This window comes from Myroides guanonis, assembly GCF_900114085.1.
GTDB lineage: Bacteria > Bacteroidota > Bacteroidia > Flavobacteriales > Flavobacteriaceae > Flavobacterium > Flavobacterium guanonis.
Map to the genome: position 1 here is coordinate 1 of NZ_FORU01000010.1, position 57671 is coordinate 57671.

51 protein-coding genes, 3 tRNA genes and 1 riboswitch (1 of these 55 running past the window's edge) are annotated in these 57671 nt (G+C 34.1%); of the genes, 28 read left to right on the forward strand and 26 right to left on the reverse strand.

What is annotated here, in order from left to right:
• Positions 1–400 precede the first annotated feature (400 nt).
• Positions 401–1339 carry a GYDIA family GHMP kinase gene (locus tag BM024_RS09025; protein ID WP_090679458.1) on the reverse strand — a complete coding sequence of 313 codons (939 nt, stop codon included), beginning with the start codon at positions 1337–1339 and terminating at the stop codon, positions 401–403.
• A 4-nt stretch (positions 1340–1343) separates the two neighbouring features.
• Positions 1344–2660 (reverse strand): hydroxymethylglutaryl-CoA reductase, degradative, encoded by a 1317-nt coding sequence (locus BM024_RS09030; RefSeq protein ID WP_090679459.1) that lies wholly within the window; start codon positions 2658–2660, stop codon positions 1344–1346.
• A gap of 260 nt (positions 2661–2920) precedes the next feature.
• On the opposite strand from BM024_RS09030, the gene BM024_RS09035 reads away from it, so the two are divergent.
• The 11 genes from BM024_RS09035 to BM024_RS09085 all read left to right on the forward strand — a co-directional run bounded on the left by BM024_RS09035 (position 2921) and on the right by BM024_RS09085 (position 16148).
• A complete protein-coding gene (locus BM024_RS09035) occupies positions 2921–3277 on the forward strand; it encodes a hypothetical protein (protein WP_143077749.1) in 357 nt (118 codons plus the stop codon).
• Positions 3278–3727: 450 nt separating this feature from the next.
• Complete coding sequence (locus BM024_RS09040) at positions 3728–4081, forward strand: heavy-metal-associated domain-containing protein (protein ID WP_090679463.1); 354 nt, start codon at positions 3728–3730, stop codon at positions 4079–4081.
• 26 nt (positions 4082–4107) lie between these two features.
• Positions 4108–4593 (forward strand): TlpA family protein disulfide reductase, encoded by a 486-nt coding sequence (locus tag BM024_RS09045; protein WP_090679465.1) that lies wholly within the window; start codon positions 4108–4110, stop codon positions 4591–4593.
• Position 4594: 1 nt separating this feature from the next.
• Entirely contained in the window at positions 4595–5116 is a 522-nt protein-coding gene (locus tag BM024_RS09050; protein WP_090679467.1) for a heavy-metal-associated domain-containing protein, read from the forward strand.
• 3 nt (positions 5117–5119) lie between these two features.
• Complete coding sequence (locus BM024_RS09055; protein WP_090679470.1) at positions 5120–5926, forward strand: hypothetical protein; 807 nt, start codon at positions 5120–5122, stop codon at positions 5924–5926.
• A 174-nt stretch (positions 5927–6100) separates the two neighbouring features.
• On the forward strand, positions 6101–8077 hold the full coding sequence (locus BM024_RS09060) for a protein-disulfide reductase DsbD family protein (RefSeq protein ID WP_090679638.1): 1977 nt from the start codon (positions 6101–6103) through the stop codon (positions 8075–8077).
• Between the two features lie 229 nt (positions 8078–8306).
• Positions 8307–10478 (forward strand): S9 family peptidase, encoded by a 2172-nt coding sequence (locus BM024_RS09065; protein ID WP_090679472.1) that lies wholly within the window; start codon positions 8307–8309, stop codon positions 10476–10478.
• A 93-nt stretch (positions 10479–10571) separates the two neighbouring features.
• A complete protein-coding gene (locus BM024_RS09070) occupies positions 10572–12059 on the forward strand; it encodes a peptide MFS transporter (RefSeq protein WP_090679474.1) in 1488 nt (495 codons plus the stop codon).
• Between the two features lie 96 nt (positions 12060–12155).
• Entirely contained in the window at positions 12156–13808 is a 1653-nt protein-coding gene (locus BM024_RS09075) for an MFS transporter (RefSeq protein WP_090679477.1), read from the forward strand.
• A 72-nt stretch (positions 13809–13880) separates the two neighbouring features.
• Positions 13881–15644: a peptide MFS transporter gene (locus BM024_RS09080; RefSeq protein ID WP_090679479.1), complete on the forward strand. Its 1764-nt coding sequence runs from the start codon at positions 13881–13883 to the stop codon at positions 15642–15644.
• Between the two features lie 51 nt (positions 15645–15695).
• The gene (locus BM024_RS09085; protein ID WP_090679482.1) at positions 15696–16148 is read left to right on the forward strand and encodes a thioredoxin family protein; all 453 of its coding nucleotides are present in this window, start codon (positions 15696–15698) and stop codon (positions 16146–16148) included.
• A 26-nt stretch (positions 16149–16174) separates the two neighbouring features.
• On the opposite strand, the gene BM024_RS09090 is transcribed toward BM024_RS09085, so the two are convergent.
• From BM024_RS09090 to surE, 5 genes are read right to left on the reverse strand one after another with little or no spacing between them, the layout of a single operon-like run.
• Positions 16175–18184: a ComEC/Rec2 family competence protein gene (locus BM024_RS09090; protein WP_090679484.1), complete on the reverse strand. Its 2010-nt coding sequence runs from the start codon at positions 18182–18184 to the stop codon at positions 16175–16177.
• 49 nt (positions 18185–18233) lie between these two features.
• A complete protein-coding gene (locus BM024_RS09095) occupies positions 18234–18866 on the reverse strand; it encodes a C40 family peptidase (protein WP_090679486.1) in 633 nt (210 codons plus the stop codon).
• 35 nt (positions 18867–18901) lie between these two features.
• A complete protein-coding gene (gene lpxB, locus BM024_RS09100; RefSeq protein WP_090679488.1) occupies positions 18902–20029 on the reverse strand; it encodes a lipid-A-disaccharide synthase in 1128 nt (375 codons plus the stop codon).
• Complete coding sequence (locus BM024_RS09105) at positions 20030–20323, reverse strand: hypothetical protein (RefSeq protein WP_090679489.1); 294 nt, start codon at positions 20321–20323, stop codon at positions 20030–20032.
• Positions 20311–21081: a 5'/3'-nucleotidase SurE gene (gene surE, locus BM024_RS09110; RefSeq protein WP_090679491.1), complete on the reverse strand. Its 771-nt coding sequence runs from the start codon at positions 21079–21081 to the stop codon at positions 20311–20313. Before surE ends, BM024_RS09105 begins: the two co-directional genes overlap by 13 nt.
• 183 nt (positions 21082–21264) lie before the next feature.
• On the opposite strand from surE, the gene BM024_RS09115 reads away from it, so the two are divergent.
• Positions 21265–23496, forward strand: coding sequence for a carboxy terminal-processing peptidase (locus BM024_RS09115; RefSeq protein WP_090679494.1), 2232 nt, complete (start codon positions 21265–21267; stop codon positions 23494–23496).
• Between the two features lie 3 nt (positions 23497–23499).
• Entirely contained in the window at positions 23500–24585 is a 1086-nt protein-coding gene (locus BM024_RS09120; RefSeq protein ID WP_090679495.1) for an ABC transporter permease, read from the forward strand.
• Here BM024_RS09120 and BM024_RS09125 read toward each other — a convergent pair whose 3' ends face one another.
• Positions 24586–25443: a glycoside hydrolase family 25 protein gene (locus BM024_RS09125; RefSeq protein ID WP_090679497.1), complete on the reverse strand. Its 858-nt coding sequence runs from the start codon at positions 25441–25443 to the stop codon at positions 24586–24588.
• Positions 25444–25777: 334 nt separating this feature from the next.
• Between BM024_RS09125 and BM024_RS09130 the strand changes: the two genes are divergently transcribed.
• Positions 25778–26047: a hypothetical protein gene (locus BM024_RS09130; RefSeq protein ID WP_090679499.1), complete on the forward strand. Its 270-nt coding sequence runs from the start codon at positions 25778–25780 to the stop codon at positions 26045–26047.
• A 48-nt stretch (positions 26048–26095) separates the two neighbouring features.
• Here BM024_RS09130 and BM024_RS09135 read toward each other — a convergent pair whose 3' ends face one another.
• Complete coding sequence (locus tag BM024_RS09135) at positions 26096–26920, reverse strand: mechanosensitive ion channel family protein (RefSeq protein WP_090679501.1); 825 nt, start codon at positions 26918–26920, stop codon at positions 26096–26098.
• A 306-nt stretch (positions 26921–27226) separates the two neighbouring features.
• On the opposite strand from BM024_RS09135, the gene BM024_RS09140 reads away from it, so the two are divergent.
• Positions 27227–27841: an outer membrane beta-barrel protein gene (locus BM024_RS09140; RefSeq protein ID WP_090679503.1), complete on the forward strand. Its 615-nt coding sequence runs from the start codon at positions 27227–27229 to the stop codon at positions 27839–27841.
• Between the two features lie 131 nt (positions 27842–27972).
• On the opposite strand, the gene BM024_RS09145 is transcribed toward BM024_RS09140, so the two are convergent.
• Positions 27973–28054: transfer RNA gene (locus tag BM024_RS09145), tRNA-Leu, on the reverse strand.
• Between the two features lie 119 nt (positions 28055–28173).
• Here BM024_RS09145 and BM024_RS09150 point away from each other — a divergent pair.
• Entirely contained in the window at positions 28174–29562 is a 1389-nt protein-coding gene (locus BM024_RS09150; RefSeq protein ID WP_090679505.1) for a dipeptidase, read from the forward strand.
• A gap of 95 nt (positions 29563–29657) precedes the next feature.
• Here the strand turns inward: BM024_RS09150 and BM024_RS09155 are convergent, their stop codons facing one another.
• Entirely contained in the window at positions 29658–30959 is a 1302-nt protein-coding gene (locus BM024_RS09155; protein WP_245753881.1) for a glycosyltransferase, read from the reverse strand.
• 55 nt (positions 30960–31014) lie between these two features.
• On the opposite strand from BM024_RS09155, the gene miaE reads away from it, so the two are divergent.
• A complete protein-coding gene (gene miaE, locus BM024_RS09160; protein WP_090679508.1) occupies positions 31015–31596 on the forward strand; it encodes a MiaE family protein in 582 nt (193 codons plus the stop codon).
• A gap of 44 nt (positions 31597–31640) precedes the next feature.
• Here miaE and BM024_RS09165 read toward each other — a convergent pair whose 3' ends face one another.
• Together BM024_RS09165 and BM024_RS09170 are read right to left on the reverse strand one after the other, a co-directional pair.
• On the reverse strand, positions 31641–32648 hold the full coding sequence (locus tag BM024_RS09165; RefSeq protein ID WP_090679509.1) for a TQO small subunit DoxD: 1008 nt from the start codon (positions 32646–32648) through the stop codon (positions 31641–31643).
• A gap of 49 nt (positions 32649–32697) precedes the next feature.
• Complete coding sequence (locus BM024_RS09170; protein ID WP_090679511.1) at positions 32698–33087, reverse strand: hypothetical protein; 390 nt, start codon at positions 33085–33087, stop codon at positions 32698–32700.
• A 264-nt stretch (positions 33088–33351) separates the two neighbouring features.
• On the opposite strand from BM024_RS09170, the gene BM024_RS09175 reads away from it, so the two are divergent.
• The 3 genes from BM024_RS09175 (at position 33352) to putP (ending at position 36724) form a co-directional block, all read left to right on the forward strand.
• A complete protein-coding gene (locus tag BM024_RS09175; protein WP_090679513.1) occupies positions 33352–33720 on the forward strand; it encodes a BlaI/MecI/CopY family transcriptional regulator in 369 nt (122 codons plus the stop codon).
• 3 nt (positions 33721–33723) lie between these two features.
• Entirely contained in the window at positions 33724–34938 is a 1215-nt protein-coding gene (locus BM024_RS09180) for a M56 family metallopeptidase (protein WP_090679515.1), read from the forward strand.
• Between the two features lie 286 nt (positions 34939–35224).
• Positions 35225–36724, forward strand: coding sequence for a sodium/proline symporter PutP (putP, locus tag BM024_RS09185; protein ID WP_090679517.1), 1500 nt, complete (start codon positions 35225–35227; stop codon positions 36722–36724).
• 554 nt (positions 36725–37278) lie between these two features.
• Here putP and BM024_RS09195 read toward each other — a convergent pair.
• From BM024_RS09195 to ruvC, 5 genes are read right to left on the reverse strand one after another with little or no spacing between them, the layout of a single operon-like run.
• A complete protein-coding gene (locus BM024_RS09195) occupies positions 37279–37641 on the reverse strand; it encodes an MmcQ/YjbR family DNA-binding protein (protein WP_090679639.1) in 363 nt (120 codons plus the stop codon).
• On the reverse strand, positions 37641–37994 hold the full coding sequence (locus BM024_RS09200; protein ID WP_090679521.1) for a DUF4260 domain-containing protein: 354 nt from the start codon (positions 37992–37994) through the stop codon (positions 37641–37643). Before BM024_RS09200 ends, BM024_RS09195 begins: the two co-directional genes overlap by 1 nt.
• The gene (locus BM024_RS09205) at positions 37991–38764 is read right to left on the reverse strand and encodes a cyclase family protein (protein ID WP_177190195.1); all 774 of its coding nucleotides are present in this window, start codon (positions 38762–38764) and stop codon (positions 37991–37993) included. The genes BM024_RS09200 and BM024_RS09205 overlap by 4 nt, the downstream gene beginning before the upstream one ends.
• 5 nt (positions 38765–38769) lie before the next feature.
• Positions 38770–39903 (reverse strand): radical SAM family heme chaperone HemW, encoded by a 1134-nt coding sequence (gene hemW / locus BM024_RS09210; protein WP_090679524.1) that lies wholly within the window; start codon positions 39901–39903, stop codon positions 38770–38772.
• Complete coding sequence (ruvC, locus tag BM024_RS09215) at positions 39903–40457, reverse strand: crossover junction endodeoxyribonuclease RuvC (protein ID WP_090679526.1); 555 nt, start codon at positions 40455–40457, stop codon at positions 39903–39905. Before ruvC ends, hemW begins: the two co-directional genes overlap by 1 nt.
• 59 nt (positions 40458–40516) lie before the next feature.
• On the opposite strand from ruvC, the gene BM024_RS09220 reads away from it, so the two are divergent.
• Positions 40517–41464 (forward strand): lysylphosphatidylglycerol synthase domain-containing protein, encoded by a 948-nt coding sequence (locus BM024_RS09220; RefSeq protein ID WP_090679528.1) that lies wholly within the window; start codon positions 40517–40519, stop codon positions 41462–41464.
• Here BM024_RS09220 and BM024_RS09225 read toward each other — a convergent pair.
• Entirely contained in the window at positions 41461–41940 is a 480-nt protein-coding gene (locus tag BM024_RS09225) for a hypothetical protein (protein WP_090679530.1), read from the reverse strand. The genes BM024_RS09220 and BM024_RS09225 overlap by 4 nt on opposite strands.
• A 50-nt stretch (positions 41941–41990) precedes the next feature.
• Between BM024_RS09225 and BM024_RS09230 the strand changes: the two genes are divergently transcribed.
• On the forward strand, positions 41991–42491 hold the full coding sequence (locus tag BM024_RS09230; RefSeq protein ID WP_090679533.1) for a DUF456 domain-containing protein: 501 nt from the start codon (positions 41991–41993) through the stop codon (positions 42489–42491).
• 24 nt (positions 42492–42515) lie between these two features.
• Here BM024_RS09230 and BM024_RS09235 read toward each other — a convergent pair whose 3' ends face one another.
• Both BM024_RS09235 and BM024_RS09240 read right to left on the reverse strand, forming a co-directional pair.
• Complete coding sequence (locus BM024_RS09235) at positions 42516–43589, reverse strand: CNNM domain-containing protein (protein WP_090679535.1); 1074 nt, start codon at positions 43587–43589, stop codon at positions 42516–42518.
• A 59-nt stretch (positions 43590–43648) separates the two neighbouring features.
• Positions 43649–44530, reverse strand: a complete 882-nt coding sequence (locus tag BM024_RS09240; RefSeq protein ID WP_090679642.1) for a DMT family transporter — start codon at positions 44528–44530, stop codon at positions 43649–43651.
• Between the two features lie 104 nt (positions 44531–44634).
• A riboswitch (cobalamin riboswitch) is annotated at positions 44635–44814 on the forward strand.
• A gap of 97 nt (positions 44815–44911) precedes the next feature.
• On the opposite strand from BM024_RS09240, the gene BM024_RS09245 reads away from it, so the two are divergent.
• The 3 genes from BM024_RS09245 to BM024_RS09255 are packed head-to-tail and all read left to right on the forward strand — an operon-like array spanning position 44912 to position 49121.
• Entirely contained in the window at positions 44912–46972 is a 2061-nt protein-coding gene (locus tag BM024_RS09245; RefSeq protein ID WP_090679537.1) for a TonB-dependent receptor, read from the forward strand.
• Positions 46969–48102, forward strand: a complete 1134-nt coding sequence (locus BM024_RS09250; RefSeq protein WP_090679539.1) for a YncE family protein — start codon at positions 46969–46971, stop codon at positions 48100–48102. Before BM024_RS09245 ends, BM024_RS09250 begins: the two co-directional genes overlap by 4 nt.
• A gap of 14 nt (positions 48103–48116) precedes the next feature.
• Positions 48117–49121: a hypothetical protein gene (locus tag BM024_RS09255; protein WP_090679541.1), complete on the forward strand. Its 1005-nt coding sequence runs from the start codon at positions 48117–48119 to the stop codon at positions 49119–49121.
• Between the two features lie 202 nt (positions 49122–49323).
• Here the strand turns inward: BM024_RS09255 and BM024_RS09260 are convergent.
• From BM024_RS09260 to BM024_RS09280, 5 genes are all read right to left on the reverse strand, one after another.
• Positions 49324–49400: transfer RNA gene (locus BM024_RS09260), tRNA-Asp, on the reverse strand.
• A gap of 101 nt (positions 49401–49501) precedes the next feature.
• Positions 49502–49575: transfer RNA gene (locus BM024_RS09265), tRNA-Asp, on the reverse strand.
• A gap of 159 nt (positions 49576–49734) precedes the next feature.
• Positions 49735–50052, reverse strand: a complete 318-nt coding sequence (gene trxA / locus BM024_RS09270; protein ID WP_090679543.1) for a thioredoxin — start codon at positions 50050–50052, stop codon at positions 49735–49737.
• 159 nt (positions 50053–50211) lie between these two features.
• On the reverse strand, positions 50212–54741 hold the full coding sequence (dnaE, locus tag BM024_RS09275; RefSeq protein WP_090679545.1) for a DNA polymerase III subunit alpha: 4530 nt from the start codon (positions 54739–54741) through the stop codon (positions 50212–50214).
• A gap of 166 nt (positions 54742–54907) precedes the next feature.
• On the reverse strand, positions 54908–55450 hold the full coding sequence (locus tag BM024_RS09280) for a DUF6252 domain-containing protein (RefSeq protein WP_090679547.1): 543 nt from the start codon (positions 55448–55450) through the stop codon (positions 54908–54910).
• Between the two features lie 440 nt (positions 55451–55890).
• Here BM024_RS09280 and BM024_RS09285 point away from each other — a divergent pair, with 440 nt between their 5' ends.
• From BM024_RS09285 to BM024_RS09295, 3 genes are all read left to right on the forward strand, one after another.
• The gene (locus tag BM024_RS09285) at positions 55891–56415 is read left to right on the forward strand and encodes a 30S ribosomal protein S16 (protein ID WP_090679549.1); all 525 of its coding nucleotides are present in this window, start codon (positions 55891–55893) and stop codon (positions 56413–56415) included.
• 16 nt (positions 56416–56431) lie between these two features.
• Positions 56432–56956, forward strand: a complete 525-nt coding sequence (gene rimM / locus BM024_RS09290; protein WP_090679551.1) for a ribosome maturation factor RimM — start codon at positions 56432–56434, stop codon at positions 56954–56956.
• 110 nt (positions 56957–57066) lie between these two features.
• Positions 57067–57671 carry the 5' portion of a tRNA1(Val) (adenine(37)-N6)-methyltransferase gene (locus tag BM024_RS09295; RefSeq protein ID WP_090679553.1) on the forward strand. Its footprint extends 103 nt past the window's final position, so only the first 605 of its 708 coding nucleotides appear in the window; its start codon is at positions 57067–57069; the stop codon falls past the right edge of the window.

The window sequence follows — 57671 nt, forward strand, 5'->3', positions numbered from 1 at the left end:
AAGATGTACAGCAATCTTAGGACTACTAAATTACATGTACAGTTATAAGCAGGATTAATAACAATAACTGTACAGCTATACTAGGACGAGACAAAGTCTACGAAAATAATGGACTTTGAATGGACTTTAAGTGGACCTTTACTAGACTTTTAATGAAGAATCCCAGCTTATTCTACAGAGATCTTTATACGTTTATGTGTTTTTGAGCTACACGTCATTACGCCTTGGTCCGTAATCTCGTTTTATGAATTTGTTTATGAGACTGCGTGTCGGAGCCCGCAATGACTAGATATAGTTACGCACTAAGCGAGTTATAATACGAAATGATGAAGTTGACGAGATTACGAGTCGGAGGTCGCAATGATTAAGTAAAAACACAAAGTTTTACCTAAACTACTAATTAACAAGAAAGTATCATTTTAGAATACGGGATAACCGTAGTATAGCCTTTAGCTACAAAATAAGGAGTAGGATTGCTTTCTGAAGCCACTAATACAAAATCCCCTCCCCATGCTCCAAGACTTTTAATTGTTCCTGAAAAATCAGAAAAAAGAAGTTCTTGAACTGTATCTTGTTCCAAGATTACTTTCAAATACGCTTCGTGTTTCAATAATAATTCTTGAAAGTTCATTAGATCAGAACACAGCAGTAATTCATCTGTCAGCTTTTCAATTGAACTAAAAACATCAGAGAGATGATTCTTTTTCTCACGGTATTTTTGAATAGCCTCTTTACTACTCTGCTTTTGATTGAGATATACAAAGAATAGATTATCTGCAAAAGGTGGATTAAAGTCAACAGAAACTATTTCAGGTTTGTTTTCTGTTCTCCTGTAAGTAATAGGGGTATTGTGTTGCGCACAAGCAATATCATAACCGCTTCCGCCAAAAGAGCGTTCTAGCAGCTCAAAAGCATCTACTTCAAACCATTGCGCTACATTATTAATCCAAGTAGAAGAAGTTCCCAAGCCCCATAAACGAGGAAAACTAAGATGAGTTTCAACCCTAAACCCTGATCCCGAACTTAAAAGTTCTGGATTCATCAGATGAGCTGTTTGCAACACAGACAATAAAGTAGCATAAAAAGGATTTTTACTTTCAGACATCATTGGATTTACTTCTCCTTCAAGAGCAGTAACCTCATCTAACAATATAGTTTCATCAAGCCAAACAGTTCCATCCACATCATAGCTCGTCCAATGAACAATAGGTTCTTCCAAAGGTATTACACATAAATCCTGCCCACCAACTGTTGGCAATGCCAGTGCTTTAACCCCATCCAAAACTACATATTCAGCAGAAATTAGAAGCTTACCGTTACTGTAAAACCTTTTTTCCATGCCCTTATTTTCTTAAACTCTCTAATAGTTCAACAACTGCACTATGAGAGACTATATTTTTTTCAAAATGAGCAACTACTTTTTTGCGTTCATCATCTGTAGCTTTAAATTGATTTAGGATATTCATCAAGTGCATTTTCATATGTCCTTGTTGAATTCCCGTAGTTGTCAATGATTTTAAAGCGCCAAAGTTCTGTGCCAATCCAGCAACAGCCACTATTTCCATTAGTTCTTGAGCATTTGGATTTTGCAACATTTTCAAGGCTATTTTAACCATAGGATGAAGAGATGTTAAACCACCTACAGTACCCAATGCCAAAGGCAAATCAATCCAGAAAGTAAAAATACCGTCTTCTACTTTCGCATGAGACAAACTAGTATATTCACCACATCTAGAGGCATAAGCATGCACACCAGCCTCAACAGCTCTAAAGTCATTCCCTGTAGCTAACACCACTGCATCTACTCCATTCATGATTCCTTTATTGTGAGTAACCGCTCTATACGGCTCTACTTCTGCTATGCGGACTGCCTGAATAAACTTATCGACAAACTGCTGTGGATTTGGAATGTCCGAAGATTTTAAATCTTCAATAGCACAACTTACCTCAGCACGAACCAAACAATGCGGTACGTAATTAGATAAAATACTCATCACTACATCTATCTTTCTTTCTTCATCTGTAAAAGCACTATACTGAGCTGCTGCTGCTTTCAACGTTGCTGCTATTTGCTCCAAACATGAATTGATAAAATTAGCTCCCATACTATCCTTTGTTTCAAACGTAACATGCAGTTGATAGTAATTCTTTAACGCCTCTGTTTTGTCTCTTAATTCAATTTTATGAATTCCCCCACCTCTTTTATCCATGTTTTGGGTAATCGGAGCGGTAGCTTCATAAAACTTCACCTGAGTTTCCTCAATAAATTTTTCTAGTTTCTTACAATCGCCATGATACATGAAGTGTATTTGACCAATTTTCTCAGTACCTAAAACCGTAGCTTTAAAACCTCCTCTTTTAGACCAAAACTTAGCTGCTTTAGAAGCCGCAGCAACCACTGAACTTTCTTCAATAACCATCGGAATCGTATAAAAACGGTCATTGATTAAGAAATTAGGTGCAACACCAAATGGCAAATAAAAATTAGTAATGGTGTTTTCTATAAACTCATCATGAAGTTTTTGAAGGTCTTCGTCCGAATTCCAATATAGTTTAATCAACTCCAAAACCTCTTTGTCATCAGAAAAATAGGTTTTCGTTAACCAATTGATTTTTTCAATCTTTGTTAATTTCGAGAATCCACTTACTAATTTTGCCATTTTACTTACTGTTTTAAAAGACAAAGATAGCAGTTTTTGATAGATGTTAGAGCTTAGTTAATCGGGGTTTATCTTTTAGATAATAGTAATTGACATCTTTACCAATGAGAGACCGATGAACTAAAATTGCCAGTCCTATCATTACTTAAATAATATCATGGCTAGCAAATACATTTATAAAGAAAGAGAATAACTAAAATTTCATTTTTTTAAAAACATTAACAACATAATATTTAATAAAGATGTATGTTTGCATTGTAATGAATAGAAAAATATACATATTATTGCTTTTAGTGTTTAGTTTCCTTTTGGGACCTACACAGACGTTTGCATCTCCGATGCAAACAGACATGGCATGTTGTAAAGATTCATCTACAGAAATGTCTTGTTGTAAAGACGACAAAAAAGCTTCTGATTCAGAAATGGACTGCGGTAGTAGTTGTAAAAGTGCTAGTTGTGTTTGTCCGGTAGTAACGATATCACCTAACGTATTGTTTTCTGAAAATGAAAATGAAGCATTGTTTACGTTCTCTGATAAGAAGCAAAACTACCCTAATGCTGAAATCTTAATTTCTTCTGATTTCCGCTCTATTTGGTTACCTCCTAAATTAGGATAACCCACCCTATTCAATGATGTTTCACAACATCATTCTCAACCTTTTTAGGTTACAATTAATTTAAAATTATTCGATTAGTCACAGTACAATGGTTTTGCCGTTATCTTGTGGAGTAAAGTGAATTAGAATCACCTTATTGGTATTACCATATCATTTATCCTGATTCTCAAATCTCTTTAATTTTATTAATGCTAGACGAGGTCTATCAATTATAGTTATGCTTAAAAAGCGTTTCAACAATTGTTTCTCGTGATTCGCTATAATAACACTCCCTGCAAACGACTTCAACATTTTGCTTTTCTAGTTATTAAAAAACAACAGTCTGTTTATTGTAAATCAATACAATCTACACACTATAGGTACTACATCCATTTCATTCATCAGTCTCTAATAAACAAGAACTGACTAGAAATTAAACATTTAGTATTTTACCGTCAAAATTTAAAAAATATGAAAACTATTCAAACCTTATTTATAGCTGTTGCTTCATTATTTGTTGTAAGCAACTCACAAGCACAATCGAAAAACAAAGAAACTGCTACTGTCCAAATCAATGGAAATTGTGGTATGTGTAAAAAAGTAATAGAAACTGCAGCAAACCAAAAATCTGCAAAGTTAGAATGGGATAGCGCTACAAAAACTGCTTCACTAACTTACAACCCCAAGAAAACAAACGTGGAAGAAGTTTTGAAACGCGTCGCAGAAGCTGGGTATGACAATGAAAAATTTAAAGCAGATGATACTGTTTACAATAATCTTCATGGATGTTGTCAATATGAACGTGAGATATTAGTTAAAAAATAATACACTTCATACAAAACAAAAAGGACATGTTAAAGATAAAAAACATACTATCATTGGGTTTAATACTATTTAGTATCACTCTTACCCAAGCACAGATTAAAGTAGGAGATAAACTACCTAGCATTACTTTAAAAAGCAATAACAACAAAACAGTTAAACTAGATTCTTTCAGAGGAAAGACAGTACTAGTGGATTTTTGGGCATCGTGGTGTGCACCTTGTCGTGTAGGAAACAAAAGCTTAGTTAAGTTGTATGAAAAATACAAAGGACAAAATTTTGAAATCGTAAGTATCTCAATAGATACAGACGAAGCTAAATGGTTAAGAGCTATTGAAAAAGACAAGATGAAACACACACAGCTAATCGACCCTAAAGGTTTTAAAGCTCCATCTGCAATTTCTTTTGGAGTTGAAGCGCTACCGGCAGTATATCTTTTCGATGCTTCAGGTAAATTAATAAGCATTAACCCTACTGAAAAACAAATTATCACTCAAATTCAAAAAAAGAACTAATATGAAAACTTTCAATATAAAATTATTCGTACTTACATTAACTACATTATTTGCTGGTCTAACAGCCTCTGCTCAAATTTCTAAAGCGGAAATCATTGCTACCGGACTAACTTGCTCTATGTGTTCAAATGCTATCAACAAACAATTAGAAGCAATGCCTATTGTTGATCATATAACAACAGACTTGAATACTAATACATTTTCAGTTTTCTTTAAACCAGAGGTTGCCGTACAACCAAACACGTTAAAAGATGCAGTTGAAAAAGCAGGGTTCTTTGTTGGATCTATGGTTTTGACTGTTCAAGTTGATTCAGACAAAATTTCTGAAACAGGATTTAACCTTGACAACAATTCATACATCGTTTTAGATAAAAAAGGTACTGAAACAGGAGAAGCAAAATACCGTGTTCTAGATAAAGGTTTTGTTACTCAAAAAGAATTCAAAAAACTTTCTAAAACTCATTCTAAGACAGCTAGTTTCAAGGAAGGTTCTAAAAACAACTATCACGTACAAGCTATCTAAGACATGAGGAAATTATCAATACTTTTCATCTCTTTGCTTGGTTTTAGCAGTCAAGCACAAGAACTATTCGTAATGGCAGAACCTGCTAGTAACGCACCTGCAGGTTCTATTAGCGCTCGCGTTGGACAGTCTTTACTTAAAAATGAAATGACCGGTGGAAACATTTATTCAATTGCTCCAGAAGTAACGTGGGGAATCAATAAAAACTTCATGGTTAGAGGGTCTGCATTTTTAGACGACATGAACAATGGTCTTGGATTTTCAGGGGCGAGTGCCTATGCTAAATACCGTTTTTTATCTGTAGATGACATGCAAAGTCATTTTCGTATGGCGGCTTTTGGAAGATACAGTCACAGCAAAGGATTTATTCATCAAGAAGCTATTGATTTAGCAGGTATGAATTCAGGATTTGAAGCGGGGATTGTTGCGACTCAACTTATTAAAAAAGTGGCTATTAGCGCAACAGCTGGTTTCGTACAAGCATTTGACAATTCTTCTTACGATTTCCCAAGTGATTTTGGTAAAAGCGCTGTGAATTACAGCCTTTCAGTAGGTCGTTTAATGCATCCAAAAAAGTATACCAGTTTCAAAGAAACAAACATAAACACAATGCTTGAATTTGTAGGGCAAACCAATACAGAAAATGGAAAGTCTTATTTAGATATTGTTCCTTCTGTTCAGTTTATCATCAACAGTCAGGCTAGAGTTGATATTGCATACAAGAAAGAGCTTTACAGTTCACTTCACCGTATTAATACAGACGGTGTTTATTTGAAACTAGAATACACTTTCTTCAACGTTACTAAATAAACGAAACGGGATTGTTTTTCTTTATTTAAAAATAATCCCGACTCGTTTTTAAAACTCAAACAACAATTACAAATAATGCATTTGCTTTTCGATGATTTATATCATCGAGGCAACTGCTATTGTCTAAACTCAAATCGAATTCAGACTACAACTGAACTCGAAAAAAACTCAAAAATGAAGAAACTATTTTATCTATTCGCTTTGGCTCTGGTATTTACCACTGCTCAAGCTCAAATACTCAACCCGGTTAAATGGGAACCTAAAATTGAGAAACAAACAGATGGAAATTTCCTAATTACCCTAAAAGGAAACATCGAAAAAGATTGGCATGTTTACTCACAGTTTACACCTGAAGATGGTCCTCTACCAACAGAATTCATCTTTCATCAAGCTACTGATAATTACGAAATTATCGGAGAAGCCACCGAAAGCGAAACTCAAAGACAATTCAATACTGTTTTTGAGGTGGACGAGGTTTTCTTTGTGGACCAAGCCGTTTTTACACAACAAATCAAACAAACAAATCCAGAACACCAAAAAGTTCAATTGGAATTATTCTACCAAGTTTGTAAAGAGAGCTGCATTAGTGAAGTCAAGTTTTTCGAATTTGATTTAAAAACTTTAACCGCTAAAGAAATTACAGCTTCTGACATTAAAGAGGAAAATACAATAGCTACACCAGCTAAAAACGATATTGAAAAAACAGCTACATCAACTGAAAAAAAATCAGACACTAATTTAGCAACAATATTTTTCATCGCCTTCTTGTCTGGATTTGCAGCTCTACTTACTCCTTGTGTATTTCCAATGATTCCAATGACGGTTAGTTTTTTTACTAAACAAAGTAAAACCAAAGCCAAAGGAGTTAAAAATGCCTTGTTGTATGGATTGTCGATTATTTTAATCTATGTTTTCTTAGGCTCCGTTATTACATTGATTTTTGGAGCAGATGCTTTAAACGCCTTATCGACTAATGTATGGTTCAACGTTCTTTTCTTTGTATTATTAGTCGTATTTGCAACTTCCTTTTTAGGGGCTTTTGAAATTATGTTACCCCAATCTTGGGCTAACAAAGTGGATAAACAAGCAGACAGAGGTGGTTATATTGGAATACTTTTCATGGCATTAGCCTTAGCAATTGTGTCTTTTTCTTGTACGGGACCTATCATTGGGACTCTACTAGTTGAAGCTGCTTCTAAAGGAGGTATTGCACCAATTGTTGGTATGTTAGGTTTCTCCTCTGCATTAGCGCTACCTTTTATGTTGTTTGCTATGTTCCCAGGTTGGTTAAATAGCTTACCAAAATCAGGTGGTTGGTTAAACACAGTAAAAGTAACTTTAGGATTCTTAGAATTAGCACTTGCTTTCAAATTCTTGTCGAATGCTGATTTAGTATTACAATTACATTGGTTTGAACGCGAAACATTTTTAGCTATATGGATTGCTATTTTTGGAACTATGGCTCTTTATCTTTTTGGAAAAATTAGACTACCACATGATTCACCCACCGATAGTATTTCAGTAGGTCGTTTAGCAACTGGTTTAGTGGTTCTAAGTTTTACCATTTACCTTATCCCAGGGTTATGGGGAGCTCCATTAAAATTAATCAGTGGTTTCCCTCCTCCTATGACCTATAGCGAATCTCCTTATGGAGTTGGTGGTAGCGGAAAAACCTCTAACAACTCAGAATCTATTTCTTTACCTGATGGAGCACATAACGGCCCACACGGACTAATTGCATTTACAGATTACGATAAAGGAATGGCTTATGCAAAATCTGTAAACAAACCGGTCTTACTTGATTTCACAGGGTTCGCATGTGTTAACTGTAGAAAAATGGAAGATTACGTTTGGTCTGATCCACGCATTCACACTATCATTGATAAAGAAGTGGTTTTAATTTCTCTTTACGTAGATGACAAAAGAGAATTACCATTAGAAGAACAATATGTTTCACCAGAAACAGGCAAAAAAATAAAATCAATTGGAAACAAATGGAGTGATTTCCAAATCACTCGCTATAAAGCCAACGCACAACCTTATTACCTTGTCTTAGACACAGAAGGAAATAGCTTGAATGAAGCGGCAGGATATATGCCTGATGTTTCGGAATACGAAGCATGGTTACGCTCAGGAATAGATACTTTTTAATAAAACATCTTATTAAGGGACAGAAAAACTAAAACAGTATTTCTGTCCCTTTTTCTTTTCCCTCCAAGAAATTCGATTCTTTTATCACCTTCCACTACTAACTTTCCGAATCCAATACAATCAAACCATCTAATTATCTCTCAACCCGAAAAAGGTTAATTGGGGAAAAAAATTGGGCAGAATCAGATATTTTCACTAAAATTGGAAGTTTTTTTGACTTTAAAATATAATGAAATATCACTTTACTACCTTAATACTCTGTATTCTTAGTACAACTTTAAGTTTTGCGCAAAAGCAACTAACATTAGAAGAACTCTGGAGTGGAGCTTATCAAAGCACATCGATGCAAGCGGTCAATGCTCTGAAAAACAGCAATCAATACGCCAGAATTGAATTAAACACTCAAAACAAGTCGCAAGAGATAAATCTATATGATTTTAAAACTCTTGAAAAATCAAAGACTATTTTCAGTACTCAAAACCACCCATCTATAGAGAATATAGATGCATATGTATTTGATGACAGAGAAGAAAAAATGCTAATTGCGACTCATTCAGAGCCCATTTACAGACATTCTTCTGTTGCAACTTATATGATTTACGATTTACAATCAAAAAAAATAAAGTCATTTACAGATAGAAAAATATCTGAACCTACCTTTTCTAAAGATGGTACTAAAATAGCTTATGCTTTCGAAAACAATCTTTACATCTACGATTTACAGTCTGAAAAAACAATTACTGTAACTACAGACGGAAAGAAAAACCATATCATCAATGGTATTTCGGATTGGGTATATGAAGAAGAATTCGCAGTTGTACGTATGTTTGAGTGGAGTTTAGAAGGTGATAAGTTGGCTTATGTTCGCTTTGATGAAACTAATGTTCCTGAATATTCAATGGATATTTATGGCAATGGATTATATCCAACACAACAGGTTTTCAAATACCCAAAAGCAGGTGAAGAAAACGCTAAAGTAAGCCTACATCTATACGACTTACAGTCTCAAAAGAGCAACACTATAGATTTATCTGAATTTCACGATTTCTACATTCCTAGAATCAAATGGACAAATGATAATAATTTCTTGAGCTTTCAAGTGATCAATAGACATCAAAATGATTTAAAACTTTATTTCGTCGATGCAAAAAGTATTCAAAAGAAACTAATACTCAACGAAAAAGACCCTGCTTACGTAGATATTACTGACCACTTGACTTTTTTAAAAGACAATAGTTTTGTTTGGACTAGCGAAAAAGACGGTTACAACCACCTATATCACTTTGATAAAAACGGAAAACAACTCAATCAAATTACAAAAGGGAATTGGGATCTTACGAGCTATTATGGCATTGATGAAAAATCAAAAACGCTGTATTATCAATCTGTAGAACGCGGTTCTACTACACGCGACATTTATGCTATTCAAATTAATGGAACGGCTAAGAGAATCTTAAGTAAAGAAACAGGAACAAACAGTGCTGTATTCAGCCCTGACTTCAACTATTTCATACTATCACATTCTTCTCATACGAATCCTATTAGCTACACATTAAATAGATCTAAAGACGGAAAGCTGATTAAAAACATTTTAGACAATAAAAAACTAATAGATAAGTTAGAATTATATCAACTACCTAAAAAAGAGTTTTTCACTATTCCAACTGAGAACAATTGGGAAATGAATGCTTGGATAATGAAGCCAAAAGATTTTGATCCTTCTAAAAAATATCCAATTTTAATGTATCAATACAGTGGACCAGGTTCTCAACAAGTAGCAAACAAATGGTGGGACTCTAATGACTTTTGGCACGCAATGTTGACTCAAAAAGGATATATTGTAGTTGCAGTTGACGGACGCGGAACTGGATTTAAAGGAGCTGAGTTCAAAAAAACAACTCAAAATCAATTAGGTAAGCTCGAAGTTGAAGACCAAATAATTGCAGCTAAATATTTGAAAAATATTAACTATATTGACGCCGCAAGAATTGGGATTTGGGGATGGAGTTTTGGAGGCTTTATGTCTAGTAATTGTTTACTAAAAGCAAACGATATTTTCAAGACAGCCATCGCAGTAGCTCCTGTTACAAATTGGAGATATTATGACACTGTTTATACGGAGCGTTATTTAAAAACACCCCAAGAAAACCCATCAGGGTATGACGATAACTCTCCTATTTTCTTTGCCAATCAATTAAAAGGAAACTTTTTATTGATACACGGCTCTGCGGATGACAATGTGCATGTACAAAATAGTATGGCTATGATTGAATCTCTAGTCCAAGAAAACAAAACATTTGACTGGTTAATTTACCCAGACAAGAATCATGGAATCTATGGAGGACAAACAAGACTTCATCTATATACCAAAATGACAAAGTATATTTTAGAGAATTTGTAAAGCGATTTTCAGCAATACACTAAATTAATTTTATATTTTTGGCGGCACGCATTGTTAACTCAAACTTAAAAAAGAATTAAACATACCTAAAAAATGACAACAGAACAACAACAATTAGAAGCGATTCATAATTTCGAAGGAAAATATCCCAAACAACTTTGGTATTTATTTTTAGTAGAAATGTGGGAACGTTTCTGTTTCTATGGAATGCGTGGAGTATTAGCCATTTTTATGGTAGATGTTTTACTTCTTTCAGGAAAGGACGCTAACCTTAAATACGGCGCAATCCAAGCATTTGTTTACGCTTTTACTTTTATTGGAGGAATCTTTGCAGATAAAATATTAGGATTTAAAAAGTCATTGTTATTTGGAGGTATCGTAATGATTACCGGAAACATACTAATTGGTTTAAATCCTCACGACTTCTTTTATTATGGAATTACCTTAAGTATCATCGGAACTGGTTTTTTTAAACCAAATATTTCTTCGATGGTTGGAGAATTATACCGTGAAGGAGACCCTAGACGTGATGCTGGTTTCAGTTTATTCTATTCAGGTATCAACATTGGAGCACTTTTAGGTGGAGCTCTATGTGTATATTTAGGTAAAACAATTGGTTGGAACTATGCATTCTTTGCAGCTGCAATTGCAATGATTGTTGGTGTTCTTTTATTCTTAGCGACTAAAAAAGCTTTAGGTCCTATTGGAAACTCTCCACTTGAACACTTACCTACAAAGAAAAGAGGTATTAGAGAAATTGCTGTTTACGTAGGTGCTGCTTTGAGTATTCCATTAATTCATGCAATGATTGTTGATACAGACTACACGGATTACTTCATGTACGCTATTGGTCCAGTTGCTTTGATATATTTCTTTTACGAAGTTTCAAGAATGGAATCTTCAGCTGCTAAAAAGAAAATGTTCGCTGCATTGCTTTTCATAGCATTCTCGATAATATTCTTTGCTTTCTTTGAACAAAGTGGTGGTTCATTATCTTTGTTTGCTAAGGACAATCTTAATAGTGATTTATTATTTTTCTCGATTGACCCAAATATCGTAAATAACGTATCGAATGCCTTTTTCGTAATTCTTTTTGCTCCAATTGCTGGACTAATTTGGGTTGCGTTAAGTAAAAAGAAATTAGAACCTAATACTGTAGTTAAATTCGGAATGGGATTCTTATTCCTTGCAGGTTCATTCTTCATCTTATACTCAACAAAATACTTTGCTGGTCCAGATGGAATTACTTCTTTAAATATTTTCACATCAGCATATTTAGTTATGACTTTAGGTGAGCTTTGCTTATCTCCTATTGGTTTATCAATCATGACGAAACTTTCACCAAATCGACTAGTTGGTATGATGATGGGATTGTGGTTTTTAGCTTCTGCTTATGGACAGTATGTTGCAGGGCTATTAGGTGCAAACATGGCTTCTCCAAACGAGAATGCAACAAACTTGGAGAAACTTACATTATATACAGATGGATACTACCAATTAGCTATTTATGCTTTAATTGCAGGAGTTCTTCTTATAGTTATCTCTCCATTCATTCGTAAACTAATGCAAGAGGTTAAATAAACTTCTGAAAAATATCAAAAGCGACTTGAAAAAGTCGCTTTTTTGGATTTTAATAACTACAACTAACTATATCACAACTTTTAAAAAAAACTGAATATGTCAGATAATAAAAGATCGTTCTTTCAGACGATTCAATCATTTAACAAGACTTTTTGGCTTGCCAGCTTCATGGAACTTATGGAGCGTTGGGCATGGTACGGTATTTACGCTTTAGTTGGTTTGTATTTGGTAGGTTCAACAGATACTGGCGGACTGGGTTTTGACCATATACAAAAAGGAAACATAATGGGTAACATTGTAGGAATTCTTTATTTCTTACCCTTGTTTTTCGGTGTTATTGCCGACCGAATTGGTTACAAACTTTCGCTTACTATTGCCTATATTATTATGATAGTTGGTTACTATCTAATGGGAGAAGTACAAAGTTATTGGAGTGTTTATATGGTTTTTTTACTCGTTGCAGTAGGTGCAGCATTCTTTAAACCTGTTGCCTCCGCACTTGTCGCTCGAAATACCGATGAAACTACAGGAACACTTGGCTTTGGGATTTTCTATATGATGGTAAATATCGGTGGATTTATAGGTCCTGCTATGTCCTCAGGTTTGCGTACGACCTATGGTTGGAAAATCATATTTATTCAGGCAGCGGTTGTAATTGCAATCAATCTAGTCGTTTTATTGATATTTTATAAAGAACCTAAAATAGAAAAACCTAAAGATTCGATTGGCAAAGCCATCAAAGATTCTATTATTGGAATTTTCGAAGCATTAAAAGATGTTCGCTTAGGTATCTTATTATTGTTAATGATTGGTTTCTGGACCATGTTCAACCAGTTGTTTAATACTCTGCCTAACTTTATTGAAGACTGGGTAAACTCATCTGCCATTAGTTATTGGTTAAATCAAAACATTCCTGTTCTAGGATCATTAATGACACAAGACGGACTTGTTAAACCAGAATGGTTTACCAATATCGATTCATTCATGATTATTTGTTGCCAAGTAACTATTTCTTTCTTTGTTACTAAAATGCGTCATATCAATGCTGTTATCCGTGGTGCTATCATTGCTACTATTGGTGTTGGATTGACTTTTTACACGAATAACCCGATATTTACGATACTTGGAACTATGATTTTTGCAATGGGAGAAATGATGTCTAGCCCAACGGTTTCATCGTTTATTGCTTTAATTACTCCTAAAGGAAAAGAAGGTCTGTATCAAGGAACTTATTTTTTACCTGTAGCAGCAAGTTATTTTGTTACTAGTTACATTTCGGGAAGCCTATACCAATCGTGGTCAGATAAATTATCATTGTTGCAAAAAGAAATGACTACTAGAAACATTGAAATGCCTCAAGTGGTAACCAACGAACAATTTATAGAACAAGGTTCAAAAGCTCTAAATATGTCAATATCGAGTTTTGAAAAACAATTTAATCTAAAAGCTGAATCAGTAGATTGGGCTGTTGTCGGACAATCCTTTAAAGATTACGCTACAAACAAGGCCATCGATGTAAGTCAAATACACCTTCCTTTTTCTAAAAACGAATACTTTGCTCTCGCAGAACAAAAATTAGGAATGGGACATTGGGAAATGGTTGATATGCTTTGGAACACTTATAATCCAAATAAAATATGGTTTGTGATTGTTGGTATTGGATTGTTCTCTATCGTATCCTTAATGATTTATGACAAACTAGTTATTAAACCATTAGAACGAAAAGAAAGAGAGCGAAAAGCGATATAAAAAAACAACCGATTAAAATAAATAATTTTATTATCTTTCACAATTGATTTTAAACATAAACACTACAAATTAATGGCATCAGAAGCTACTCACCCTGAGTTTTTCAAATCCAGGGTTTTAGGTCACCCAGCAGGACTATTTGTTCTTTTCTTTACCGAAATGTGGGAACGCTTCTCTTTCTACGGAATGAGAGTATTATTAATTCAATTTTTAACAGCTAAAGTTCTTTTCGACGATCCTTTCTCTGGTTGGGGTTGGAGTGCTGAACAAGCTGGTGCATTATACGGTACTTACGCTATGTTACTTTATCTAACACCGATTTTAGGAGGGGTTATAGCAGACAAGTATATTGGTTCTCGTTGGGCTGTTATTGTTGGAGCTATCATCATGACCATAGGTCACGCTGCAATGGCATTTGACGCTAAAATAATGTTCTTTACCGGATTAGCTTGTTTGGTTATAGGTACTGGTTTTTTCAAACCAAATATGCCTTCTATGTTAGGAGAAATGTACAAAAGTTTACCAGAAAAGAAAGACGGTGCATACACTATTTTCTACATGGGAGTTAATGCAGGTGCATTCTTCGGAATGATGCTTTGTGGATATATTGCTGAAACACAAGGATGGCACTATGGTTTTGGTCTTGCAGGAATTTTCATGTTACTAGGAACCATTCAATTCTGGTTATCAAAACCTCTTTTTGGAACAATTGGAGAAGTTGTTAAAGTTGACATCAACGCAGTTAAAACTGCTGCTGAAGAAGAAGAAGACAAAGAAACTAAGAACCCTTTTAGTCTTAAAGACTATATATTAATTGGTTTTGTTTCTATTGTTGGTTTGCTATATGCTTTCAACGACCCATTATCTAAAAATGGAGTAATCGATATTTTCTCATCTTTAGACACGCCTATCCTTAGAGGTCAAAACATTGTTGCTCTAGTAGCTTTAATTGTCTTTATTTACTTAGTAGTATCACGTATTAAGAGATATGGAAAAATCATTAGAGACCGTATGTTTGCGGTAATATTACTTGCGTTCTTCTTGATGTTTTTCTTCATGAGTTTTGAACAAGGAGCTACTTCATTGGTTCTTGTTGCAAGAGATTATGTTGACCGTTCACTAACTGGAACTTCCTTAATGGTGTTCAACGTTATAAACACGTGTTTAACAATTATCCCCCTAGCTATTATCTCATGGGTTCTAATCTTATTGGCTAAAGCAACTTGGAAGAAAATCGCTTTATCAAACATTATTCTTTTTGTTTGTTTTGGAGCTATTTGGGTAGCTGCTATTTGGATGTTAAACAATGAATTCTCTAAAGAAGTTTCTGAAATTACTGTTTCATGGTTCTCAATTCTGAATTCGTTTTTTATTATTGCTTTTGCTTCTTCTGTCTCTAAACTTTGGGATTCTAAATACAACCCACCTGCCGCATTTAAATACGGTATCGGTCTAATTTTAGTTGCTATTGGATTCTTAATTTTAGGTTTAGGAGCTATGGGATCTATGGAAGGAGTTAAAATGTCTATGATATTCTTAGTTTTAACATATCTATTCCACACTCTTGGAGAGCTATTTATTTCTCCAGTAGGTCTTTCGTATGTATCAAAACTAGTACCTGGAAAAATGCTTGCCTTTATGTTTGGTATGTGGTATTTAGCGTTAGCAATCGCTCAAAAATTCGCTGCTATTTTAGGTGGACAAATCGAAGTTATCAAAGAGAGTTACTCTTTGAGTCATTTCTTTTTCTTATTCACTTTAATTCCAGCCCTAGCAGGTGTTCTTGTAATGATTTTAAATCCTATGCTTAAAAAATTAATGCATGGAGTAAAATAATTGGCAACCTTTTTGCTTATATAATCAACGAGATATTTAAAATACAATACAATGAAAAAAATAATAGTACTATTTAGCTTAGCTTTACTTAGTTTTTCAGCTCAAGCACAAGAAATTAAATGGATGAGCTTCAGCGAAGCTATTGCAGCACAGAAAAAAGTTGCTAAACCTATTTTCATGGATGTCTACACGGATTGGTGTGGTCCTTGTAAAATGTTAGACAGAAACACATTTAGTGATCCTGGTGTTGTATCGCACATCAACCAAAACTACTATGCAGTAAAATTCAATGCTGAAGGAACAGAAGAAATCAATTTCAACGGTAAAAAATTTACTAATCCAAATTTCGACCCTAATAGAAAAGGAAGAAATGCAATGCATGAATTCACTGGATTTTTAAGAGTACCAGGTTATCCTTCAATGATTGTTATTGATGAAAAAGGTTCTGTTAAGAAAACTATGGTTGGGTACAAAACACCAGAGCAATTGAGAGCAGATATTTAATATGCTACAAAAGCTTTAAATACTTATTACAATTTATAGAATCCCTTTTCCGATATATCGTGAAAAGGGATTCTTTTTTTATTACAACTCTCCTTGATATATCCTTTAATCCATTGCGGCATATTGCTCGCTAGAACCACCAACTTAGGATCTGTTTGTTCAAATAAACGATCATAATTCAGTTTAACAGCATTCGTTATTAATAGTACATCTTGTTTATCATTTATATACAATACTTCCGGTTTGCTTACAACTAAATATCTACTATCATTATATTCAAAACCTATAGGCATTTTACTAAATGATATATTATCTATCCAATTCACTCTTTGATAATCTGTAATGATTTTATGATACCTTTTCTCTTCAAAATGATCTGAGTAAACCACTGACTCATCTTTTTCCTTTACAAATACTAATATACCTTTCGAATCGCTTGACACAATCAAACCGCTTTCTCTTCTCAAATTATAATCAATAAAAAACACATTTAACTGAACTATAAAAATTGCAACCAACACAATCAATATCTTTTTGCTATTAAAACGTTTAAGACAAACTCCTAAACTAAACAAAAACAGCCCTAGACTAAACAATAATGTATAGTGAAAAACAACATTATCTGAAGTTCCAAATGGAAGACCATTTACCACTTTAATACCATAAACCAACAATTGACTTAACCATTCAAACACATAAGCCACGAGCTTTGCTAGATCTAACCATACAAATGAAAAAAACAATATAATAAAACCAGAAAACAACAATAGAGTCACTAATGGAATAGCAACTATATTTCCCAATAAAAAATACCATGGAAATTGGTGGAAATAAAATAACAATAGTGGAAATATTCCAACCTGTGCTGCAATGGATACTGCCACCAAATCTTTAAAATAACGAAAAGCCCACCACTTTGAATAAGTGTACTTTTTAAAAATAGGATAAAAGAATAATATGGAAAAAACGGCGGCATAACTCAATTGAAACCCTATATCATAGATCCACTTAGGGTTTAAACATAAAGAGAATAACATCGCAAACCCAACGGTATTCATAGAATATGGTTGACGCCTATATAAACGAGCTACAGACACTATTGTAAACATTAAAACCGCTCTAAAAACTGAAGCAGATAAACCAGACAATAAAGCAAAACCCCATAAACAGAGTAAAATCAACAACTCTCTAGGAATTCTAGGTATCCATTTAAAAAGAAATTGAAGCATCATAAACAATATCCCTACATGTAAACCTGAAATAGCAAGTACATGCATGACACCTGTATTTTTAAAATCTCGAATCAAATCTGAATCCAATGAGTTTCTTTCTCCAAATAACAAGGAGATTCCCAGTTGCGAAGCTTGATTCAAACTAAAAGCACTTTGAAACCGCTCCATCATATTTAGCCTACCACGAGCCACATCAAGCCCCCAGTTAGATTTTTCACCAATCTTATAGGAATTATTCTCTGAGAGCCTCAACTGCCCGTAAACCTCTTGATTATGCAAATATTTAGAATAATCAAAACCCCCTAAGAAACGCAATGGAGTCAACTTACTAACTCTAGTGTAACAAAACCATTGTTCTCCAATTTTAGGTGTTCTACTATCTAATGGTAAAGACACTAGTAGCTTTCCTTTTACTTCCTTATTATCTATTCCTTCCAAAGACGCATAGAATCGCTGATTATAAGAATTGCTTTTTAGCTCTTCTCCGAATACAATAGATATGGAATGATTTTCATTATCCATAAAAGGTTCAATATGATTTAACTGATATGAATTAGCATCATGTATGTGATAGGTAACCAATCCCAATGAAAAGAATGTAAAACAAGTCATTGCATAAAATAGCAAAGACAACCAGGAATATTTAAAGTATTGAAATGGTTTCAAAAAAGAAATAAGAATCAAGCCAACAATTGCTATTATTAATAACAATACAGCCCGACCAAAACCAATAAATTCATTGGAAACCAACCCTATGATAAAGGTTGTAAGTATCCCTAAAAAAGAAAATTTCAATACCCTCATTATATAAAGATATTGAAATTTTAAATATGTTTTTCAGTAAGTAACTGTCTTACAACATCGTTTTGTCGTAAACTCTGTTAATCTGAGCAAATGTTTTATGATAATAAGCTTCTTTAGTAGAAGAGATAATAACCCCCTTTGATGTAGAAGAATGAATAAATTTAATTTCATCATCTAATACTTCTGTAACAATTCCTACATGACTAATTCTAGATCCTCTTGTTTTAAAGAAAATCAAATCACCTTTTTGAGCTTCATTCTTAGTAACCTTATCTCCTATTGTTGCCATATCTCGAGAACTTCTTGGCAAGGAAATATTAAAAGTATTAAATGCTGTAGTAACTAACCCCGAACAATCCATCCCATTTTTGGTTGTTCCTCCAAATCGATAACGCACTCCTATATTATCATTTGCAACATTAAGAAGTTGCTCTGTCAAATAGTTGATTTCATCTAACTCTTCATTTGCATCTATCTCTTCTAATAGAGCTCCTAATTCTTCGACACTAACCTTCTCTTTATCTACATAAGCGTATTCAGCGTTTTGAGCTTCAGCTTTCTTAGCGGGCTTCTTTTTCTTTGGTCCATTTTCAAGTTGCATATTACTAGCATTTTCATTTGACCATATCTGTTCAGTGGCTAAAAAACTTAACAATACTAAAGCTAAAACGTATTTTTTCATAGGATTCTGCAATGGGTTATCTTACAAATATAAATTTATTTTTTAAATGTCAAAGCTAAATTTTCAATTATTGCCTTAGCAGTCTGCATACTAGCACCTTTTCCACCTAATTTTTCAATTAATAAATCGTAATTATTCAACATTTTCAAACGGGTCTCTCCGCTAATTATTTTTAAAAACTCTTCTTCTATTCTTTTGGTATTGCAGTCATCTTGAATTAACTCCACTACAATATCATCGTCCATAATTAAATTCACTAGCGAGATATAGCGCAACTTAATAATTCGTTTAGCAATAGCATAAGAAATAGGACTGCCCTTATACAAAACTACTTGAGGCACTCTAAATAGCGCAGTTTCTAACGTAGCTGTTCCAGAAGTTACCAAAGCTGCATGAGCTACATTAAGCAAAGCATATGTTTCTTTAAACACTAAAGAGCAATTGGTGCTTTTAATAAACTTCTCATAGAATTCACGTTCTTGTCCTGGTGCACCTGCAATCACAAATTGATAATCTGTGTATTTACTTGTCACACTTAACATTTCGGTCAACAATTTGCTAATTTCTTGTTTACGACTACCTGGTAAAAGAGCTATAATAGGTCTTTCATCCAATCCGTGTTTCATTCTAAAATCTTCAATCTCTTTAGAACGAAAATCCTCAATCTCATCAATCAACGGATGTCCTACAAACTGAACAGCATAACTGTGCTTAACTTCATAAAACTCTTTTTCGAAAGGCAATATCACATACATATAATCAACATCTCTCTTGATTGCCTTAATCCTACTTTCTTTCCAAGCCCATATTTGTGGTGAAATATAATAATGAGTAGGTATTTGCCTTTCCTTTGCCCATTTAGCAATACGCATATTAAAGCCTGGGTAATCAATAAAGATAATAGCGTCAGGATTGAATTTTTCGATATCCTTTTTACAAAAAGAGATATTCCTTAATATGGTCTTTAAGTTTTGCAAAACTTCTATAAAGCCCATAAAAGCCAAATCTTTATAATGCTTTACCAAAGTCCCCCCTACAGCCTGCATAAGATCACCACCCCAAAAACGTATTTCCGCCTTAGGATCATTCTCATACAATGCCTTCATTAAATTAGAACCATGTAGGTCTCCTGATGCTTCTCCAGCTATAATATAATACTTCATCTATAAGAACAAGGTTATTATCGTCAATACAATAATTGCTAAAACGCTCCCTCTAGCTTTTAAATCTTGTCGTTTTTTAATCAGTACTGTAAATACCGCTAAATTCAACAAACTCCCTATCGCAATAATCCTGCCTAAATTTTTACTTTTAAGAATAATTTCAAAATTTGAGAATAAATTATAATGTGTAAACAGTTCTAAATAAATTATACTGCCCAATATTGTAGCAATAACTCCAATTAAAAATCCAATAAGCATTTGGACAAACATATTTTTTTTCATTAAATCTCCCATGAATTAAGTTCTGGTATAGCATGATAAGCGGTCAAATCGAATTGCACTGGAACTATAGAAATAAATCCGTGTTCTAAGGCCCATTCATCTGTATCTTCTCCTTTGTCTTGATTAACAAATTCTCCTGTTAGCCAATAATATTCTTTACCATGAGGATTGACTCTCTTATCAAAATTTTCAACCCATGTAGCTTTAGCTTGTCTACACACGCGAATTCCCTTTATATCCTCTGTCTTGAGTTTTGGAAAGTTCACATTTAACACAACCCCTCTTGAAATAGTGTTTTTTAAAGCTTCTTGAGTGATTTTTTTTATAAATGGTTTTACCTGTTCAAAATCGGCACCCCAATCAAAATCCATCAAAGAGAATCCAATAGCAGGAATTCCACTCATACCAGCTTCCATTGCAGCACTCATTGTACCAGAATATATTACATTTATGGATGAATTTGCACCGTGATTTACACCAGAAACACACAAATCTGGTTTTCTATCCAATACTTGCGAAAGTGCAATCTTTACACAATCTACAGGTGTTCCTGAACAACTATATTCCTTATTTATATCAGAATCAATATTCACCTTTTGCAGTGTCAGAGTGCTATTAATTGTTACCGCATGCCCCATAGCCGACTGAGGGCTATCAGGAGCTACAACAACCACTTCTCCTAACTCTTTCATTACATCTATCAAAGCACGGATTCCCGGAGCTACTATACCGTCATCATTGGTAACTAATATCAATGGTTTTTGTTTCATTTCGTTTTTTTATTTACATTCGCTAAAGTAATAAATATATCGTAAATCCTAGTTCAACCCAATGACTGTTTACTTTTCAAAAACAACAGCCCATTTATTAAATTCTGCGTTTTTTAACAAAGAATTATCGGGAAAGACAATTTTTCGACATCAATTTTGGTTACTTTAGATTAAAATATTTTAATGAATACTATTTGGGCATTTATGAAAAAGAACTATAAAGTTATATTTCTCGTACTGGGTATAGCTGCCCTACTTTGGGGCTTTATACCTAAAAAAGATAAAGATAATCCAGAAAAAGACCAACTCCTTTTAGAATTGATAACCTATCTATTGGAAAAAGGGCATTATGACCCAGTTAAGATAGACGATAATTTCTCTAAAGAAGTATATAAAGAATACATCAAAGCACTAGATCCTACGAAGCGCTTTTTCATTCAAGCGGATATAGATGAGTTTGCTAAATATGAATACTTAATTGATGATATGATTCAGTTAAAGGACTTTTCATTTTTTGACCTTACTGAAGAGCGAATTGTTCAACGCATGCACAACGCAAAAGACATCTATAAAGAGATTCTAGCTACACCATTTGACTATAATGTAGATGAAGTTTTTGATGCGGATTATGACAAACAAGCTTTTGCTGCTAATGAAGACGCTTTAAAGCTGCGTTGGAAAAAGCAATTAAAGCTAAATGTTTTATCTACTATTCACGATAAGATGAAAATTCAAGAAGCTGGGAACTCAAAAGAGGAAGACTTGAGTGATGAAGAACTCAGTGAAATTACAGGAGAAATAGATGTTGAAACAACTACAAAAAAGACTCCAGCTGAAAAAGTTGAGATAAAAAGCTTTGAAGAATTAGAAATAGAATCAAGAGAAAGCACCTTAAAATCATTAAATGAATATTTTGAATTTGTCGATGATTTAGAAAGAAAAGACTGGTTCTCAGTATACATCAACACCATTGTTGAACGCTTTGACCCTCATACATTCTATTTCGCTCCGGAAGACAAAGAAAAGTTCGACGAAAGTATGAGCGGTAGTGTTGAAGGAATTGGGGCTCAATTGAGAAAAAAGAATGACATCACAGAAATTACAGAACTTATCCCAGGAGGTCCTGCATGGAGAGGAAAAGAATTAGAACAAGGTGATTTAATTCTTAAAGTAGCTCAAGGAGACGAAGAACCTGTAGATGTTGTTGGAATGCGACTTGAAAATGTTGTAAAACAAATAAAAGGTAAAAAAGGAACAGTTGTTAACCTGACTGTTAAGAAGATAGACGGCACTATAAAAGTAATCTCTATTACTAGAGAAGTAGTAGAATTAGAAGATACTTATGCCAAATCTAGCATTGTAATTGATGGAGACAAAAAATACGGTTTCATTCAACTGCCTAAATTCTATATAGACTTTAAGGACAAAAAAACACGTAATGCCTATACAGACGTAGCAAAAGAAATTGAACATCTTAAAGCACAGAATATAGATGGGATTGTCATGGACTTAAGAAACAACGGAGGAGGATCTCTACAAACCGTTGTTGATATGGCAGGTTTATTTATTCCACAGGGTCCAGTTGTACAAGTTAAATCGTCTCAAGGCAAGAAAGATGTTCTTTACGACAAAGACACAAAAGTTCAATGGGATGGTCCATTAGTAGTTTTAGTAAACAACTTCTCAGCATCTGCTTCAGAAATTTTCGCTGCTGCTATTCAAGACTATAACCGTGGAATCGTTATTGGAAGTAAACATACCTACGGAAAGGGTACCGTTCAAAATGTTGTAGACTTAAATGAACTATTGAAAAACCAACCTTATGGTGATTTAGGAGCATTAAAAGTAACACTTCAAAAGTTCTATAGAATTAATGGGGGCTCTACACAAAAAGAAGGAGTTTTAAGCGATATCATACTTCCAGATCGTTATTCATATATTGATATGGGTGAGCGAGACATTGAAAATGCGATGCCATGGGATAAAATTGACAAAGCAAATTATATACCATTCAAAAATAATTTCCAAAAAGCAATTGCACAAAGTAAAGTTCGTATTGCAAACAATGCACAATTTAAATTAATTGACGAAAATGCTCAATGGATAAACCAACGCAAAGATGAAAAATCTTTTGATTTAAACTTTGATAAATACGAAGCTAAACAAAAGGAAATTGAAGAAATGGCTAAAAAGTTTAAGCCAATTTCAAAATATAACAATCATCTATCATTCAAGTCACTACCGTATGAAAATGAACGTATCAAGGCAGACTCAATTCTAGAAAAGAAAAGAGACAGCTGGCACAATTCGTTAGAACGCGATGTATACATTGAAGAAGCTGTCAATATTCTAAAAGACCTTTCTCAAACCTCTTTATCTATTAAGAACAAACAAAAGGATTTCGAGAAACTATAATTCATGCACACTAAAAATAAATCTAACACATCTATTGCGCTCCAAAAATTTAAAAAGAATTTTTGGGGCGTTTTGTGTTTTTGGTTTATCATAGCACTTTCCTTTCTATCTATTTTTGCCTATTTCATCATTCCTGACGATTCACAGCATGCAAATTCTGGAGACATTAGTTTAAGATCTCAGTCTCCTGGTTTTAAAATTAATGTTTTAAACCAGCACCCCCAACCTATTAAAACATGGAATGAATATTGGAATGGTAGAACCAATCCATCTTCAAGCATACCCCTTTCAGAATATCATATTGAAAAAGACACACTTTTTTATAAAGCATATTCAAACAATCCGGCACTTGAAGAAGAGCACAATCTATTCATTGGAGAATATTCACAAGAACAATTAGGTAATCTAATCAAAGAAAAAACATATTATTTAGGCACAGACAACCAAGGAAGAGATTTTTTAAGTCGGCTTATCTTAGGCTCAAGGGTCTCCTTAGCCATTGGTTTTATAGCTGTTTTTATATCATTAATAATCGGAATTACACTAGGTTCTGTAGCAGGTTATTTTGGAGGATGGATAGATAGTTTCATTCTTTGGCTCATTAACATTGTATGGTCTATACCCACTCTTTTATTAGTTATAGCTATAACATTAGCCATAGGAAAAGGATTTTGGCAAGTATTTATTGCTGTAGGCCTCACTATGTGGGTAGAAGTCGCAAGAGTAGTCAGAGGTCAAGTAATAAGTATAAAAGAACAACAGTATATAACTGCCGCCAAAGCGTTAGGATATTCGAATTTAAGAATCATACGAAAACATATTTTACCGAATTGTATGGCTCCTATAATAGTTATCTCTGCTGCAAACTTTGCTTCTGCAATACTCGTTGAAAGCGGATTGAGTTTCTTAGGTCTGGGAGCTCAGGTTCCAGTTCCTAGTTGGGGTGCTATGATTAAAGAGAACTATAATTACATAATACTAGGAAAACCATATTTAGCCCTTATTCCCGGTATTGCAATGTTCTTATTAGTAATGAGTTTCATGCTTATTGGAAATAGCCTTAGAGATGCTTTAGACACCAAAAACTAACTATCTCACCAATAGTTTTCGAATTTCTGACCGATTACCATTAAACACATTCACATCTACCTTACCATCTATCCCATTTATCACACCTTTCTCAGTAAATTGCCAGAAATGCCATTCCGGTTTAATTTCCTCTACAAAGAAATTGTAGTTCGCAATCCATACAACATGGTCTGGAAACCATTTCTGTAGATTCTTAGAGTAATAATGCTCTCCCGAATAAAGTATAGGTTTAATCTTATATTCTTTCTCAACAATATCCATCCATTTTTTCAACCCTACCACCAAACTATCCATAGACTGTCTTTTAGGTAATTCTTCAATATCCAAAACAGGAGGCAAATCCCCTTCACTTAAACGAACATTTTTTATAAAGTTATGCGCTTGCTCAACTGAGTTTTCATCAGGTCTATAATAATGATACGCACCTCTGATAAAATGATTTGCACGAGCACCTCTCCAATTCAATTCAAATGCTTTGTCTTTTCCATCTGTTCCCATAGTAGAACGAATAAAAACAAATTCCAACAAACTATGTTGAGCAATGGAATCAATTTCTTCCCAAGAAATAATTCCTTGATATTGAGACACATCAAAACCTATCATTTTTTCTGAATGCCTACTTAACACTTCAACATTTCTGATGTCATATACCGTTTTCTCAGCTTTCAGATCCTTATCAGAATTAAATAAATAATTTATACCATCCTTAAAAGAAATACCAAACCAAATACCAAACCCCACAAAAATAATCGCAACACTAATCCATTTGACACGACTCCATATCAAAACTCCCTTAGGCTGCTTTTTTTTTCTTTTGCGTACTGGTTGCTTTCTTATATTTTTAGTCGAGGAAGTCATAACAAAAATTTGAGCGCTAAAATACAATATATAGTATAAAAGAATCAATACTTATACTCCATTTTATACATTCAAGAAATCAAAAAAGTGCTTACAACAACTCGAGAATATCCAACAAAACATCATTATTATTTTGTATACAAAATACCTTTACATGTAAAATTAAAACTTCTAAATAATATTAAATTTTGTAATATATTTGTGATTAAATTATTATAACACTAACAAAATTTAATTACGAAAAAATTAGCTTTAGGCTTAATCATTCGTAAGTTTATCATCATGCAGCAAAAGCGATGACAATGGCGGAAATTCACAAGATGGTACTTACACTGTGAAATTAATTGGAAGCTCAAATGTAGACATACAACAAATTGCTATTACTAAAGGTGATGGTACTACAGAAACTTTCATGGAAGATTACGGAAATTCATGGGAAAGAGAAATCACTACAAAAAATGGATTTTCAGCAGAAGCAAACGCACGTGTGACTGATGGCAAATCTGGAAAATTAGAAGCACAAATAATTAAAGATGGTAAAGTAATCAAAACTAGTAATTCAGAAGGCCCTATTCTGCTAGTATCAGTCTCTACCTTCCAATAACACAAAACCTTGTACCCCAAAAGTTTTACCGCTTCTTGGGGTATCATTTTATTGTTCTAACCGCAAAACAGGTACTGGGAGTTTTATTCCACTTTCCTTAAACTGCCTATCTATTTCAAATCTAATATCACTGGAAATTCTATCATTATCAAAAGCCTTATTTATAAAATAATGCAATACGAATCTAACAGAAGACTCTCCAAATTCATTCAAAAAAACAAGAGGCGCAGGTTCTTTTAAAACCTCAGGATTACCTCTAACTGACCCCAATAACAGCTCTTTTACTTTTTGCGAATCCGTTCCTATATAAACCCCTACATCAATCTTAACACGAACAACTTCATTATTCTGAGTCCAATTCCGAATAGTATCATCCATAAACTTCCTGTTAGGAATAATGAAAACTCGGTGATTTCTTGTAATTGCTGTTGTTGAACGCAGATGAATCATCTCTACACGAGCTACCTCTCCTTCAATTTCTATAACATCACCTACAGTTAGTGTCTTATCTAAAAGTATATAGATCCCCGCAATTAAATCTTGAAATATTTTTTGCAGAGCAAACCCCAAACCTACAAACAAAGCTGCAGAAGCCGTTAAAAACATATTAATATTTATACCTACAGCATTCAGTATAAAAAAGAACATGATAATATAAACGAAATAACTTACGAAATTAAAAACACTATTTAATCGACCAACATCCTCCATATTGGTGACTTTAACAATCGTCTTCTTCAAAAAGCGCAACCCAAACCGAGTCAATAACAAAGTAAAGACAATAAATATAACCGTCCCTATAGTTACACTTATCGACTTACTAGCATAAATTTCATACTCTAAAAGCCATTGTAGCCATTTTCCAATTTTCATTCTTATTCCAAATTAATTTAACATCAAAATTATTTCTCCAAACACACCCTACCACCCATTAAACTTGTAAAAACAGATAAAAAACTATTTCTTAAGTCACACAGACTTATTACAGCCGTCCTCAGAAACGAGTATTTCCAAAAACAATTGTTTTTATTTAAAGATACCACCAAATAAAACATTTATCCAAAATCATACTAAAATTACACATCCCATTCTTTTTACAATTCACAAATAACAAAGAGATAGCCAAATTCAATTATTGATCTTTGTATATTAGCTCATTAATTACTAAAAAATAAATCTATGAAAAAACTATTACTTGCTCTTGTCATTTTAGGCTACAGCCAGTCCGAAGCTCAAGTTAAATTTAGAGGAGGAGTAAAAGCAGGGTATGCTGCATCAACAATAAATAATTTAGATGCAGATTATAGAAACGGGTTATACGCAGGTGTGTATGGAGATTTAAACTTATCCAGAATTTACAGTATGCAATTCGAAATGCTATACTTACAACAAGGAGTTAGTGATTTACATGTATACCAAGGAAACAATCTTGCACCACAAATCCTGGATGTAAATAGAAATTATTTATCCCTCAACTTACTCAACAAATTCTCTTTCAACAAAATTTCTATGTTTGTTGGACCTGGATTAGATATTAAAATTTCAGACAACAGCAATAGTTTACGCAATTACAGAGAATCACAGGATTACTATTCACTACCCTATGAAAACAATAGTGATGTAGATTTAACTATCAATATTGGAGTTGCCTTTAAAATAAATAACAATTTTTCTATTGAAGGAAGACTAAGACAAGGTATTATAGAGCAGATATACACCAACTCTGCTAATTATTACGGTGATTCAAACTTAAACAAATCATTTCTACTAGGTCTAAACTACACTTTTGACTAACAGCCTAAAACAACAAACCACCGAACAATATCGGTGGTTTGTTGTTTTTCAACATAATTTAAAACCTGTATACCCATCAAAATAGGACAAATAAAAAAGTCCTTTCGTTTCCGAAAGGACTTTTCTTAATGTGCGGGTGAAAGGGCTCGAACCTTCACACCTTGCGGCACTAGATCCTAAGTCTAGCGTGTCTACCAATTCCACCACACCCGCTTTTGTTTCATTAATCGGTTGCAAATATACGAACTGTTTTTTAATACGCAAGAAAAATATTATTTTTTTTTATTCTTACGTTTGTAGAGCTTTAAGTAATTAAAATATCTATTGATAAAATGATGAATTCAAAACAATTCGTTCAAGAAAATAAAGACCGTCTAATTGACGAACTTATTGAACTTTTAAAAATGCCATCTATTAGTGCTGACAGCGCTTATTCACAAGACGTAATCAACACGGCTGAAGCAGTAAAAGAAAGCCTTGAAAAAGCAGGCTGTGACACTGTAGAAATGTGTGAAACTCCAGGTTACCCAATCGTATATGGTGAGAAAATGATTGACCCAAGTTTACCAACCGTTTTGGTTTACGGGCATTATGACGTTCAACCAGCAGATCCGATTGAATTATGGACATCTCCTCCTTTCGAACCTGTTATTAAAAAAACTGATATTCACCCAGAAGGAGCTATTTTCGCGCGTGGCGCTTGTGACGACAAAGGTCAGATGTTCATGCACGTAAAGGCATTCGAATACATGATTTCAAACAATACACTTCCATGTAATGTGAAATTCATGATTGAAGGTGAAGAAGAAGTTGGTTCTGAAAGTTTAGCATGGTTTGTAAAAAGAAACCAAGAAAAATTAAAAAACGATGTTATTCTGATTTCAGACACTGGAATGATTTCAAATACTCAACCTTCTATCACAACAGGTCTAAGAGGCCTTAGCTATGTAGAAGTAGAAGTTACTGGACCAAACAGAGATCTTCACTCAGGTTTATATGGAGGAGCTGTAGCAAATCCTATCAACATATTAACTAAAATGATTGCTTCTCTTCATGATGAAAACAATCATATTACTATTCCAGGCTTCTACGATAAAGTAGAAGAACTCTCTAGAGAAGAACGCGATGAAATGGCAAAACGTCCATTCTCATTAGAAGACTATAAAAAAGCGCTAGACATAGACGAAGTTTATGGAGAAAGTGGGTACACAACCAATGAAAGAAACTCTATTCGTCCAACTTTAGACGTTAATGGAATCTGGGGAGGCTATACTGGTGAAGGAGCTAAAACAGTAATTGCTAGTAAAGCTTTTGCTAAAATCTCTATGCGCTTAGTCCCAAACCAAGATTGGGAAGAAATTACCGAATTGTTTAAAAAACACTTTGAAAGCATAGTTCCTAAAGGAGCTAAAGTTGTAGTAAAACCACATCATGGAGGTCAAGGATATGTTACACCTATAGACTCTATTGGATATCAAGCTGCATCTAAAGCTTACACAGATACTTTTGGCGTTACACCTATTCCAGTTCGTTCAGGAGGAAGCATACCAATTGTAGCCTTGTTTGAAGAAGAATTAGGATCTAAATCTATTATGATGGGCTTTGGACTTGACTCAGATGCTATCCACTCTCCAAATGAACATTTTGGAGTATTCAATTACTTAAAAGGTATTGAGACAATTCCATTGTTTTATAAGTATTTTACTGAATTAAGTAAATAAGAATCTTTTAATAAAAAAAGAGGAAGCTAAGCTTCCTCTTTTTTTATTTTCCTAATCTAAAAACAATCGAGATTGCATTCTCACTAGTCCATTAGTCAAGAATTAATATCTTTCCCTTTATTCTTTTCCTCTATCCACAATCCCATATATTTAGTATTCTGTAAAAAACTATGCTTCATCACTTGTCCTAAAAAACAATTCTGACGATGTGATTCAAGATTTGAAAAAACGCTTTCTAGCTGATCCTGAAATTGAACACAATGAGAAGTATTGGCATATACCTCATTTAACAACTCTACACCTAATTGTAGTTTCTCATTCCAAACTTCTTCATTTGTATAAAGTAATATTGCCTTATCTACAATTGCGTTTAATTCATCTTCAATAAATCCTCCCCAATCAAAACCCATTGTCATAGCCTCAGATCCAACAGATGTTGTAACACTTGGAGTTCCCGCCCGCATAGCATCAATAAACTTCCCTTTCAGTCCAGCTCCAAAAGAGATAGGCGCTAACATCACACGGGCATCACCAATCACATCCAAAGCATCTTCCGCTCTTCCATGTATTAAGAATCCTTGCTTTTCATTATGTAATTGAAATACTTTCTCTGACGGATACGCACCATAAACATGCATTTTCACTTTTGGCAATTTAGTTCGAATCAATGGCCAGACTTCATTCTTAATACTCAAGACAGTCTGCCAATTTGGTTCGTGTATAAAATTTCCAATAAAAACGAACCCCTCTCTTTCCTCGAAACTTTTGAAATTTCGTTGAACTTCTTTTGTCAATTTTTCTTCTAGAAAAGGTAAAAAATACAATATTTCATCAGGTACTTTAAACTGATCTACTAATAAATCACGTTCATATTTTGATATCAGAAGTGATAAATCACAACGCATAATACTAGCTAACTCGCGCTTAGTTCTATCTGAATACAAAAAAGGGTTTAAATCTTTTTCCTCTCTCTTTATCATTCCCTGACGTGCAAATCTCAAAAAATGCAAATCTTCTGTATCCAATATCGTCATAGCTCGAGGACATTGCTCTCCAATTTTCCATCCAAACTGTTCTTCCATCATAAAGCGATCATATAAAACAATATCAGGATTTAGATTTTTCAACACCTCATCACTTTTGGAATCATTTAATCTAATTTCTATTTCATGAATTTCAAAAATGCTTAAATCATCACTATATTCAGATTTATTAGCCGTAGAACCAAAATAAATCTCCATTCCGCAATTTTTGAAAAAATTCAACAATTGCAACATTCTCTTACCTGCTGCTGACGATTTAGATTCAGGCCACACCTGACCAATAACAAGCAAACACTTGTTCTTAAGTACTGTTCCCATCCTACAAAAATAAGTCTTTGAATCGTAGAAATCCATTCTCATTTTTAATCTGTCTTATATTTCTTATTTTTGTACAAAACGAAAAGGAATTATGTTAGGTTTAAAACTTTTGACAGACCCAAGATGGGCTAATATTGCTGAATCAAATTTAGAGGAAATCTTAACCGACCACTGCTGGTGTGAACAAAAAGCAGCAACTAACGCTATTACTATTATCGCCTACAATTCAGAACACGAAGATTTGGTTACTGAATTAACTGATATCGCCATAGAAGAAATGGAACATTTTAAAATGGTACACGAGATCATAAAAAAAAGGGGATACGCATTAGGTAGAGAACGCAAAGACGATTATGTGAATCAATTATATAAATTCATGAAAAAAGATGGTAGCAGAAACGATGCTTTTATAGACAGACTACTTTTTGCAGCCATGATTGAGGCTAGAAGTTGTGAACGATTTAGAGTATTATCACAAAATATAGATGATGAAGAATTAAAGAAATTCTATTACGACTTAATGGTTTCTGAAGCTAATCATTATACTATATTTCTAAAATACGCGCGTAAATACACCGAAAAAGTAGATGTAGATAAGCGTTGGAGTGAATGGTTAGAGTTCGAAGGTAATCTCATCCAAAGCTACGGTACCAAAGAACACATACATGGTTAAAACAAAAAAGCTTCAGAAAATTTTCTGAAGCTTTTTATTTATTCTTACTTTCCTACAGTAGCCGTCCATTCAATTCCACTAACATCAATCATCCTCAGCACCAATGATTCTCGTGTATCTAAAGAAACAGGCAAACTCAAGTTAGCCTTTGCACCTAAAGGAATCACCAAGCTATGTTTTCCAGGTTTAATGTGAGCCACGTATATATTCTCAATATTAGAAGGCGAAAGTTTTGAAAGTGCCTCACCATCCCATTTATGTAGTATTTCTCCCGATTGTGTTTCCAATTGAATACCTATCAGGAAAGAACCATATACATCAGCTCCTTCTACCCTATACACTTGAAATTTCAATTCATTATTTTGCAATCTTACATCCGTCAATTCTAATTTCGGCTTTACAGACTTATTATGGAGTGTTCCAAAAACACCACCATGAAATACCTGATTAGTATACAATGTTAGCCCAAGAACAGCAAAAGATCCAACAAAAACTATAGGTTTTAAATTTTTGATTGGCAATTCTCCAGAACCTAAGAGACCAAACCACTTTTTAGTAGTAAAGCTTAAATTATTCTTACTAAAATAATAATCTAAAGAACCAATCCCACCTCCTGTAAGAAATAGCATAAAGCCCGTAGACACACCTAAAACACCTATTTGCCATTCATCCAAACAAGTTGTTCCAATCCATCCAGACCCCAACAAAATTCCCATGGCCAAAGAAAAAACTCCAACAGCCATTAATCTCGTAAAAAGTCCAAGCATAATGAACAGACCTACTATAGCCTCTACTACCGTAAATACAACCATAGCCCACCACAAAGCATCAGGATGAGTCACCAAATACTCAATGATAGGTTTAATACCCAAAGCATTGGGTAAAAAATGATTAAACTTAACACCGATGTACCCAGCTTCAGTTTCTATTAATTTATTCTCTAGTATTAACCTTCTCCAAAAAGCAGAAAAATAAGTCCACCCTACAACCATTCGAAGGCCAAGAGTAAAAAAACCAGCCGTTGTAAACGACTGTTTATTAAAAGTTTGCATAGTATTATTTGATAAAATTGTATTATAACATTAATTTCTTAGCGATATATTATAATAGAGCCAACTTTATCTTTTGAAACATAAGGTATAATGGAGGATCTGTTCCTGCCAATTGCAAAATATAGTCTTCACTAATATTCTCCTTCCTATTAAAAAAAAGATTTGCATCTAATGACGTAGCAAATGAAATTGTATTTTTAAAAAAGATGTTTTTTACTAAAACAGATTGCTCCGATTGACTAGAAGAATTAAGCATAGAGCAACTTAAACTTCCAGTACCCAAAAGAGCCTTACTAACAGATAGTGGTTTCTCTACCTCAAAATCAAAAGCTCCAAATAAATTCTGTTTTGCAGAACACCCGATTGAAGCAAATACAGTAAGTACTATCCAAAGACAACATTGCAATTGCACCGAAAAGGTCCTCTTTAACAATTTCATTAAAGTTTTGTTTTTTAAATTTCATCCAAAGCTAAGAACTTTTAATATAAAAAACTCTTTTATACCAAAAGTTCATCACAAAGAAATATTCACTATTTAAAAAATCAACCTCTGAAACACAGAATGCTAATATTAAACACAGTCCTATCAAAACTACACAAGAGCTAAAAAAAAACACATTCAACTATTGTATAATTAATCTTATATTCTATATTTGTAGAACAAGAACTACAAAAGTAGTCTGCACTATCAATAAAACTGATTATGATTAAACTACCACAAACAGAAGAACAATTAATGGAATATATATGGGAGCTAGAAGAAGCTTTTGCTAAAGACTTATTAGAAAAATACCAAGACCCTAAACCAGCTCAAACTACTCTAGCAACCCTATTAAAAAGATTAGCAGAAAAAGGATTCATCGATTATAAAACCTTTGGTAATTCACGTGCCTATTTTCCCATCATTAAAAAAGACGATTACTTCTCCACACATGTAAATAAAATGGTAGAAAGTTTTTTTGACAATTCGGCTTTAAAGTTTGCTTCCTTCTTCACACGAAAAAGCAAGATGACAAAAGATGAATTAGAAGAGCTAAAAAAAATAGTAGAAGATCAACTTAAAAAACATTAAAATATGCTAGTATATCTTATTCAAATAACCCTAAACCTAGCTCTGACCTATATTATTTACAAATGGACACTGGAGAATTTAAAAACACATAGATTTAATCGTTTTTACCTCTTGACTTCTGTAATTTTATCACTGCTGTTACCTTTAATTTCAATTAACTCCAATACTAGTTTACCAGAATTACAGTCTAGTATAACTGAAATCAGTGAAATAATAATAAACCCAAACGAAATTCAAAAAACACAAACTATTTTCAATTGGACTACACTTTTATCTTTAATATATTTTATTGGTTTGGGGATTTCTATATTCAAATTTAGTAACAGTATTATCAGATTATTAAATCTAAAAAAGCATGGAAGACAAGTCAAGAAAAACCAACAACATTTCGTGTTATTAACAAGTGTCAAAACCCCATTCACTTTTGCTAGCACGATTTATTTACCCGATATTACTCCAATAGACATGTCTGATGACATCATCCTACATGAAATAGCACATGTTAAACAAAAGCACAGTTTAGACATACTCTTTATTGAACTACTACACTGTTTCTTTTGGTTTCATCCTATATTCTCTTTCTTTAAAAAATCTATTGCTTTAAATCACGAGTTTCTTGCTGATGAGGAAGTCACAAGTAACCGTACAAATACCGCTGATTATTTAAAATTACTATTAAACCAAACCTATGATAACAATGAATTACCATTAAGTAGTTCGTTTAATTTCAACTTAACTAAAAAACGTTTCATTATGATTACAAGAAAAAACAATCCGCTTAAAAATGCTTTAAGCATTACATTAGCATGTGCTGCAATCACCCTAACAGGGATAACATCTACTCAAGCACAAGAAAAGAAAACAAAAAATGAACAAACTAAAGTTGCTATTAAAGCACAGGAAAATGCAGAATACCCTGGAGGTATGGAGGCTTTTCAACAATACTTTATAAGTTCTGTAAATACTGACCTCATCAAAAAGGAAGAAACTCAAGAGAGAATTTTGATAATACTACAATTTAATATTGAAACAGATGGCAGTATTGTAGATGCACAGATTTTACGAAGCAATGCAAATGAAGAAGGGAATGAAATGATGCTAGAAGTTCTGAAAAACTCTAAAAAATGGAAACCAGCTAAAATGGACGGAAAGACCATTAAAAGTCAATTTACATTACCTATTACCATACAAATAGATGATAATAAAACTACTTCTTAAATAACTTTCTACAGTTTTAAGAACAGTCATTCCTCTTATAAATCGATTTATGAAAGAAATGACTGTTCCATTTAACAAATCTCCCAGTCATTTATATCATTTCATTTTACGAAAAACACAACATCTTCTAAATATAAGCAAGCTATTACCCTAAAGATTAAAACTTGATTTAAAAGAAACTCAAACCATTACTCAAGTCACTTTTTAAATGCTATATTCTTCTTAATTAACAATCAAGCCGTTTTAAAATTATTATTTTTGGGTTTTCATTTCTAAATTATTTAAATTGGATAATACTACCCCAACATTAATCACATTCGCGATTTATCTGATAGGTGTTCTAGCCATCGGAATTATAGCCTATATAAGAACTAAAAATTTCTCTGATTACATACTAGGAGGAAGAAGCTTAGGAAGTTTCGTAACCGCAATGTCTGCAGGTGCTTCAGATATGTCTGGCTGGTTACTTATGGGGCTACCGGGCGCTATTTGGGTTTTCGGACTATCAAAAAGCTGGATTGCTATTGGATTAATAATAGGTTCATATTTAAACTGGCTACTAGTGGCAGGACGATTAAGAGTGCATACAGAAATAAATAATAATGCCTTAACTCTTCCAAACTTTTTTCATGAGCGTTTCGGCAACCAAGGAAAAATCTTAAAAATACTTTCAGCACTAGTTATACTTTTCTTTTTTACAATTTACTGTGCCTCTGGTGTCGTTGCTGGAGCTCGTCTATTCGAAAGTCTTTTCGAAATGTCTTATTTAAACGCCATGATATTAGGAGCTACTGCTACAATAGCATATACTTTCATAGGCGGTTTTTTAGCTGTTAGTTGGACAGACACTATTCAAGCTACTCTAATGCTTTTTGCATTAATTCTAACACCTATTATGATTATAATAGGAACTGGTGGATGGGATGAAGTCAATGCGCTAATTCAAACAGCCTCTATAGAAAACAATATTTCATATTCTAGCTTAACCTCTGGGGTAAGCACCATAGCAATTGTAAGCGCAGCGGCTTGGGGACTTGGATATTTTGGACAACCACATATACTTGCTCGTTTCATGGCAGCAGGAACAGTAAAGTCTTTAAAAAACGCTAGAAGAATTGGAATCACTTGGATGATACTTTGCATGGGAGGAGCAGTAGCAATCGGATATTTAGGCATCGCATATTTTAATGCTTTTCCTGAGCACGCATCAGGTGTTAACCACGATAATGAACGTATTTTCATTGAATTAGTTCAACACTTATTCAATCCATGGATTGTTGGAATTCTCCTATCTGCAATTCTAGCGGCTGTTATGAGTACACTTAGTTGTCAGCTATTAGTTTGCTCTAGTGCATTGACAGAAGACTTTTACAAAGGTTTTATACGCAAAAATGCACAACAAAAAGAGTTAGTATGGGTAGGAAGATTAACAGTTCTTCTAGTTGCAATTATATCAATCATTATCGCCCTAAATCCTGAAAGTAAAGTATTAGAACTTGTATCTCATGCTTGGGCAGGTTTCGGAGCTGCATTTGGTCCTTTGGTTCTTTTCTCTATTTTCTGGAAACGAATTAATGGAACAGCAGCTATTGCAGGAATGCTAACAGGTGCTCTAATTGTAATATTTTGGCCAATTTTATTCGGCAATGAACTATATGAAATTATTCCTGGCTTTATAGGCTCCACTCTAGTTATTGTTCTTGTTTCATTAACAACAAAAAAACCGAACGATGCCATAGTAGAGCGATTCCAAGAAGCAGACGCAATCTATAAAAGAGAATCATAAAGAGTTTTTACCATATTTATTAAAACGAGGCTGTCCCAAAAAGACAGCCTCGTTTTGTTTATAGCTTGTCCAATCTAATTTAAAATAAACAACATTCTTATTACTCTAAAGAACACTACTAAGTCTTCAATAAGAATCGAAATAATAAACCAATACTTAATTATCACCAATAACTTCTCCCTATTTACTAATTAGAAACAAATAATTATGAAAGTAAAACACTAATTATATTAACATTTATTGGTTCATTAGCTTTTATGAATTGTTCTAGTGACGATAACAAAGGATCGAATCAAGACTGTGTGGATTGTAAATTTATGGGAACAAGTATAAAATATTGCCACACAGAAGGCGATGATTTCTACCCCATAAGAAGAGCAGGAACAAACACTAAAGTTCCTCTTGATGGATTAAATGGTCAGAGGCTAAAGCTGGGTTATTAGAATTATGCGACTAAACTAGTATTTTCAAACTATTATAGGGGCTGTATCATTAATAGAAACAACCCTTTTTGTTTTTTAATACTTAGCAAATTGATTTAAATATCACGAAACCTAGCAGTCAATAGAATCTCTCACTTTCTTAGTCAAACTCCCATACACCAATTCATAAGAGTGTAGAATTAGTTCACTTATTAATTTCAAATCGAGACAACCTTGGCAATAAACAGTATTCCAATGCTTTTTACTCATGTGATAACCCGGAGTAATTTCGTCATAATTCGCACGCAATTCCTCCGCCTTTTCAGGATCACATTTCAAATTAATAGTGCCAACTCCTTCTTCCCACTTCTTTAATGATAATAAAGCAAACATCTTACCACCAACTTTAAAAACCAAAGTATCCTCATCAAAAGGAAAGTGCTCTGTCACTCCTTTTAAACCATAGCAATAATCGTAAATTGAAGAAATTGGTATCATCGTTTTCCTATTTTTCCCAAGTGGGTGTATTTAAATCCTCTTTCATACTTTAATCCATATCCAAAGATCCTATCTAAAGATGCATGACTAAAGAGGATTAATCCTGCTACTAAAGCTATTTCATAATCCATAAACCACCCAACAAGCAAAACTATAATAGCTAAAGCCCTGTGATGAAATAAATTATATATCCAAGCACCCATCTTTTCATTAATTAGATAGCCAAACATGGATAAATCAGGAGCTAACAGAAGTCCAAAAAACCACCACCAACTATAACCTAAGATCGAAAATAAAAATACTCCTAATCCAAATAAAGCAATCTCTTCGAGTCGGACTAATTCTTTCATACATTCTCAATATTATAAAGCACTGGTTTACTAGGACTAGCATCATTCTCAAATGGAGCAATCTGCAAGTTTAAAATATAGAATCCATCATTAATCTTGTTTTCCACATAGACCATCTCCGTAATAGTACAGTCCATTCTGGCCTCTTCCCCTATTTTAACCACATCATTAATACCCCAAAAAGCCTTATGGGAAACCAACATCCCCTCATCTTTTTCCTTATCTACACTCGGCAAATCAATCAACAAATGTTTCACACCTTGTTCCTTTATATACAAAGTGGCTTCAACATCTAAATAAGGGGGATTTGTATGAGAATAGTTTTTAGAAAGCTTATCACCGCCATTCGGCAAAGTTCGAATCACTAAAGCTTCCTGTCCATTACTTTTAAACTCTGATTGAATAAGCTCCTTTGTAATAACAAAATCATCTCCACTTTTAATAGGCACAACTGTAATCAATTGACTTAAAAAGACAAATGTTTTTAACTGCTTATTTATACTGTAAAAATCATGTGTAATATGTCCTAAACACTCCGTATGAGTACCATGAGCATGAGGATTAAAAACAATCGTATTGAAGTTCGTTGACGATTGTCCTTCACTTACCTTCCCTACCCATCCATCTATACGAACTGGCTGTATTTCAGGCTTATCTAAATACCATGCAATTGGATTATCCAAAGAATCTCGCAAAGACATTGAAATATCTAAGGGTTTTGAAAAATCAATTTGATACTCCTTTTGTCCGATCGTTAAAACTGCTTTCACTTTTTTTATTTCAAATCTAACCAAAATAAGTCAGAAGCAATTCCATCGCTTAAAAATTTTCCATCGTTTGTTATAGTCAATACCCCATTAGAAAAAAGCATTAATTTCTTTTCTATAAAGCGATGAGACATTTTTAAAATATGTTCTTTAAACTCCACACCAAACTCCTTTGAAATTCGTTCTACATCTACCCCCCAAATCGTGCGCAATCCTGTCATAACATATTCATTATATCGATCACCGACAGTAAGTTTTTCTGACTCAGAAGGCAAAACACCTTCTTCAAGAGACTTTATATACAACGCGTTATTAGAAATATTCCAACTGCGGCTAACTCCATTAAAACTATGTGCAGAAGGCCCAATCCCTAGATAACTTTTTCCCAACCAATAGGCTGAATTATTCTTTGAAAAAAAACCTGGTTTAGAAAAGTTAGACAGTTCATAATGAATAAACCCTTCTTGTTGTAATCTTTCAATCAACATCATGAAATGGGTATGAGCAATACCGTCATCAGGCTGTGGTATTTTTCCTTTTTCTATTAATTTATATAAAGCCGTCTGTCTCTCCACCGTTAAAGCATAGCTAGAGATATGTGAAATACCCAACTGTAACACTTTCTCTATATTATACAGCCAACGCTCTTCAGCTAATCCAGGAATCCCATAAATCAAATCAACTGAAATATTATCAAAATGTTCACTAGCATACAGAAGGCTATTCCATGCCTCCTCTGCTGTATGTGCACGATTCATCATTTCTAAATCCTCTTGATGAAATGATTGTACACCAATGCTCAACCTATTCACACGACTACTTTTTAAAGCATCGATAACTCCAACACTTAAATCATCCGGATTAGCTTCCAATGTAATTTCAGGATCAGAAATCACTAAATAATTATCAAAAACAGTCTGTATTATCGAATCTATTTCTTCCTGCTTTAAAACACTGGGAGTACCCCCACCGAAATAAATAGTTTCAACAGACTCTCCAGATAATTCTTCTTTTCTCAGAATTAATTCCTTTTTCAACATGTTTAACAACTCTTCTTTCTTTTTCAAAGAAGTAGAGAAATGAAAATCACAATAGTGACACGCTTGTTTACAAAAGGGAATATGAATATAAATACCTGCCATTACTTTTTAACTCGTTCTTGATTTTGTTTTACAAAAGCATCCCATCCCGAATAACTCTTACCCACCACAGTCTTTCCAGAATTAAAAAAGTGACATACAGCCGCAGCTAATCCATCAGTGCTATCTAAATTCTTAGGTAACTCTTTAAATCCTAACAATTGCTGTAGCATTTTAGCGACCTGCTCTTTACTAGCATTACCATTTCCAGTAATAGCCATTTTAATTTTTTTAGGCTCATATTCAGTAATGGGAATATCTCTAGACAATCCTGCCGCCATAGCAACTCCTTGTGCTCTTCCCAACTTCAACATAGATTGAACATTTTTACCAAAAAAAGGAGCTTCAATAGCAATTTCATCTGGATGATGAGTTTCAATTAATTCTATTGTCCTTTCAAAAATACGTCGCAACTTGGTATAGTGGTCATCGTATTTAGAAAGTTGCAATTCATTTAACTGCATAAACTCCATTTTTTTATTAACCACCCGTATTAATCCAAACCCCATAATTGTAGTTCCTGGATCAATCCCCAATATAATGCGCTCTTGTGCCAATGTGTATTTTTTAAGTAAGTTCTCACGTCGTCAAATAAAAAATGATTTACTTTGCGACAATGAATATTTTATCAAACAAAGCTAAGCAATTCCTCGTACTTCTTATTAAAATAGCTGTAGTAAGTGGTGCATTTTATTTCATATATCAACAACTATCCAGCAACAAAACACTCGATAAAGACCTATTGCTTAATATTATTTCTCAGAAAGAAAATATCCCATACTTAGTCGGAATAGCAATCCTAACTTTTTCTAATCGGTTTATTGAAATATTAAAATGGCAAAATCTTGCTTCATTAATACATAAAATAAGCCTAAAGGAATCAACTAAACAAGTATTAAGCGCATTAACCTTAGGGATATTTACCCCCAATGGAATTGGAGAGTATGCAGGTAAGGCATTGTATTATGATAAAAGATACACTGGACGAGTTATCTTTCTAAACATGGTCTGCAACGGGATTCAAGTCATTTTTGCTATACTTTTTGGACTCCTAGGACTATGTATATTAAACCAGTACTACACAATAGTCAGCCCAAAAGTTTTATATATTGGTTTAGGTATTATTTCTCTAATCATCGTCATATTGCTTTCCATACGACGAATTACCATTAAAGGCTATTCAATACAATGGATCATAGAACAACTTAAAGAAATCCCTAAAAAAACACATCACAAGAACTTCTTCTTAGCTTTGCTTCGCTATGCTTCGTTTACACACCAATACATCTTATTATATCGTTTATTTGGAGTAGAGAACCCATATTTTCAATTACTCTGCGCGGTATCATGCGTGTATTTACTAGCATCATCATTACCAAATTTCCAGTTCTTAGAATTTGCAGTAAAAGGCAGTATTGCTATTTATATCTTTAATATACTAGGAGTAAATCAATGGGTAGTTGCCTTAGTTGCAACACTAATCTGGTTACTTAATATTGTATTACCTGTGACTATTGGTAGTTTTTATGTACTAGCATACAAAGCCAAAAACAAAGATGATTAATCAACCTTTAGAATCACTGGCAATATAAATTGTGTTTTCACAGGAACACCTCGTTTTAGAGCAGGATTAATAGCAGGAAAATCCTGAAGTCTAATTTTCAAAATACTATCTAGCTTTTCCGCATTAAAACGCAAGCTATCAGAAGTTTTAGTTGGCTCAATAGTGATTCTAGAATCTGGGAATACCGTAACCATAACCTCAAGAGTATCAATGGTAGGAAAAACACTAACCAACGTATCGGTTTCTAATTTACTTTGAATATATGTGCTAATAAAGTCAAAAAAACAAGCTCTGCGTTCCGTTTCATCCAAAAGACTATCACACTGATCTACACTGGGATATGCATCTACTTGAGTCCAATCGATTTTATTCAATTCCTCTTGAAGAAGTAATTCTTCATTCACCTTTACTTTATCTCGCCATTGACAAGAAGTTAGTAGAGAAACAAGAAAGATGGTTAAACATAAATATCGCATATCTGATAAAAATCGTACTTTTATTCTTCAAAAATACGAAAAAATAAAAGATGGAATATATTCTCTTGATTTTGAGTCTCATTTTAATGATAACAGGTATTCTAGGCAGCTTTCTACCCGTACTTCCAGGACCGCCAATTAGCTGGGTTGGACTGTTGTGTATCTTCTTAATTAAAGACATACCCTACAACTATTGGCTTTTAGGTATCACACTAGTCATTACAATTACAATTAGCGTTCTCGACTATTTAATTCCTGCACAAGGAACTAAGAAGTTTGGAGGTAGCAAATATGGTATTTGGGGAACCAACATTGGATTAATCGTCGGGCTCATTGCTCCAATTCCACTAGGTTTTCTAATAGGTCCATTTGTAGGCGCATTGATTGGAGAGCTACTTTTTGATAGAGGAAACTTAACACGTGCTTTAAAAGCTGCTACGGGCTCAATAATTGGTTTTCTAGTATCTACATTCATGAAATTTGTAGTTACTATCTGCTTTCTAGGTCTACTAGTTCAACAAATAATTAGTTATTGGCATATTTGGTTTTAATACAACCTATAACACAAAAAGCAATTAGAGTTCTCTTTTAAAATCCTCATCACTAATTGATTGATGCTTTATTTTTCGTTTCTCCCAACGTTCTTTGGCTAATTGCTGCATGTCAACAACATGATCCTTTTCATCAACAATCTCTATTCCTATTAAAGTTTCAATAATATCCTCCAAAGTAATAATTCCATCCATTCCTCCATATTCATCAACAACCAAAGCAAGATGTTCTTTCTTATCTAATAAAAAATCCCAAACTTCAAAAGCAGGTTGCATAGCGTGAACTGATATAATATCTCGCTTTATGTTTTTTAATAAGACAATCTGATTGCTGTCATCTGCGGCTAAAGCCTCAAAAACAGCAGAACGCAACACATAACCTGTGACGTGATCTTTATGACCAGCATATACTGGAATCCTTGAAAAATGCAAAAACTCCTTATTAGCCATAAAATCCTTTAATTGCATGTTTTCATCCGCCACAACTACAACAACCCTTGGAGTCATTATATCCTGCGTTTTAAGTAATTTTAAAGTAATTAAATTTTGTATAATACGATTTTCATTTTCTTGAAAAACACCTTCATTCACCCCTATAGTAGCCATAGCAGAAATCTCCTCTCTACTCACTGTATTCTCTTTTGTCTTACGAGAAAACAACTTAGTAATAAACTCCGAAACCACAACAAAAGGATATGTTATAACAATCATTCCTTGAATCAACAAAGCGCCTGGCATAGCTATACTTCTCCAATAATTAGCACCTATACTCTTTGGAATTATCTCAGAAAAAATCAATATCACAACAGTTAAAACCGCCGACACGTATCCAAAATAAGCTTCACCAAAAACAATATTTGCCTGAGCACCAACACCAGCCGCGCCAATTGTATGCGCAAAAGTATTCAACGTTAAAATAGCAGCTAAAGGTCTGTCAATTGCAGTTTTATGCTTTAAAAACAGAGTAGCTGACTTTTCACCTTCATCTTGTTTGACATTTAAATATGACACAGGAGTCGTTAACAAAACTGCCTCTAATATAGAACACAGAAACGAAATCAATAAAGCTACAAACAGATAAACGAGCAAAAGAGTCATGATGGATATAAGAAATAAGTGTTATTCACAAATATATCAGTAAGGACACTTTTAATAATCTATTTTTTAAAAAAATTAACAATTGATATTGGAGTGTCTACAAACGTAATAGCAATTCCAAATAAAATTACAAACCCTCCTCCAATCATCTGGATCGTGATTTCCTCTCCTAAAAATAACCATGCCAAGAAAGCTGCCAAAACAGCTTGACTCAATAAACTAAGAGACACACGCGTAGCACGCATATTTTTAGTAGCAAAACTCAACAATGTCCATGCTAACAATTGACAAACAACCCCCTGAACAACTAAAACAAACCAGCCCCTATCGGAAAAACCACCAAAAGAAGATCCTGCTACAAAATTAACAATACCTAAAAACAGAGAAGAAGTTAATAAACTATAACACATAAAAGGCATAACCTCAACTTCATTCAATACTCTCTTACTAACCAAAATATACATAGCATAAAACATTCCAGACAACACTCCAAATATAAAAGCATTATCAAAAGAAAAGTTTATAAACACATCAATTCCAACTAAAATAACCATCCCCAACAAAGCAAATACAGTTCCTATCCAAAAATTTCTAGTAGGCTTGTTCGTCAAAAAGAGATAGCTCCCAACACCAACCCAAACAGGTGCTAAATTCGTTAATAGGGAAGCTTGAGTTGCAGTTGATTGCTGAATAGCTATATTCCAAACCGCTACATCAGAACCAAACAAAATTCCACATACAACCATCAACAACATGGTTTTAGGTGAATACCATTTTAACTGCCTTGTAATTAAAGCATAAGGAACCACCAAAACAGCCGCAATCAACATGCGATAAAAAGCAGAAATAAGTCCTGGTGTGTAGTTTAATTTAACCAAAATAGGAAATATTGAAATACAGATAATACCTATTAACAGCGCTAATCTTGGCTTGTTCATAATCAAAATTTTTCTATGCAATAATACAAAACAAAAACTCTTTCTTAAAATCATTATTCCAACAGTTTACTGTTTCCAACCCACATCTGAGTTCTTTTATTTTAGCTATCTTTGCACTTCAATTTGGTTGTTGCATTTGCAGCTTAATAGGGAATCAAGTGAAATTCTTGAACAGACCCGCTACTGTAAAGTTCATACAAAATTTCCAATATAAAATCCGCTGTTTAAACGGGAAGGAGGTTGATAAATGAACAAGTCAGAATACCTGCCAAATGAATACTGAGCTATCGCTTTCGGGAATAAGGCATAGAACAATTCTGATTTATTAGAAACCAGACTGTTCCTATCATATATTTTATAGAAAGCCATAATAACAAATAACTTATGCTTTCTAAACCTCAAATACAAGTCCTAATCATCTTCTTAATACACTGTTTAAGTGTTCATTCACAAGAAATAAAAACCGATGAATTAGAAACCATTATAATCGAAGCAAACCAAAGAGAACAATTGATTCCTGTTCAAAAACTAAGTGGAAAAGATTTAGAGCGTCTCAATTCACACTCTGTAGCAGATGCCCTACGTTATTTCTCAGGTGTAAAAATAAAAGATTACGGTGGGATAGGTGGACTCAAAACTGTAGATGTCCGAAATATGGGAACTCATCATGTAGGTGTAATGTATAATGGTATGCAAATTGGAAATGCTCAAAATGGAGTAGTAGACTTAGGAAAATTCTCCCTAGACGACGTAGAATCTATAACACTTTACAATGGAGAGCGAAATACTATATTTCAATCAGCCAAAGAGTTCGCTTCTGCATCCAATATCTACATAAATGCAAAAAAGCCACACTTTGATAAAGAAAAAAAAACCAATGCTATTGTTCGTTTCAAAACAGCATCTATTCAATTGTTCAATCCCTCTTTTAGAGTTGAACAACAACTAACACCAAATATTAGCACAAGCCTAAGCTCAGAATATATTAAATCTAATGGACGATATAAATTCAGACAGAAAAAGCACAATCTAGATGGAACCGTAGCCTATGACACTACAGCTTACAGAACAAATAGCGATATAGAAGCCTGGAGAATAGAAAATGGATGGTTTGGAGAAACACCTAAAGGAAAATGGGAAGCAAATCTATATTTTTACAACTCTGAGCGTGGTCTTCCAGAAGCTTTTATAAAAAAAAGTCAAGAAACTATGGAGACCGAACAAAAACTTGAACGCCTCTGGGACAAGAACTTCCTTGCTCAATCTAGCTGGACACATAGCCCTTTTGATAAATACCGTTTTCAGATAAAAGGTAAATTCGCTTATGATTACACACGATATTTAGCTAGAAACACAGTAGTTTTCGACGATGAACTAGTAACTCAAAACCTGCAAGCAGACAATAGTTTTTTCCAACAGGATTACTATTTATCAATCGCTCATCATTATGACATTACCAATAATTGGGACGTTGCAGTCGCTACCGATTTGCAATACAATAAACTCAATGCAAGTCGAAAAGGTATTCAAACACCATTTAGCTACCCAGAACGCTTAAGCTTCCTCACATCAATAGCAAGTTCAGTAAACTTTGGAAAGTTCAAAGCACAAGCACATATATTGGGAACATTCACAAAAGAAAACGTAAAGAACAACCAAAAAGCACCAGACAGAAGCCTGTTTACCCCGTCTTTAGTAATTAGCTTTCAGCCATTTAATCAAAAAAACTTCACTATACACAGTTTTTACAAGAATACTTATAGACTTCCAACGTTTAACGATTTATACTATACCAACCTTGGTGATGCTAATTTGAAACCGGAAAGCACTAACCAAATAAACCTTGGTTTCCAATACCAAACCCAAAACGAAGATGCATGGCTCAAAACTTGGAAAATAAAAGTAGAAAGTTATTATGCTAAAGTAGAAAATAAAATTATTGCCACCCCAACATCCAGTATGTTTCGATGGATGATGACCAACTTAGGAAAAGTGGAAAACTATGGGCTAGAAACGAATTTTTCAACTCATAGCAAATTCGGAAAACTATTTCTAAATACCAATTTTTCTTACGAATACACAATAGCTTCGGACCTAAGCACGACCTCATCAGGAAAAACAACTTCATATGGTGACCAAATTCCCTACACTCCTTGGCATTCAGGATCAGCGATTATAAGTTTAGACTATGAAAAATGGAGCCTTAATTACAGTTTTATTTATGTAGGAAAACGCTACAACGGAAACAAAAACAATATAAAAAGAAACGAAATACAACCATGGTACACCCATGACTTATCTTTGAACAGGACTATCAATTGGAAAAAGCACACATTAAAAGCATCAATTGAAGCCAACAACTTACTCAATCAATATTATGATGTGGTAACAAATTTCCCAATGCCAGGTCGTAATTTTCGTTTCATTCTAAGCATTGAATTATGAAAAATATAATCACTTTTATTATCTTACTCTCCACACTCTTTCTTCAAAGTTGTAGAAAGGATGAACTTATATACCTCTCCGACAGTAGCACTGTAACAATACCTCAGCCTGAGAACAACATTAAGGGATTCTATCTATTAAACGAAGGAAACATGGGAATGAACAGCGCCACCATCGACAAATTCGATTATCAAATGGGTGTTTACACTCGGGACGTATATTCTGAAAACAACCCAAACATAGTTAAAGAATTAGGAGATGTTGGAAACGACATTAAAATATACGGCTCCAAAGTATACGCAACAATTAACGTTTCCAATCTAGTAGAAGTTTTTGATTTACACAGTGGAAAGCATATAAAAGCTATACATGTTCCAAATTGCAGATACTTAGCTTTCAAAGAAGGAAAAGCATATGTTAGTTCTTATTCAGGAAAAGTAGCGATTGACCCAAATGCAGAAATTGGATTTGTAGCAGAAATTGATACACTCTCACTAGAAGTAATCAGAAAAGTTGAAGTAGGCCATCAACCAGAAGAGATGGTCATTCATAACAATAAATTATATGTTGCTAATTCTGGAGGCTATAGAGTCCCTGCTTACGACACTACTGTCTCTGTAGTAGACTTAAACAACTTTACTCTTTTAAAAAACATTGAAGTTGCAATCAATTTACATCGAATGAGAAAAGATATGGATGGCGATATCTATGTAAGCTCTAGAGGTGACTATGGCAAAACTCCCTCAAGTCTCTACATTATAGATTCACAAGCAGACACAGTAAAGCAACATCTTAAAATTCCAATTTCAAATATGACTATAAACGAAGACAAACTTTACTTTTTCGGGACACCTTATACACATGATGCCGGCCAAGGAAAAGTGAACTATGGAATTTTAAATACAAAAACAAAAGAAATCATCTCAACCCATCTTATTCAAGACGGAACCGAGAAAAATATATTAATACCTTATGGTCTAGCTGTAAACCCAGAAACTAAAGAGATTTTCATAACAGACGCTCAAGATTATGTAGGAACCGGATATATATATTGCTTCACTCCTAATGGTCAGTTAAAATGGAGAACATTAGGAGGAAACATTCCTGCACATTTTGCATTTATCTACTAATAATATCAAAGAACATGAAAAATAAAGTAACAAATCTCGCCTCAGTAAGCATGCTAATAATAAGTGGATTTTTAGCTAGCAGCTGTTCGTCTGATAACAATACAGACGACAAGAAAGAACCACCTACAGAAAGGGAAAGAAAGAACCATGTTGCAAAAGTATTTGAATTCACCCCAAGTGTTGGACAACTTGTAAATACACTACCAAAATTCGAGAATGGAGATACAGAACTGACGATGCTTAAAAAAGCCGAACAAGCTCTAACAAAAAAGACTGGGGACGGGATTATCTCTTTAGGTGGATTTGGAGGTTATATTACATTAGGAATGAATGAGACGATCGAAAACAAAGCCGGATTAAGGGATTTCAGGGTACTAGGAAACACTTTTTCCCTGCAAGGCACAATTACCTCCTCTACAAACGCGGAAGGCAGTAGCGAGCCTGGAATAATAATGGTTGCTTACGACACAAACAAGAATGGAAAACCAGACGATAATGAATGGTATGAAATAGCAGGAAGCGAATATTACAAAGATGCTACTACTAAGAACTACGAGATAACATATTTCAAACCTGATGCTGAAAAAGAACAGCAAACTGGATTTATTAAGGACTATCTATACTGGGAAGACAATCAAGGTAATTCAGGCTACAAATCCAAGAATGCTTTTCACTTTGAAAGCTATTTCCCATTATGGACCTCTAAAACCTCTATTACCTTTAAAGGAACCCTACTAGCAAGCAACGCTGTAGATGTAAATAATGATGGAAGCTTTTGGAGCATGATTAGCTATGATTATGGATATGCCGACAACGCACCCAACAACAGCGACCAATCCACTATTGACATCGATTGGGCAGTAGACAAGCAAGGAAATAAAGTAAAGCTACCAGGAGTTGATTTTATAAAAATATACTCAGGAATCAACCAAGAAGTAGGTTCAATAGGAGAAATATCCACAGAAGTAATGGGAATTCAAAACTTGCATCTGGTCAAGGCTGACATTAGAACGAATTAATAAAACTACGGATTAAGCGAATATCGTTTAATCCGTTTTTTTTTTACGAGCTAATTAGATATAAAAAAAGCTCTCCGAAATGGAAAGCTTTTCATTGGTCTAACTACTAAACCTACGTGCTCTCGCACGTAACAACACAACTAAATCTTAAAACCCTTTAGGGCAAAAAAAGCCTCTCGATGTCGAGAGGCTTCTTTTTTACTGGCGGTCTGGACGGGACTCGAACCCGCGACCCCATGCGTGACAGGCATGTATTCTAACCAACTGAACTACCAAACCAGTAATGTATTTTTTTGCATTAAGCTATTCTTATAAAGCAACCACCTTTTCAGATTTCTTAGAGCGCTACTCTGACAGAGTAAAACCTCTTTTGCTTTTAGCGGTCTGGACGGGACTCGAACCCGCGACCCCATGCGTGACAGGCATGTATTCTAACCAACTGAACTACCAAACCATTGCTGTAATGCGGTGCAAATATACAACCATTTTGATAACAACCAAACTTAAGAGCAAAAAAAAACCACTTTTTTTCAAATAAAAAACCAACATACTGAGAATCAATTCCATAAAAAAAGAGACTTTTTCAAGTCTCTTTTTAATTAATTACCTAATCTTAGATTAAAGCATTGATTGCATCCTCATAAGTTTTCTTAGGAGCAACTCCAACTTGTCTTCCTACTACTTCTCCGTTTTGGAATATTAGTACTGTTGGAATATTACGCACACCATATTTAGCAGCAAATTCCTGATTTGAATCAATATCTACTTTACCAACTACAGCCTTCCCGTCAAAGTCTCCACTTAATTCTTCAATTACTGGTCCTAATAACTTACAAGGACCACACCAAGCTGCCCAAAAATCTACAACTACTGGTTTATCTGATTTCAATACTACTTCGTCAAAAGTAGCGTCTGTGATTTCTAATGCCATATTTTTATTATTATAATTATATTCTTAAACAACAAAACTAACAAATTAATTAGACTTTTTGAATTCTTCTAAATCAATTTTCTCTATACAATCATCACCTCTATTAATCAACAGACCTTATTTACACACAATTTAAATTCAACTATTTAAAAAGAAAACTTAATTCAATCTAAAATTAACTTGCAACTTCTCTAATTCTTCTAACAACTCTGCCGTGATTTCAATATTAGTATTCCTACTTGGCATCTCTAATTTAGTCACAACCCTGTATTCCTCCTTATCCTGAGGGATTAAAACCTCTTCAAAATTCAAATCTACTTCGTCATCCACATCATTCTCAGCAGGCTCTGCACGCATCAAGCTCATTATAGCACGATCTTCCAATTTCTTTTGAACTTTTTCAACCTCTATTATTTCAAAAGTGACCGCCTTTGTCCCCAAATGTTCATCAAACAATAATCGAATTTTATCAATTTGCTGCTCCTTAAGTTCCTGTATATTCATTTGGATAATCAACTTTTTAGCATACATAGGAATCACATCCTCTAACAACTTCATCTCTAAAAATTGAATTCTAGGTTCACTGCGCTCTCCTGTATCCTTTTTCACCCATCCTTCTTTAACCATTAGTTTGAAGTACACAAAAGTATTATTCAAGAGAAAATGACGGAATTTCAAAAATTCCTCGTTAAACATTCTGAATTCAAAACTCTCATCATAACCCTCTACAGAGAACATAGCCCAATCCTTACCTTTGCTAGTGGTCCTAAACTGGACATTGTTTATCATACCCCCAAAAGATATATTCCTTCCAAGCAAAGCGTTTAAATCAACCAAATCCTCCACTTTAGTATTACAGAAATATTTCATCTCAAATTTAAAGTCATCTAATGGATGTCCTGAAATATAAATACCTACTACCTCCTTCTCTTTTGCAAGAGTCTCCATCATACTCCACTCCTCACACTCTGGCATTACTGGCTCAGGAATTTGAACCTCGCTACTTTCACCAAACAAACTTACCTGAGAAGAATTTTCGTTTTCCTGAAACTTCGAACCATATCGGATAGCCTTTTCTAAAAAAGTATTCACATCCCCATCAGTAAAAAAGTATTGAGCCCTATGAGTACCTTCAAAGCAATCAAACCCTCCAGCCAAAGCCAAATTTTCAAAAGCTTTTTTATTTGCTGCACGCAAATCAATTCGTTTTGATAAATCAAATATAGAACGGTAATTCGACTCCTTTCTACACTCAACTATAGTATTAACAGCTCCTGAACCAACTCCTTTTACTGCCCCCATTCCAAATCGAACTGCATATTCATCATTTACAGTAAACTTGTAAAAAGATTCATTCACATCAGGCCCTAACACATGTAACCCCATACGTCTACACTCCTCCATAAAGAATGTCACCTGCTTAATATCATTCATATTATTAGAAAGTACCGCAGCCATATATTCTGCTGGATAATGCGCCTTCAAATAAGCTGTCTGATATGCAATCCAAGCATAACAAGTGGAGTGAGATTTATTAAACGCATATGAAGCAAATGCTTCCCAGTCTTTCCAAATTTTCTCCAAAACAAACGGATCATGTCCTTTCTCTGAAGCCTGATTAACAAATTGTGGCTTCATCTTATCCAATACTTCCTTCTGCTTCTTACCCATTGCTTTCCTCAGAACGTCTGCTTCACCCTTTGTAAAACCAGCTAGTTTCTGAGAAAGTAGCATCACCTGCTCTTGATAAACAGTAATCCCATAAGTCTCTTGTAAATACTCTTCGCAGGCATCCAAATCATAAACAATAGGCTCTTCTCCATTCTTACGTCGAACAAAAGAAGGTATATACTCTAATGGACCCGGACGATACAAAGCATTCATCGCGATTAAATCGGCAAACACGGTAGGTTTCAGTTCCCTCATGTACTTCTGCATCCCCGGAGACTCATATTGAAATACCCCAACAGTTTCTCCTCTCTGGAAAAGCTCATAGGTCTTTACATCATCAATAGGTATTTCGTCAGGATTAATTTCCAATCCAGTTCTATATTTCACTAATTTCACTGTATCCTTAATCAAAGTAAGAGTTTTCAACCCCAAGAAGTCCATCTTCAACAAACCCGCACTTTCTGCAACTGAGTTGTCAAACTGAGTCACATACAAGTTAGAATCCTTAGCAAGCGTCACAGGCACGAACTTTGTAATATCATCCGGAGTAATAATTACACCACAAGCATGTATACCAGTATTTCGCATTGACCCTTCCAATATAGTCGCTTGCTGAATAGTTTCTCCTGCCAAAGAATCCTCTTTAGCCAATGCAATAAGCTCTTTTACCTTATCAAACTCCTCAGAACGTAGCGCTTGCTTTACCATTGCCTCGTCCTCAGATAAGAAACGCGCTAAATTCCATTTTGAAGGCATCATCCCAGGAATTAACTTCGCAATACGATCCGCCTCAAACAATGGCAAATCCAATACACGAGCAGTATCTCGAATAGCAGACTTTGTCGCCATCTTACCATAAGTAATAATTTGCGCCACCTGATTTGAACCATACTTATCAATAACGTAATCCATTACTCTACTCCTTCCCTCATCATCAAAATCAATATCGATATCGGGCATAGACACACGATCCGGATTTAAGAAACGCTCAAAAAGCAAATCATATGCAATTGGATCTAGATTAGTAATCCACAAACAATATGCAACAGCAGAACCAGCCGCAGACCCCCTACCGGGCCCAACAGAAACCCCCATTCCTCTCGCAGCTGCAATAAAATCCTGTACAATTAAGAAATATCCAGGATACCCAGTACGCTCAATAGTTTCTAACTCAAAATCCAATCGCTCTCTAATAGCATCTGTAATCTCAGGGTAGCGCTTCTTTGCACCTTCATAAGTCAAATATCTCAAATAACTATTTTCTCCACGCTTACCTTGCCCATCTCCTTCCTCATCTCTCTCATCAACAAAACGCTCAGGAATATCAAACTTAGGAAGCAAAACATCTCGATGAAGCACAAAAGGTTCCACTTTGTCAATAACCTCTTGAATATTATAAATAGCATCTGGCAAATCTTCAAAAAGAGACTTCATTTCCTCTTGAGATTTAAAATAATACTCTTGATTAGGCATTCCGTAACGATAGCCACGTCCACGTCCTATCGGAGTAGATTGTTTTTCCCCATCCTTAACACATAATAGAATATCATGAGCATTTGCATCTTTCTTATCAATATAATAAGAGTTATTAGTCGCTATCAATTTCACATCATGTTGTCTAGCCAAACCAACCAAAGTAGCATTAACCCGATTTTCATCCTCCTGATTATGTCGCATAATCTCTACATACAAATCATCTCCAAACTCCTCCTTCCACCAAATTAATGCCTCTTCTGCTTGTTTTTCTCCAATATTCAATATCTTATTAGGAACCTCTCCAGACAAACTTCCAGTCAACACTATTATATCCTCCTTATATTCCTTAATCACTTCCCTGTCAATTCGAGGAACATAATAAAAACCATCTGTATATGCGATTGAAGCCATCTTAGCTAAATTGTGATAACCTTTCTTGTTTTTAGCTAACAACACAACCTGATAACCATTATCCTTTTGCTTCTTATTAGTATGATCTTCACAAACAAAAAACTCACAACCCACAATAGGTTTTATTTTTTCTATCAAAGGCTCTCCAGAAATCTCTCTATCTTTATTTTGAGCATCGACCCCTTTATTATGATCGCTAACCGCTTTAACAAAAAGGAAAGCGCCCATCATATTACCATGATCTGTCATTGAAACAGCAGGCATATTATATTTAGCAGCCGCCTTAACTAAACTTGGAATTGAAATAGTTGATTGAAGAATTGAAAATTGAGTATGAGTATGTAGGTGCGAAAAAGAAGCACCTTCTAATTTTTCTAATTCCTCATTCGAGACCTCTCCACCATCACCCCCTTGAAGCTTCTCAATTCTTCTTCGAATAGCATCCGAAGCCTTTTTTAAATTAATATGCTTTAATCCTATTAACTGAAAAGGCTCTGAATTTTCTCTTTTAAAATCATCAATATACGCTTGATCTTGTTGTAATTCCTCAGCAGAAAACACCCCACGTTTAACCAATTCCAAAAAACAGCGAGTTGTAGCCTCTACATCGGCAGTTGCATTATGGGCCTCAGAAAACGGAACCCCAAATAAATACGAATGCAACTCAGTAAGAGTCGGTAATTTAAATCTCCCCCCTCTTCCTCCAGGTAATTTCAACAAATTAGCTGTGACCTCCGTACAAGTGTCCAATACAGGCATATTACCCAAATTAGAATCCACTCCTAATCTATAAAATTCACTCCCCATGATATTGAGGTCAAACCCAACATTTTGCCCAACTACAAATTTAGATCTACTAAGTGCACTGTTAAACTTCTCCAACACTTCAGCCAAGGACACACCTTGCTCCATCGCTAATTCCGTAGAAATACCATGAATCCTTTCGGCATCATAAGGAATATTAAAACCCTCAGGTTTAACCAAATAATCTTGATGCTCTATTAATCTTCCTTTCTCATCATGAATTTGCCAAGCTATCTGAATACAACGTGGCCAATTATCAGTATCTGATATAGGAGCCGACCAACTTTTAGGTAATCCCGTAGTTTCGGTGTCAAAAATTAAATACATAACTGATTTATTGAGTTTTAAAATTTAAAGAAAATACACATAACAACATCAATCAAAAAAAAATGATTGACATTACTTGTTTAATAATTGCAATTAAGAAAAACAAAGATATAAAAAAGACCGCTCTACTAAAGCGGTCTTAACTAAAACAAAAACGTATATATTATTATTTCGCCTGTTCTACAGGTATTCTATAAAATGTACCCTTATTATATGTTTGCGTATTATCTCTCCTCACAAAAGCTCCTTCGACCTCAAGCATATCATGAACAAAAGTAATATTAAACTCTCCTGATATAGTACCCTCTACCTGTTTTTCTTTAGGAGAATACGTTATATAACCACTTCCAACACCATACTCACCATTAGTTATATAAACAGGAGCTATTACTTCTCCATCTTCATTCTTATAAGTAAGAGTAGCTCTATCTGCTTCTAAAACACCCATATCATATTTTGAACCATATTCATAAGACACAGTCCTAAGCTCTATTGTTGTATGCCCATCAGTACCTGTGATTATCATAGAACCATCCAGTACTTTAGCAGAAAAATCAGTTGCTTTCCAATACTCATACGTTGGCAATGAAATGGAATCATTTAATTCCGTTAGTCTTTGCGCACCAAAAGAAGGGTCATTAAAGACTACATCATTATCACACGCTATAAAAGTTAGCGTCAAAGCCAACATTCCAAGAATTTTCTTCATATTTAAAAGATTATCACCATATAGAAACACAAAAATAGTTTTTAAAACCGAATTTCAAAGCTATTTTTTAATAAAGAATTAACTTTTAACTTTTAAATGTTAATTATAAATAAAGCGACAAATTACCTACGAGTACTTAAGCGCACAAAAAATGCCACAAAACGCTTAAAAAAACAAATATTAAGAAACTATCAAAATCATAGTCAAATAAAAAATTAAAACTTATCCAACACATACTAACCAACATTCAAAAACAGTAAAACTAAGAGATTAACATCACCTACTTAGCTAAACACTACTGCTTAAAAACTACAACAAACTAAAAACCAAACACCTAGCGCATTTAAAATAAAAATACTTTTAAAACCTTGATTCAAAAAAAACAATTATATTTGCACATTATTTAACAGAGGTCGGGAACCTCAAATTAATGTAGAATTATGTCTGTAAAAATTAGATTACAAAGACACGGTAAAAAAGGAAAACCTTTTTACTGGGTAGTAGCAGCTGATGCTCGCGCAAAAAGAGATGGTAAATACCTAGAAAAAATTGGTACTTACAATCCAAACACTAACCCTGCAACAGTAGAATTAAATGTTGATTTAGCTGTACAATGGTTGGATAATGGTGCACAACCAACTGACACTGCAAGAACACTTCTTTCTTACAAAGGAGCTTTATTAAAACACCACTTACAAGGTGGAGTTAGAAAAGGAGCTTTAACTCAAGAACAAGCAGATGCAAAATTTGCAGCTTGGTTAGAGGAAAAAGAAAACAAAATCAACGCTAAGAAAGATGGTTTGTCTACTTCAAAAGCAGACGCTAGAGCTAAACAATTAGCTGCTGAAAAAGAAGTTAACGAAAAACGTGCTGCTGCTGCTAAAGAAGCTCTTGCTCAAGCAGAAGCTCCTGCAACTGAAGAAGCAGAAGCAACAGAAGAAAACAACGAAGAAACTCAAGCTTAATAATTTATTGCGCGATATGCATAAAGATGATTGTTTCTATTTAGGTAAAATCGCCAAAAAGTTCAGCTTTAAGGGAGAGGTATTGGCTTATTTAGATACCGATGAACCAGAGTTATACGAAAATTTGGAATCTGTGTTCGTTGAATCCAACGGACACTTGATTCCTTTTTTTATTGTAGATGCTTACCTACACAAGAACGACTTTCTAAGAATTAAATTTGAAGACATCGATTCTGAAGAAGAAGCTGACAGAATATTAGGTAGCGAACTATACCTACCTCTTGAAATGTTACCAAAACTAGAAGGTGACCAATTCTATTTTCATGAAGTTATTGGTTTTGAAGTTGAAGATCTCCACAAAGGATCTATTGGACAGCTAAAAGCCATCAATGACAGTGCCGCACAAGCACTTTTTATAATTGATTATAACGGAATAGAAATCTTAGTTCCTATGATTGATGATTTCATACATCAAGTAGACAGAACAAACAAAAAATTAATATTAGACACCCCTGAAGGCTTGATTGACCTATATCTATAATAAACTTTATTCTCTACTTTAGAAAATACAATCACTTTTATAGACGCAAATCATTGTCAAGCAAAACCATATCAGCAAAACTCTTTTCAATTACTTAGAAAACTCGTGCTATGTTCAAATTTAAACAATTCGAAATTTCGCAAGATAAATGCGCTATGAAAATTGGAACAGATGCTGTTTTACTAGGAGCCTGGACTCCAACTCACAACAATCCTTTTTCCATTCTTGATATTGGCGCAGGAACTGGAATCTTAGCCCTGATGATGGCGCAGCGAACAAACGCTGAACAAATTGACGGAGTTGAAATAGACGACCTAGCTCATGAACAAGCAGTCGAGAATTTCGAAAATAGCCCATGGGCAGACAGATTATTTTGCTATCATGCTGATTTGGAAACCTTCGCCAATGAAATAGAAGAAGAATATGATTTAATTATTTCCAATCCTCCTTTTTATTCCGAAGATTATAAAACCAACAACTCACAGCGAGACAAAGCACGCTTTCAAGATTCCCTACCCTTCGACTTATTAATTGAGGTAGTAGACCATTTCCTATCAGACATCGGTATTTTTTCTATTATTGTCCCATCTAAAGAAGAAGACAATATTATTCATTTAGCCGCCACTTTTGCACTCTACCCTCTAAAAGTAACCCGAGTAAAAGGAACTCAAAATTCTGAAATAAAAAGAAGTCTTATTGCTTTCTCCAGAGAAAT

Coding starts and splice junctions, on each gene's coding strand:
- BM024_RS09045 (WP_090679465.1), top strand. CDS start 4,108: ATGTTAAAGATAAAAAACATACTATCATTGGGTTTAATACTATTTAGT.
- trxA (WP_090679543.1), bottom strand. CDS start 50,052: ATGGCATTAGAAATCACAGACGCTACTTTTGACGAAGTAGTATTGAAA.
- BM024_RS09280 (WP_090679547.1), bottom strand. CDS start 55,450: ATGAAGAAAATTCTTGGAATGTTGGCTTTGACGCTAACTTTTATAGCG.
- BM024_RS09140 (WP_090679503.1), top strand. CDS start 27,227: ATGAAAAAACTATTACTTGCTCTTGTCATTTTAGGCTACAGCCAGTCC.
- BM024_RS09250 (WP_090679539.1), top strand. CDS start 46,969: ATGAAAAATATAATCACTTTTATTATCTTACTCTCCACACTCTTTCTT.
- BM024_RS09200 (WP_090679521.1), bottom strand. CDS start 37,994: ATGAAAGAATTAGTCCGACTCGAAGAGATTGCTTTATTTGGATTAGGA.
- BM024_RS09230 (WP_090679533.1), top strand. CDS start 41,991: ATGGAATATATTCTCTTGATTTTGAGTCTCATTTTAATGATAACAGGT.
- BM024_RS09085 (WP_090679482.1), top strand. CDS start 15,696: ATGAAAAAAATAATAGTACTATTTAGCTTAGCTTTACTTAGTTTTTCA.
- BM024_RS09055 (WP_090679470.1), top strand. CDS start 5,120: ATGAGGAAATTATCAATACTTTTCATCTCTTTGCTTGGTTTTAGCAGT.
- BM024_RS09150 (WP_090679505.1), top strand. CDS start 28,174: ATGATGAATTCAAAACAATTCGTTCAAGAAAATAAAGACCGTCTAATT.
- BM024_RS09120 (WP_090679495.1), top strand. CDS start 23,500: ATGCACACTAAAAATAAATCTAACACATCTATTGCGCTCCAAAAATTT.
- lpxB (WP_090679488.1), bottom strand. CDS start 20,029: ATGAAGTATTATATTATAGCTGGAGAAGCATCAGGAGACCTACATGGT.
- BM024_RS09255 (WP_090679541.1), top strand. CDS start 48,117: ATGAAAAATAAAGTAACAAATCTCGCCTCAGTAAGCATGCTAATAATA.
- surE (WP_090679491.1), bottom strand. CDS start 21,081: ATGAAACAAAAACCATTGATATTAGTTACCAATGATGACGGTATAGTA.
- BM024_RS09075 (WP_090679477.1), top strand. CDS start 12,156: ATGTCAGATAATAAAAGATCGTTCTTTCAGACGATTCAATCATTTAAC.
- BM024_RS09090 (WP_090679484.1), bottom strand. CDS start 18,184: ATGAGGGTATTGAAATTTTCTTTTTTAGGGATACTTACAACCTTTATC.
- BM024_RS09070 (WP_090679474.1), top strand. CDS start 10,572: ATGACAACAGAACAACAACAATTAGAAGCGATTCATAATTTCGAAGGA.
- BM024_RS09225 (WP_090679530.1), bottom strand. CDS start 41,940: ATGCGATATTTATGTTTAACCATCTTTCTTGTTTCTCTACTAACTTCT.
- BM024_RS09025 (WP_090679458.1), bottom strand. CDS start 1,339: ATGGAAAAAAGGTTTTACAGTAACGGTAAGCTTCTAATTTCTGCTGAA.
- BM024_RS09180 (WP_090679515.1), top strand. CDS start 33,724: ATGCTAGTATATCTTATTCAAATAACCCTAAACCTAGCTCTGACCTAT.
- BM024_RS09060 (WP_090679638.1), top strand. CDS start 6,101: ATGAAGAAACTATTTTATCTATTCGCTTTGGCTCTGGTATTTACCACT.
- BM024_RS09165 (WP_090679509.1), bottom strand. CDS start 32,648: ATGCAAACTTTTAATAAACAGTCGTTTACAACGGCTGGTTTTTTTACT.
- BM024_RS09285 (WP_090679549.1), top strand. CDS start 55,891: ATGTCTGTAAAAATTAGATTACAAAGACACGGTAAAAAAGGAAAACCT.
- rimM (WP_090679551.1), top strand. CDS start 56,432: ATGCATAAAGATGATTGTTTCTATTTAGGTAAAATCGCCAAAAAGTTC.
- BM024_RS09135 (WP_090679501.1), bottom strand. CDS start 26,920: ATGAAAATTGGAAAATGGCTACAATGGCTTTTAGAGTATGAAATTTAT.
- BM024_RS09155 (WP_245753881.1), bottom strand. CDS start 30,959: ATGGATTTCTACGATTCAAAGACTTATTTTTGTAGGATGGGAACAGTA.
- dnaE (WP_090679545.1), bottom strand. CDS start 54,741: ATGTATTTAATTTTTGACACCGAAACTACGGGATTACCTAAAAGTTGG.
- BM024_RS09040 (WP_090679463.1), top strand. CDS start 3,728: ATGAAAACTATTCAAACCTTATTTATAGCTGTTGCTTCATTATTTGTT.
- BM024_RS09065 (WP_090679472.1), top strand. CDS start 8,307: ATGAAATATCACTTTACTACCTTAATACTCTGTATTCTTAGTACAACT.
- BM024_RS09030 (WP_090679459.1), bottom strand. CDS start 2,660: ATGGCAAAATTAGTAAGTGGATTCTCGAAATTAACAAAGATTGAAAAA.
- BM024_RS09080 (WP_090679479.1), top strand. CDS start 13,881: ATGGCATCAGAAGCTACTCACCCTGAGTTTTTCAAATCCAGGGTTTTA.
- BM024_RS09235 (WP_090679535.1), bottom strand. CDS start 43,589: ATGACTCTTTTGCTCGTTTATCTGTTTGTAGCTTTATTGATTTCGTTT.
- BM024_RS09095 (WP_090679486.1), bottom strand. CDS start 18,866: ATGAAAAAATACGTTTTAGCTTTAGTATTGTTAAGTTTTTTAGCCACT.
- BM024_RS09105 (WP_090679489.1), bottom strand. CDS start 20,323: ATGGGAGATTTAATGAAAAAAAATATGTTTGTCCAAATGCTTATTGGA.
- miaE (WP_090679508.1), top strand. CDS start 31,015: ATGTTAGGTTTAAAACTTTTGACAGACCCAAGATGGGCTAATATTGCT.
- BM024_RS09035 (WP_143077749.1), top strand. CDS start 2,921: ATGAATAGAAAAATATACATATTATTGCTTTTAGTGTTTAGTTTCCTT.
- BM024_RS09245 (WP_090679537.1), top strand. CDS start 44,912: ATGCTTTCTAAACCTCAAATACAAGTCCTAATCATCTTCTTAATACAC.
- BM024_RS09170 (WP_090679511.1), bottom strand. CDS start 33,087: ATGAAATTGTTAAAGAGGACCTTTTCGGTGCAATTGCAATGTTGTCTT.
- BM024_RS09125 (WP_090679497.1), bottom strand. CDS start 25,443: ATGACTTCCTCGACTAAAAATATAAGAAAGCAACCAGTACGCAAAAGA.
- BM024_RS09175 (WP_090679513.1), top strand. CDS start 33,352: ATGATTAAACTACCACAAACAGAAGAACAATTAATGGAATATATATGG.
- BM024_RS09115 (WP_090679494.1), top strand. CDS start 21,265: ATGAATACTATTTGGGCATTTATGAAAAAGAACTATAAAGTTATATTT.
- BM024_RS09050 (WP_090679467.1), top strand. CDS start 4,595: ATGAAAACTTTCAATATAAAATTATTCGTACTTACATTAACTACATTA.
- hemW (WP_090679524.1), bottom strand. CDS start 39,903: ATGGCAGGTATTTATATTCATATTCCCTTTTGTAAACAAGCGTGTCAC.
- BM024_RS09220 (WP_090679528.1), top strand. CDS start 40,517: ATGAATATTTTATCAAACAAAGCTAAGCAATTCCTCGTACTTCTTATT.